Annotated in this window: 36 protein-coding genes and 1 pseudogene; 17 read left to right on the top strand and 20 right to left on the bottom strand. The window is 48.6% G+C overall.

Annotation, left to right across the window (positions count from 1 at the left end; all coding sequences use genetic code 11):
• Positions 1-330: 330 nt before the first annotated feature.
• Entirely contained in the window at positions 331-843 is a 513-nt protein-coding gene (locus ACW6QF_RS16450) for a ferritin-like domain-containing protein (RefSeq protein ID WP_456088601.1), read from the top strand.
• Between the two features lie 161 nt (positions 844-1,004).
• Positions 1,005-1,427: a large-conductance mechanosensitive channel protein MscL gene (gene mscL / locus ACW6QF_RS16445; protein ID WP_005636988.1), complete on the top strand. Its 423-nt coding sequence runs from the start codon at positions 1,005-1,007 to the stop codon at positions 1,425-1,427.
• Positions 1,428-1,532: 105 nt separating this feature from the next.
• Here mscL and map read toward each other — a convergent pair whose 3' ends face one another.
• The 3 genes from map to ACW6QF_RS16430 form a co-directional block, all read right to left on the bottom strand.
• Positions 1,533-2,393: a type I methionyl aminopeptidase gene (gene map, locus ACW6QF_RS16440; RefSeq protein WP_456088600.1), complete on the bottom strand. Its 861-nt coding sequence runs from the start codon at positions 2,391-2,393 to the stop codon at positions 1,533-1,535.
• Positions 2,394-2,426: 33 nt separating this feature from the next.
• Positions 2,427-3,437, bottom strand: a complete 1,011-nt coding sequence (locus ACW6QF_RS16435) for an AI-2E family transporter (protein WP_456088602.1) — start codon at positions 3,435-3,437, stop codon at positions 2,427-2,429.
• 73 nt (positions 3,438-3,510) lie between these two features.
• On the bottom strand, positions 3,511-4,371 hold the full coding sequence (locus tag ACW6QF_RS16430; RefSeq protein ID WP_456088599.1) for a phospholipase A: 861 nt from the start codon (positions 4,369-4,371) through the stop codon (positions 3,511-3,513).
• Positions 4,372-4,525: 154 nt separating this feature from the next.
• Between ACW6QF_RS16430 and ACW6QF_RS16425 the strand changes: the two genes are divergently transcribed.
• Positions 4,526-6,322 carry a MutS-related protein gene (locus tag ACW6QF_RS16425; protein WP_456088598.1) on the top strand — a complete coding sequence of 599 codons (1,797 nt, stop codon included), beginning with the start codon at positions 4,526-4,528 and terminating at the stop codon, positions 6,320-6,322.
• Positions 6,323-6,454: 132 nt separating this feature from the next.
• On the opposite strand, the gene ACW6QF_RS16420 is transcribed toward ACW6QF_RS16425, so the two are convergent.
• Both ACW6QF_RS16420 and pruA read right to left on the bottom strand, forming a co-directional pair.
• Positions 6,455-7,633, bottom strand: a complete 1,179-nt coding sequence (locus ACW6QF_RS16420) for a proline dehydrogenase family protein (protein WP_298547441.1) — start codon at positions 7,631-7,633, stop codon at positions 6,455-6,457.
• Between the two features lie 144 nt (positions 7,634-7,777).
• Positions 7,778-9,409 carry an L-glutamate gamma-semialdehyde dehydrogenase gene (gene pruA, locus ACW6QF_RS16415; RefSeq protein WP_298547443.1) on the bottom strand — a complete coding sequence of 544 codons (1,632 nt, stop codon included), beginning with the start codon at positions 9,407-9,409 and terminating at the stop codon, positions 7,778-7,780.
• A 186-nt stretch (positions 9,410-9,595) separates the two neighbouring features.
• Between pruA and ACW6QF_RS16410 the strand changes: the two genes are divergently transcribed.
• From ACW6QF_RS16410 to ACW6QF_RS16375, 8 genes are all read left to right on the top strand, one after another.
• Positions 9,596-9,784 carry a ferredoxin gene (locus tag ACW6QF_RS16410; RefSeq protein WP_298547446.1) on the top strand — a complete coding sequence of 63 codons (189 nt, stop codon included), beginning with the start codon at positions 9,596-9,598 and terminating at the stop codon, positions 9,782-9,784.
• A 293-nt stretch (positions 9,785-10,077) separates the two neighbouring features.
• A complete protein-coding gene (locus ACW6QF_RS16405) occupies positions 10,078-10,632 on the top strand; it encodes a helix-turn-helix domain-containing protein (RefSeq protein ID WP_298547449.1) in 555 nt (184 codons plus the stop codon).
• 20 nt (positions 10,633-10,652) lie between these two features.
• On the top strand, positions 10,653-12,308 hold the full coding sequence (locus ACW6QF_RS16400) for an AMP-binding protein (RefSeq protein WP_456088597.1): 1,656 nt from the start codon (positions 10,653-10,655) through the stop codon (positions 12,306-12,308).
• A complete protein-coding gene (gene proB / locus ACW6QF_RS16395; RefSeq protein WP_456088596.1) occupies positions 12,305-13,378 on the top strand; it encodes a glutamate 5-kinase in 1,074 nt (357 codons plus the stop codon). The genes ACW6QF_RS16400 and proB overlap by 4 nt, the downstream gene beginning before the upstream one ends.
• Positions 13,379-13,394: 16 nt before the next feature.
• The gene (locus tag ACW6QF_RS16390; RefSeq protein WP_456088595.1) at positions 13,395-13,811 is read left to right on the top strand and encodes a hypothetical protein; all 417 of its coding nucleotides are present in this window, start codon (positions 13,395-13,397) and stop codon (positions 13,809-13,811) included.
• Between the two features lie 16 nt (positions 13,812-13,827).
• Entirely contained in the window at positions 13,828-15,072 is a 1,245-nt protein-coding gene (locus ACW6QF_RS16385; protein WP_456088594.1) for a glutamate-5-semialdehyde dehydrogenase, read from the top strand.
• Between the two features lie 118 nt (positions 15,073-15,190).
• Positions 15,191-16,147: an acetylornithine carbamoyltransferase gene (locus tag ACW6QF_RS16380; protein ID WP_456088593.1), complete on the top strand. Its 957-nt coding sequence runs from the start codon at positions 15,191-15,193 to the stop codon at positions 16,145-16,147.
• A gap of 130 nt (positions 16,148-16,277) precedes the next feature.
• Positions 16,278-17,573, top strand: a complete 1,296-nt coding sequence (locus tag ACW6QF_RS16375) for an NAD(P)/FAD-dependent oxidoreductase (protein ID WP_456088592.1) — start codon at positions 16,278-16,280, stop codon at positions 17,571-17,573.
• An 11-nt stretch (positions 17,574-17,584) separates the two neighbouring features.
• On the opposite strand, the gene ACW6QF_RS16370 is transcribed toward ACW6QF_RS16375, so the two are convergent.
• The 3 genes from ACW6QF_RS16370 to ACW6QF_RS16360 form a co-directional block, all read right to left on the bottom strand.
• Positions 17,585-19,684 (bottom strand): outer membrane beta-barrel family protein, encoded by a 2,100-nt coding sequence (locus tag ACW6QF_RS16370; protein ID WP_456088591.1) that lies wholly within the window; start codon positions 19,682-19,684, stop codon positions 17,585-17,587.
• An 85-nt stretch (positions 19,685-19,769) separates the two neighbouring features.
• Positions 19,770-20,000 (bottom strand): hypothetical protein, encoded by a 231-nt coding sequence (locus ACW6QF_RS16365; protein WP_456088590.1) that lies wholly within the window; start codon positions 19,998-20,000, stop codon positions 19,770-19,772.
• A 156-nt stretch (positions 20,001-20,156) separates the two neighbouring features.
• Positions 20,157-21,821 carry an AMP-binding protein gene (locus ACW6QF_RS16360; RefSeq protein WP_456088589.1) on the bottom strand — a complete coding sequence of 555 codons (1,665 nt, stop codon included), beginning with the start codon at positions 21,819-21,821 and terminating at the stop codon, positions 20,157-20,159.
• A 152-nt stretch (positions 21,822-21,973) separates the two neighbouring features.
• Between ACW6QF_RS16360 and ACW6QF_RS16355 the strand changes: the two genes are divergently transcribed.
• The 4 genes from ACW6QF_RS16355 to ACW6QF_RS16340 are packed head-to-tail and all read left to right on the top strand — an operon-like array spanning position 21,974 to position 26,524.
• Positions 21,974-23,173, top strand: a complete 1,200-nt coding sequence (locus ACW6QF_RS16355) for an acyloxyacyl hydrolase (protein ID WP_456088588.1) — start codon at positions 21,974-21,976, stop codon at positions 23,171-23,173.
• 53 nt (positions 23,174-23,226) lie between these two features.
• A complete protein-coding gene (gene mtaB, locus ACW6QF_RS16350; protein WP_456088587.1) occupies positions 23,227-24,558 on the top strand; it encodes a tRNA (N(6)-L-threonylcarbamoyladenosine(37)-C(2))-methylthiotransferase MtaB in 1,332 nt (443 codons plus the stop codon).
• The gene (locus ACW6QF_RS16345; RefSeq protein WP_298547481.1) at positions 24,548-25,438 is read left to right on the top strand and encodes a lysophospholipid acyltransferase family protein; all 891 of its coding nucleotides are present in this window, start codon (positions 24,548-24,550) and stop codon (positions 25,436-25,438) included. Before mtaB ends, ACW6QF_RS16345 begins: the two co-directional genes overlap by 11 nt.
• 45 nt (positions 25,439-25,483) lie before the next feature.
• The gene (locus ACW6QF_RS16340; protein WP_456088586.1) at positions 25,484-26,524 is read left to right on the top strand and encodes a glycosyltransferase family 2 protein; all 1,041 of its coding nucleotides are present in this window, start codon (positions 25,484-25,486) and stop codon (positions 26,522-26,524) included.
• A 56-nt stretch (positions 26,525-26,580) separates the two neighbouring features.
• Here ACW6QF_RS16340 and ACW6QF_RS16335 read toward each other — a convergent pair whose 3' ends face one another.
• The 3 genes from ACW6QF_RS16335 to folB form a co-directional block, all read right to left on the bottom strand.
• Positions 26,581-27,225: a MarC family protein gene (locus ACW6QF_RS16335; RefSeq protein ID WP_298547485.1), complete on the bottom strand. Its 645-nt coding sequence runs from the start codon at positions 27,223-27,225 to the stop codon at positions 26,581-26,583.
• A 122-nt stretch (positions 27,226-27,347) separates the two neighbouring features.
• Positions 27,348-28,793: a monomeric [FeFe] hydrogenase gene (locus ACW6QF_RS16330; protein ID WP_298547486.1), complete on the bottom strand. Its 1,446-nt coding sequence runs from the start codon at positions 28,791-28,793 to the stop codon at positions 27,348-27,350.
• A gap of 303 nt (positions 28,794-29,096) precedes the next feature.
• Positions 29,097-29,477 carry a dihydroneopterin aldolase gene (folB, locus tag ACW6QF_RS16325; protein ID WP_456088585.1) on the bottom strand — a complete coding sequence of 127 codons (381 nt, stop codon included), beginning with the start codon at positions 29,475-29,477 and terminating at the stop codon, positions 29,097-29,099.
• A gap of 116 nt (positions 29,478-29,593) precedes the next feature.
• Between folB and ACW6QF_RS16320 the strand changes: the two genes are divergently transcribed.
• Complete coding sequence (locus ACW6QF_RS16320; RefSeq protein ID WP_374044522.1) at positions 29,594-29,965, top strand: bactofilin family protein; 372 nt, start codon at positions 29,594-29,596, stop codon at positions 29,963-29,965.
• Between the two features lie 93 nt (positions 29,966-30,058).
• On the opposite strand, the gene ACW6QF_RS16315 is transcribed toward ACW6QF_RS16320, so the two are convergent.
• From ACW6QF_RS16315 to ACW6QF_RS16275, 9 genes are all read right to left on the bottom strand, one after another.
• Positions 30,059-32,743, bottom strand: a complete 2,685-nt coding sequence (locus tag ACW6QF_RS16315; RefSeq protein ID WP_456088584.1) for a 4-alpha-glucanotransferase — start codon at positions 32,741-32,743, stop codon at positions 30,059-30,061.
• 102 nt (positions 32,744-32,845) lie between these two features.
• On the bottom strand, positions 32,846-35,389 hold the full coding sequence (locus ACW6QF_RS16310; RefSeq protein ID WP_298547492.1) for an adenosylcobalamin-dependent ribonucleoside-diphosphate reductase: 2,544 nt from the start codon (positions 35,387-35,389) through the stop codon (positions 32,846-32,848).
• A 254-nt stretch (positions 35,390-35,643) separates the two neighbouring features.
• Positions 35,644-37,032 (bottom strand): chromosomal replication initiator protein DnaA, encoded by a 1,389-nt coding sequence (dnaA, locus tag ACW6QF_RS16305; protein WP_298547494.1) that lies wholly within the window; start codon positions 37,030-37,032, stop codon positions 35,644-35,646.
• 379 nt (positions 37,033-37,411) lie between these two features.
• Entirely contained in the window at positions 37,412-38,296 is an 885-nt protein-coding gene (locus tag ACW6QF_RS16300; protein WP_456088583.1) for an MlaD family protein, read from the bottom strand.
• A gap of 34 nt (positions 38,297-38,330) precedes the next feature.
• The gene (locus ACW6QF_RS16295; protein ID WP_456088582.1) at positions 38,331-39,536 is read right to left on the bottom strand and encodes an N-acetylmuramoyl-L-alanine amidase family protein; all 1,206 of its coding nucleotides are present in this window, start codon (positions 39,534-39,536) and stop codon (positions 38,331-38,333) included.
• Between the two features lie 128 nt (positions 39,537-39,664).
• Entirely contained in the window at positions 39,665-40,108 is a 444-nt protein-coding gene (gene rplI / locus ACW6QF_RS16290; RefSeq protein WP_298547503.1) for a 50S ribosomal protein L9, read from the bottom strand.
• Between the two features lie 20 nt (positions 40,109-40,128).
• Positions 40,129-40,398: a 30S ribosomal protein S18 gene (rpsR, locus tag ACW6QF_RS16285; RefSeq protein WP_007654155.1), complete on the bottom strand. Its 270-nt coding sequence runs from the start codon at positions 40,396-40,398 to the stop codon at positions 40,129-40,131.
• A 2-nt stretch (positions 40,399-40,400) separates the two neighbouring features.
• Positions 40,401-40,754, bottom strand: coding sequence for a 30S ribosomal protein S6 (gene rpsF / locus ACW6QF_RS16280; protein ID WP_008152411.1), 354 nt, complete (start codon positions 40,752-40,754; stop codon positions 40,401-40,403).
• A gap of 177 nt (positions 40,755-40,931) precedes the next feature.
• Entirely contained in the window at positions 40,932-43,283 is a 2,352-nt protein-coding gene (locus tag ACW6QF_RS16275; protein ID WP_456088581.1) for a DEAD/DEAH box helicase, read from the bottom strand.
• A 444-nt stretch (positions 43,284-43,727) separates the two neighbouring features.
• On the opposite strand from ACW6QF_RS16275, the pseudogene ACW6QF_RS16270 reads away from it, so the two are divergent.
• Positions 43,728-43,910: pseudogene (locus ACW6QF_RS16270) on the top strand (transposase); the annotation flags it as partial.
• Positions 43,911-44,659: the final 749 nt, after the last annotated feature.

Here is a 44,659-nt window from a genome sequence, read left to right as displayed (position 1 = left end):
TTCGAAAGCCGCCGGATGGTCAGACATGTCGCTTAGCCTTGCTAACCTCATCCACCCACTCCGGGTAATACCTTCTCCATCATGTCGACTTAAACCACTCTCGCTCGAATGCGGGTGCAAAAGTAGAGATTTACAATATACGATCCAAATATTTCAGACTCTTTTTTCCGCCTTTTTTTGACGGACAAGATGGAATATTATATGGTACGCATGTGAGGGATATTCGAAAAGAGAAAAATATGCGAAGTCCAGTATCTGGCATGAACAAATACAACAGCCAGTTGTTCCTAAAATGTATTTATGCGCTATACAAAACTAAATTTTACAATCATGGCAAAAGAAAGTGTTAAGATCCTTAAGGGCAAATTAGATGTAGACAACTTGTTAGTACAAATGAATGCTGCATTATCCGAAGAATGGTTAGCTTATTACCAATATTGGATTGGTGCCCTCGTTGCAGAAGGAGCTATGCGAGCAAACGTGCAGGCTGAATTCGAAGAACACGCTAAAGAAGAACTGGGGCATGCCAAGTTGTTGGCAGACCGCATTATCGAATTGGAAGGCGTTCCTGTATTAGATCCGGAAAAATGGTTTGATCTTGCCAGATGCAAATACAGTATTCCTACCGACTTTGATGTCGTTAATCTGTTAAACCAGAATGTTGCATCCGAACGTTGTGCGATCGTACGTTACCAGGAAATCGCCGAATTCACAGACGGCAAAGACTTCACCACCTGCGATATCGCCAAGCACATCCTGTCTATGGAAGAAGAACACGAACAGGACTTGCAGGACTACTTGCGGGACATTGCAAGAATGAAGCAATCCCTCTTAGGCAAGTAAGCTTAAGAACTTTGCTGTAAAATAACCCTGTCATTTTATTTATGAATTGGCAGGGTTATTTTGTTATTTGCCTCAACTATTACACACGGTTGATTGTAATTGTTTTGGATATTCACAACTAAACGTATACTTTTGTAGTTATAACATAAAAAGGCTAAATTATGAAGAAGATTCTACAAGAGTTCAAACAATTCGCCATGCGTGGTAATGTGATCGACATGGCAGTGGGTATCATTATCGGCGGTGCTTTCGGTAAAATCGTGTCATCTGTCGTCGGCGACATCATTATGCCTGCCATCGGTTTACTGATCGGAGGCGTAAACTTCACCGATTTAAAGATCGTATTGAAACAGGCTGTAATGGACGGTGACAAAGTTGTCTCACCGGCTGTTTCCATCAACTATGGAAACTTTTTGCAGGTGACTTTCGATTTCATCATTATCGCTTTCTCTATATTCATGCTGGTAAAAGGGATCAACGCCCTGAACAAAAAGAAAGAAGAAGCACCGGCAGCTCCGGCTCCCCCTCCCGCCGATATACAGTTGCTTACTGAGATACGGGATTTATTGAAAGACAAAAAATAGTCATTTCAAGATTTCTCGAAATGGCTTTTCACTATTCAAAACCCATTTCGAGAAATCTTGAAATCGTTTTTCACCGTTGAAAAGCCATTTCTATCAATATCAAGACTAATAAGAAAGTATTTCAAGTCCCGTTTCCGTCATCAGGAACGTATGCTCCCATTGTGCGGAAGGCTGTTCGTCTTCGGTAACGACTGTCCATCCGTCTTCTTCGTCAATAAAGACCTGCCAAGTTCCCATGTTGATCATCGGCTCGATCGTAAATACCATGCCGGGAACCAGAAGCATCCCTGTCCCTTTCCGTCCGAAATGACAGACCTCCGGTTCTTCATGAAATTCCAGTCCGACACCATGCCCACATAAATCGCGGACGACAGAGTAACCGTTCTTCTCCGCATGGCGCTGGATGGCATTGCCGATATCGCCGACAAAACCGAACGGTCTCGCAGCCTGCATGCCGATTTCGAGACACTCTTTCGTCACCCGCACCAGCTTTTCCTTTTCAGGAGTCGTCTTACCTATGATAAACATACGGGAAGCATCCGAGTAATATCCGTCCAATATAGTCGAAACATCTACATTGATGATATCCCCTTCTTCCAATATCTCATCTTCGTTGGGAATACCGTGGCAGACCACTTCGTTGACAGAAGTACAGACGCTTTTCGGGAACCCTTCATAATTAAGAGGTGCCGGAATAGCTCCGTGCGAAACGGTATAATTATACACCAACTTATCGATTTCGGCGGTAGACATACCGGCCTTGATCTCTTTTGCAACGCAATCGAGCACCCCGGTATTCACTACACTGCTCCGGCGGATACCTTCGATCTGTTCTGCTGTCTTAATCAGTTTGCGGGAGGGCACCAGGTGGCCTTTATTCTGAAAGTAAAGTACTTTTTTGTCTAATTCGGTAAGAGGCTGTCCTTTGATGATGTGCCAATTGTTCTTAATTCTTCTGCTATGCATGGCTTTGTTTATTTATCCATACAAAGGTAACGGTTATCGGGCATTATCCAGATACTTTTCCTTGAATATATTGAAACAAAGTATAAAGATCGAGATCAAAAGCGGCCCGAAGATAATCCCCATAAAACCGAACAAAGACAAGCCGATGATCACACCGAATATGGTGATGAGCGGATGAATGTCCGCCATCTTCTTCTGCAAAATAAAACGGATCAGATTATCCACATTCGTAATAATAATCAAGGCATAAGCAGCCAATCCGGCAGCGTTCACCCAATCTCCGGTCAACGCCATATAGAGAACCAGTGGCAACCAGACCAACGCAGTACCCACGACCGGAATGATCGTGGCAAAACAGGTCAGAAAACCAAAAAGAAAAGGACTCGGCACATCGAATATCCAATAACCGAGCAAGGCGATCAATCCCTGGATAATCGCCAGCAACGGAATCCCGATCGCATTGGAAGTGACGATCATATTGATCTCGCTCAAGACATTTTTCTTATTCTTGTCGCTAAAAGGCAGAATGCTGTAAACATACTTTTCCATCTTGGCACCGCCGATCAGCATGAAATAGAGTACCAGCACCAGTACGGCCACATTGATGGCGAAACCACTGATTCCTCCCATCAACACCTGCCCTATCTTCGGGAGGACGGAGACGGCAGACATGATATTGGAGGTGTCGAGCACGTCATATCCGGTCCGTTGCTCGATCAGGTTCGCGACATGCTCCACCGACTGGACCAGCCGGGTCGGATCCAGATTAAAATTCTGCAACTTATTGATGAATAACCAGACAGCCAGAGAAAGCGGTATCAAAAAACAGAGAACCGTCTCCAATAGCAAGATTACAGCGACGATACTGCGCCGCCAATGTTTCTTTTCCGTCAGATACAACAGTTGTTTCCTTACCAATATATAAATAGTGCACGCTCCCAAGATCCCTCCCAGAAAAGGGATAAACTCTACAAAAAGAATTACCCCCAGCACGATTATAATCGTTATCAGAGAGTATTTCCAATATCGTTCCTTTACGTTTATTTTGTTATTTAGCATCATTATACATTATATATATACATAACAATACGAAAAGGCTGTTGTTTATTTCCACCTGTCAATACAAACTGAAATCGGAAGGCTTGATAACGAAGCCTATCCTTATCATACTTTTGAACTTATTATATTCCAGGAGATTTTCTCCAAAACCATTGTAATATTGCAGAAAGAAATATTGATTCTCATTATTGTTGAATTTGTAGCTCAGTTCGACCTGCGTGTTAAAGCTGGTCCAGGTCTTGCGCTTGGTCAGGATCACGCCGCAATTAAAACGGCGGTTGTCGGTCCGGTAATTGGCGGCCACTTGGAAAATCCCGTTATATTTCAGCAGGTCTTTGTTATATTTGCCGTCCACAATCGGTATCCAAGTCTTGAACTGCGCCTCCCAATTCGGCGAAAGGGTGATCGCAACCGCAAAAGTGACTTTATTCCAACTGCGGGAAGCGGTACTGTCCTTCCCGTTCGATTCATGTTCGAGCATAAGATATCCCTTGCCTATATATTTATTATGGTAGACAATCAGATGCCCCAGACCGATACCAGGATTAAAATTAAGGTCTTTCATAGGCAACGATTCCTGAAAGACATTCCAAAAAGCCTTCTGAGTGTACTGGATAAACAGATAAGTATCAAAGGGCAATTTACTTTTTGTCAGTCGTTGCGCAATACTCAACTGGAATTTCACATCCGAATTGGCAGCAGTCGGTTTATGTCCGAGAGTCGTCCCTCCTACGAAGTAATTGTCTTTGAACAGGGTGAAATACGGCATCTTGTCCAAAATGGCGCGGATACTGTCGGCGTTATAAGCATTCGCCACGATTCTTTCCCCGATTGTTTCTCCCCTTTTTTCCTGTGCCGACAGGGCACAGACCATCACTGACAGAAGCAGGAGCATCACGATTCTTTTCATAAAATGCATCAAGTTTATTGAGTCGATAAAAATCTCAGCAAAGATATACGAATCAAAGAATGATAATTCGCCTGTTTAGCGCCTATATTGGTCATTTCGTTATCATTCTTTTTAATAAAACCAATTACAGAATGGTTAGTTCATTTTTTCTATCTTTGCACGCATGGAAAAGATATACAACTATTACCAGGATATTGTCACAGCTTACACCCGCAGGGCTGATAGTCTGAAGAAAAAAATTCATTTGCTCGGAAGCATCCGTTTGTTATTGGTTGCCGGTTTGATCGCCATGATCTGGTTTTTCAAATCCGAAGACTGGACAGTGTTGGCCGGGATTGCCGTCTTGTTCATTATCCCGTTTATGGCTCTGATGATCTGGCACACCAAACTGTTTGCCCGGAAATGTTATGCCGAAGCACTGGCAGACCTTTGCCGAAACGAACTGAACGGGTTGGATTACGATTTCAGCGCGTTCGACGGAGCACCGGAAAAAAGCTCCGCAGAACATTCGTTCAGCCTTGATCTGGATTTGTTCGGAGACCATTCGCTTTTCCAGTCCATCAACCGCACGGTTACTTTTATGGGAAAAGAGAAGCTGGCCGGCTGGTTTATGCAACCGCTCACCGACAAGGCAATGATAGTAAGGCGTCAGGAAGCGATCCGCGAACTGGAATCATTCACGCAGCTCCGACAACATTTCTATGTGACAGGGATCTTGCATCCGGGAAACAAGGGCGATCAACAACTTGTCACGCTATTAAGCAAAACCGCTCCTTATTTCATCAACAGCAAAACATGGAAACTGCTCATCTATCTGTTCCCCGCCCTTTGGGTATTGATCGCGATAGGATGTGCACTGAACCTGCTCCCGATATCGACAGCCGGCCTGTTTTTCGGATTATCATTCATCGTCTCTTACATCAATGCAAAACAGATCGCTACGGTACACAATTCCTTGGACAAGATGGAGCAGATCCTCCGTACTTATTCCGATCTGGTCAAATGTATCGAGAGAGAGAACTTTCAATCTGCCGAATTAGCCGATATCCACGACCGGTTCGCAAGCGACGGACAAACGGCTTCTTCGATCATCAAAAAACTATCCGGCCATATCGGTGCGCTGAACCAACGTTTCAGTGCAATCGGCGTCATACTGAATATCTTCACCTTGCGCGACACCCGCATGGCGATGAAATTAGAAAAATGGAAAGAGGAGTACGGACAGGAAACGGAACGCTGGTTCGAGGCATTGGCTTTGTTCGATGCTTACTGTTCGCTGGGCGGATTCGCCTTCAATCACCCGGAATATATTTATCCTGAAATAGCAGACGCGTATTTCAAAATGGAAGGCAAAGCGCTCGGACATCCGTTACTGCACCGGAACATATGCGTAAAGAACGACATCGACATCCGGAAAAGTCCCTGGTTCCTGATCATTACAGGAGCGAATATGGCAGGGAAAAGCACTTACCTGCGCACCATCGGCGTCAACTATCTGCTCGGCTGTGTCGGCGCTCCGGTTTGTGCAGCGTCTTTGACCTTGTATCCGGCGCGGATGGTGACCAGCCTGCGTACTTCCGATTCGCTTGTGAGCAACGAGTCCTATTTCTTTGCCGAACTGAAACGGTTGAAGATGATTATCGACCGTTTGCAACAGGGTGAAAAGTTGTTCATCATCTTAGATGAGATCCTGAAAGGGACCAATTCGATCGACAAACAGAAAGGTTCCCTCGCTTTGATGAAACAGTTAGTGGCGAATCAGGCTTGCGGTATCATAGCCACACACGATCTGGCGTTAGGCGAACTTGAACAGGAATTTCCGAACCAGATCAAGAATTACCGTTTCGAGGCCGACATCCAAGACAACGAACTGACTTTCTCCTACCAATTGCGGGAAGGAATAGCCCAGAATATGAATGCTTGCTTCCTGATGAAGAAGATGGGGATCATACTCATATGACGGTTCTCTCATGCCTGCGCCAAAGGAATCCTGTGCCCACCCTTATCGGGACGTTTTTCCATTCGGAACGAAATTCCCCTTCACAGATCAGGATGAGAAGGGGAACTCGTTTTTACCAATATTTGAACCGGCTTATAAAGCACGGGCGGCTTTGCGGCGATCCAATTCCGCTTTCAACATACGAAGTTCACGGCTGGTTTGTCCGGCAACCGAAGTGTTTTCCTCGGCACGGCGGATCAGGTATGGCAAAACATCCCGCACCTTTGCATACGGCACATATTTGGTTACGTTATACCCTTCATGAGCCAGGTTAAAAGATATATTGTCACTCATCCCCAACAGTTGGGCGAAAAAGATACGGGGATCATCTCGTTTCAAGCCTTTTTCATCAATCAGCTTGGCCAATTTATAGTTGCTCTCTTCATTATGCGTCCCCATAAACATTTCGAAATGGTCGAGGTGGTCCATTGTGAAACGGACAGCTTCGTCATAGTTCTCGTCCGTCGCCTTTTTATCCTTGCAGATCGGATCGGGATATCCCAAAGCGGCAGCTCTGGCACGTTCGGCTTCCATATAAGCGCCACGCACGAATTTCACGCCGGCAATATATCCTTTCTCTTTCGCATCATCCAAAATACGGCGCAAATAGGGCATACGGTCATGACGATACATCTGCAAGGTAGCAAATACAATCGCACGTTTCTTATTATATCTGCGCATAGCCTCATCGGTCAAAGCATCGAGGGCATCCTGGAAACAATAGTCTTCGGCATCCACAATCAGTCGCACGTCATTGTCGTAGGCACGCTGGCAAAAAGCCATAAAGCGTTCCTTGAATTCGCGGTAGGCCTTTACTTCTTCGATAGTCAGTTCCTCATGTTTTTCGGATGCTTTAGCGAGAAGTTCGTCCGTTATGATAGTGGAAGGCTTGAATACGGCATACGCCAGATTATCATTTCCCTTTGCAAAATCGATCGAACGTATGGTTTCCTCAAAAGTAGCCTGTATGCCTTCGGGGGTTTGCTCGCCTTCGGCAGAAAAGTCCAGGGTGGAGCGCACATTGAACTTCCGCAGGTGGTCGATCGCCTTTGAACAGTCCTGCAGAGTTTCACCTCCGACAAATTGCTTGTACAAGGTCGGTTTGACCGCCCATCCCAACGGGAAATGAATTTTCAAAGCGATATTACTTGCTACACTGGCGCATTTGACCAGCCACGGATACTTGATTGTATTGAACAGCAAATAAGCATTTTTCAGCTCAGACTGCGATTTGGCAGAGAAAGCAATTTCGGTGTTATTAAAATCTAACATGGTATTTGATGATTAGTTGACAGTTAACGTATAAATAATGAGTTGGAATACCGTTTGACAAAATGTGCCAATCACCAATTCATAAGAAGTATTCTATCATTGGCATATTGGCACATTCTAATTACCGGTTCATCATTAAATTAATTACTTTTCTCCAAGAAACGGATAACCATAGCTTGTCGGCGGGACCAAAGCCTCTTTGATGCAACGGGCATTTGTCCATCGAATCAGGTTCAACGGTCCGCCGGCCTTATCGTTCGTACCCGAAGCACGCGAGCCGCCGAACGGCTGCTGGGCGATGACAGCACCTGTCGGTTTGTCGTTGATATAGAAGTTACCCGCTGCATAACGCAATTTATTAAATGCCATATCGATCGCATAGCGGTCGCGGGCAAAAATAGAACCGGTCAAACCGTACGGAGAGGTACGGTCGCAGAGTTCGAGTGTCTCTTCATATTTATTATCATCATATACATAGATCGTGATAACCGGGCCGAAGATTTCTTCCACCATGCTCTTGAACATCGGGTCCGTAGTCCGGATGACAGTCGGTTCCACGAAGTAACCTACCGACTTGTCACCGTTGCCACCGAAAACGATTTCCGCATCCGGAGACTGTTTTGCATAATCGATATAGCTCATGATGTTGTCGAACGAAGCTTCATCGATGACCGCATTGATAAAGTTCGTGAAGTCCTGGACATCTCCCATCTTGATTTCTTTCAGCATATCGCCGACATAATCTTTCACTTCCTTCCAGAGTGAAGCAGGGATATAGGCCCGTGAGCCTGCCGAGCATTTCTGTCCCTGGTATTCAAACGCACCGCGTACGATAGCCGTTGCGACATCCAAAGCCGGAGCGGAAGGATGGACGAAGATAAAGTTCTTGCCGCCTGTTTCACCGACAATCTTCGGATAAGATTTATAATGTCCTAAGTTCTCACCGATCTGACGCCAAAGGGTATTAAAGGTGGAAGTGGAACCGGTGAAATGGAAACCGCCCAAATCACGGCTGGCGGTCACGACTTTGCCGATCACGCTTCCCTGTCCCGGAATAAAGTTGACAACACCGTCGGGCAAACCGGCTTCCTGGAATACTTTCATCAGAAAATAGTTAGAGTGGATAGCTGTCGTCGACGGTTTCCAGACGGCCACATTCCCCATCATGGCAGGCGCCATGTTCAAGTTAGAGGCAATAGAGGTAAAGTTGAACGGCGTGAGCGAGAACACGAACCCTTCCAAAGCACGATACTCCATCCGGTTCAGGATACCGGTTTCCGAATAAGGCTGGTCGGCATACACCTGACTGGCATAGAAAGTACTGAAACGAAGGAAGTCGATCAATTCGCAAGGAGCGTCGATTTCCGCCTGGAACGGATTCTTGCTTTGCCCCAGCATGACGGATGCGTTCAATATATACCGATATTTCGTAGAAAGCAATTCTGCCACACGCAACATGACGGAAGCACGTTCGACCCAGGGAAGTTCGGACCATTCCTTATGCGCCTTCATGGCAGCATCAATAGCCATCTGCACTTCTTTCTCTCCGGCCTTATGATAAGTTGCCAATACGTGATGGTGGTCATGCGGCATCACGACCTTACCGGTATTGCCTGTGCGGATTTCCTTACCTCCGATAACCAACGGGATGTCCCATTCTTCTGAAGAGAGCTGTGCAAGAGCCTTTTTCAAGGATGATTTTTCACTTGAACCGGGAGCGTATGCCTTTACCGGCTCATTAATGGGTTTGGGAAAACTAAAAATTGCGTTGTCCATAGTATACCTTAATTTTATTAAGTGTTCAAAGACTGATTATTTCAGCGCCGTAAACATAATCAATAATTTTTTAAAATAAGAGACTGAAGCGTTAAATTAAATTTAAATCCTAATCTCGTCCAGCATCAACAATTCAAGCCGTAGAGCTGTTATCATAACATATTAATCATCTTAAACGTAAAGAATATGGCTATAAAGAGTGTTTGGGTAGAAGAAGATTGTATCGCCTGCGGTACATGCGAAGGCATCTGCCCCGAAGTATTTCAGGTCACAGACCGCTCACGCGTCAATGAAGGAGTAAACTTCAACGATTATGAAGAAGGAATAAAGGAAGCGGCCGAAAGTTGCCCGGTCAGTGTCATCAAATACGATTAAGTTTTTTCCGGCACGCCACCACCACTTTTAACAAGTTAGTGCTTAACATCTTGCAGTTTCCTACTGGAAGAAACTTTCGTTTCCTCGGCAGGAAACTGCAGTTCCCCTTGCAGGAAACTATCGTTTCCCGCTAAGGAAACTATGGTTTCCTGCAAGGGAAACAGCCGTTACCTGAAAAGCATCTTCCACACTGCCTTATAAAAATAACTAAATAACATTACATTCCTCTTTCCTTAGACATTTTGCTTTTTATTCCTATCTTTGGAGCATCATAAATATAATAATCAACGGAGATGAACGAACAGATAAAACAAATTGCGGAGCGTTTGGCCGGACTCAGGGATGCATTGGAGATCACACCTGAAGAAATGGCCGGGGTTTGCAACCTGACTCCCGAACAGTACATGAAACTGGAAAGCGGTACTGTCGATATTTCAGTAAGTGTATTACATCAGATCTCGCAGGCTTACGGCGTAGAGCTGACAACGCTGATGTTCGGCGACGAACCGAAAATGAGCAGTTACTTCATTACCCGTAAGGGCAAAGGCATTGCCGTCGAACGGACCAAAGCCTATAAATACCAGTCGCTTGCCGCCGGTTTCGTCGGCCGGAAAGCAGACCCGTTCATGGTCACCGTCCATCCGACGCCAGATGAGACGCCGATCTACCTGAACTCGCATCCGGGACAAGAGTATAATATGGTACTGAAAGGCCGCATGCTGTTGCAGATCAACAACAAAGAGCTGATACTGGAAGAAGGCGACAGTATCTATTTCAACTCCGAACTGCCGCATGGCATGAAGGCGCTCGACGGAGAAAAGGTCAGTTTCCTGGCTATTATCCTTTAAATTGACAATTCAAAATAGTTATGTTAGAAAGATTCATAGACAAAACGACCTTTGAGTCGCAGGAAGATTTTATAAAGAATTTCAAGATAAAAGTCCCGGAGAACTTCAACTTCGGATATGACGTAGTAGATGCATGGGCGGAAGAAGAACCCGATAAGATTGCGTTGTGCTGGACAAACGACCAAGGGGAACATATCGACTTCACCTTTGCCGACCTCAAGAGAGAGACCGACCGGACAGCCGCTTACTTCCAGTCGCTGGGAATCGGCCACGGCGATATGGTCATGTTGATATTGAAACGCCGCTATGAGTTCTGGTTCTCGATTATCGCATTGCATAAATTGGGAGCTGTGGTGATCCCGGCCACTCACCTGCTGACAAAGAAAGATATCGTCTACCGTGCGAATGCCGCCGATATCAAGATGATCGTCTGCGCAGGCGAGGAAGTGATCACCAAACATATCATCGACTCATTGCCCGATTCGCCTTCTATCAGGAGCGTCGTTTCGGTCGGTCCCGAAATCCCCGAAGGCTTCGAGGACTTCCACAAAGGCCTCGATAGCGCGGCTCCGTTCGTACGTCCGGAACATCCGAACAGCAACGACGACATCTCACTGATGTATTTCACTTCCGGGACAACCGGCAACCCGAAGATGGTGGCGCACGATTTCACCTATCCGCTCGGACATATCGTGACAGGTAGTTTCTGGCACAATTTGCATACCGACAGCCTCCACCTGACTATTGCCGATACCGGCTGGGGAAAAGCCGTCTGGGGGAAACTTTACGGACAATGGATTGCGGGAGCGACCGTATTCGTGTACGACCATGAGAAATTCACGCCGGCCGATATGTTGCAGATGATACAGGACTACCGCATCACATCTTTGTGCGCACCTCCCACGATCTTCCGTTTCCTGATACGCGAAGACCTGACGAAATACGACCTGTCGTCCCTCCAATACTGCACCATCGCCGGCGAAGCCTTGAACCCTGCCGTATTCGACACGTTCTACAAACTGACCGGCATCAAGCTGATGGAAGGTTTCGGGCAGACGGAAACCACCTTGACCGTCGCCACCTTCCCGTGGATGGAGCCGAAACCCGGTTCGATGGGCGTACCCAATCCGCAATACGACGTAGACTTGTTACGTCCGGACGGTTCACGTGCGGAAGACGGCGAACAGGGACAGATCGTCATCCATACGACAAACGGCAAGCCGATCGGACTTTTCAAGGAATATTACCGGGATGCCGAACGCACACGCGAAGCCTGGCACGACGGCCTCTATTACACGGGCGATGTCGCTTGGCGTGATGAAGACGGTTACCTCTGGTTCGTAGGCCGTGCCGACGATGTGATCAAGAGTTCCGGCTACCGGATCGGCCCGTTCGAGGTGGAAAGCGCCCTGATGACGCACCCGGCGGTTGTCGAATGTGCCATCACCGGCGTTCCCGATGAAATCCGCGGACAGGTGGTAAAAGCCACCATTGTCCTGGCGAAGGACTACAAGGATAAAGCCGGAGACGCTTTGATCAAGGAATTGCAGGATCATGTCAAAAAGGTGACGGCTCCGTACAAATACCCGCGTGTCGTCGAGTTCGTAGACGAATTGCCGAAGACGATCAGCGGCAAGATACGTCGGGTCGAGATCCGGGATAAAGATAAGAAATGAAACGTATCGCCGTTAAAATAGGTAGCAACGTGCTCACCCGCAAGGATGGCACGTTGGATATTACCAGGATGTCCGCCTTGGTAGACCAGGTGGCCGAACTGCACCGCAAAGGCGTGGAGGTCGTCCTCATCTCTTCCGGGGCGGTCGCTTCGGGACGCAGTGAGATAAAGGCCGGCAAAAAGCTGGACTCCGTCTCCGCCCGCCAACTTTATTCGGCAGTCGGGCAAGCCAAGCTGATCAACCGTTATTACGAGTTATTCCGCGAACATGGCATGACCTGCGGACAGGTGCTCACCACGAAGGAGAACTTCGGCAGCCGCACGCATTACCTCAACCAGAAACACTGCATGGAGGTGATGCTTGAAAATAAAGTGATTCCCATCGTGAACGAAAACGACACGATATCGGTTACTGAATTGATGTTCACGGACAATGACGAGCTATCCGGGCTGATCGCCACCATGATGGGAATGGATGCTTTGATTATCCTGAGCAACATCGACGGAATATATAACGGCAACCCGTCCGACCCGTCTTCCGCGGTTATCCGCGAGATCGACGGAGGCAAGGAAGACCTGTCGGAATATGTACAGACCAGCAAGTCTTCATTCGGCCGCGGCGGTATGCTGACCAAATGCAACATTGCGCAGAAGGTGGCCGACGAAGGCATCACGGTGATCATTGCCAACGGCAAGAAGGACAACATCCTGGTAGACCTGCTCGCCAAAGACAGCCGGACCGTTTGCACGCGTTTCATCCCGTCAGACAGACCTGTCAGCAGCGTCAAGAAGTGGATCGCCCATTCCGAAGGCTTTGCTAAAGGCGAGATACACATCAACCGGGGAGCCGAAGAGGCGTTGTTAGGGCCGAAGGCGACCAGTATCCTGCTGGTCGGCGTCACCCGGATCATCGGCGACTTCGAGAAAGACGATATTGTCAAGATCATCAACGAGGAAGGCCGCCAGTTAGGGGTCGGATGCGCAGGTTACGACAGTACGGAAGCACGGGAACTGGTCGGCAGCCGGGACAAGAAGCCGTTGATACATTACGATTATTTGTATCTGGATTAATAAAATAGAAGAGAGTATGAAGAAGTATTGGTTATCATTCGCATCAGTCCTGATGATTGTAGTAGGACTGCTCAGAGGCATGGGAGGCGTCACCCTTCTGACACACGGGGACAAATTGGACTTGGGGCTGCCCGTCACCGCTTCGCCTGCCGAGTTGAAAACAGCGGCTTACAGCCTGATTGCGGTATGCCTACTGCTTGTCATCTCTGCTGTCAGCCTGACGATACGCAGGCTTGTATCGAATTACGCATTCTGCTGGGCAAGCCTCGGGCTCTTCCTGGTAAGCGGCCTTGTCAACGGTTTCCTCCTGTTCGGCCACCCGTTAGGCAGCGGCCAGCTTATCAACTGGGGCGTGAGCTTCGTCATCGGGCTTTGCCTCGTGTTAGGGAAAGATGCCGTCCATCCCAAGTATATTCAGGAATACGAAAAGTAACAACGATCATACGACCATGATTAACGAATTATTGCAACAAACCCTCGCCGCTTCGCGCCAGCTCGTCACGCTGGACGATGCCGCCATCAACCGCATCCTCACAGACACGGCTTCGGCTTTGCTGTCGCGCCGTGCGGAAGTCCTGGCTGCCAACGCCGAAGACTTGCAACGCATGGACCCGGCGAATCCGAAATACGACCGTCTGAAACTGACGGAAGAACGCCTCGCTGGTATTGCCGGAGACATGAAGAACGTCGCCTCGCTACCGTCGCCTCTTGGGAAGCTGTTAAGCGAAACGGTACGCCCGAACGGCATGGTGATCCGGAAAGTGACCGTTCCCTTCGGCGTGATCGGCGTCATCTACGAAGCACGCCCGAACGTCACCTTCGACGTTTTCTCCCTCTGCTTCAAGAGCGGGAATGCCTGCGTGTTGAAAGGCGGTTCGGATGCCGACAGTTCCAACCGCGCCTTAGTGGCGATTATCCATGACGTACTGGCCGGACAAGGCATCGACCCGGCTGTCTGTACGCTCCTGCCGCCCGACCGCGAAGCGACGACCGAATTGTTGAACGCCGTCGGCTTGGTGGACCTTATCATTCCGCGGGGCAGCAGTTCGCTGATCAATTTCGTCCGCGACCATGCCCGCGTGCCGGTCATCGAGACGGGAGCCGGTATCTGCCACACCTATTTCGACAAGGACGGGGACAAAGAGAAAGGGCGCGAGATCGTCAACAATGCCAAGACACGCCGCGTCAGTGTCTGCAACGCCTTGGACTGCCTGATCGTCCATCGTGACCGGTTAGGCGACCTGCCGTATTTGTGCGGCAAACTGTCCGGCAACCACGTGGTTATCTATGCCGACGAACCCGCCTTTGCCGCCCTATCGGGCCACTATCCCGCCGCTTTGCTCCAACCGGCTGCGGCAGACAGCTTCGGCACCGAGTTCTTAGACTACAAAATGGCGGTCCGCACGGTCTCCTCTCTGGATGAAGCCCTGCAACATATCGCCCGCTACAGTTCGAAACACAGTGAAAGCATCGTCAGCGAATCGACGGAAGCCATCCGCCGTTTCCAGCAAATGGTCGATGCCGCCTGCGTCTACGCCAATGTGTCTACGGCTTTCACCGACGGGGCGCAGTTCGGTTTCGGAGCCGAAATCGGCATCAGCACGCAGAAGCTGCACGCCCGCGGTCCGATGGCGTTGCCGGAACTGACGACCTACAAGTACATCATCGAAGGAGACGGACAAATACGAAAGTAATTCCTGATACAGTGTTGGTATTATCATCTGACACTGATAATACAGCTATAACGGTATTGCATAAATCTGAAATCATTGTTTACCTTTGCAGGCAGAACAATTTAAAATGAGACATGATATGAGAAACTTCACTTGTGTACAGGATTTGGGCGACCTCAAGCAGGCGCTCGCCGAGGCTTTCGAGATAAAGAAAGACCGTTACCGGTTTACCGAACTGGGCAAGAACAAGACGTTATTGATGATATTCTTCAACTCCAGCCTCCGCACCCGCCTCTCCACCCAGAAGGCAGCCATGAATTTAGGCATGAACACGATGGTGCTCGACGTGAACCAGGGAGCCTGGAAGCTGGAAACCGAACGAGGCGTGATCATGGATGGCGACAAGCCCGAACATCTCTTAGAAGCGGTTCCGGTGATGGGTTGCTATTGCGACGTGATCGGCGTACGTTCCTTTGCCCGTTTCGAAAGCAAGGAAGACGATTACAACGAAAAGATCCTGAACCAGTTCATCCGGCATTCCGGCCGGCCGGTGTTCAGCATGGAGGCGGCTACCCGCCACCCGTTGCAAAGTTTTGCCGACCTGATCACGATCGAAGAGTATAAGAAGACAGACCGTCCGAAAGTCGTCATGACCTGGGCCCCGCATCCTAAATCACTTCCGCAGGCTGTTCCGAACAGTTTTGCCGAATGGATGAATGCGACGGACTATGAGTTCGTCATCACCCATCCGGAAGGATACGAACTGGACCCGCGCTTCGTTGGCAACGCCCGCGTGGAATACGACCAGAAGAAAGCGTTCGAAGGCGCCGACTTTATCTATGCCAAGAACTGGGCGGCCTATGCCGATCCCAACTACGGCAAGGTTCTCAACATGGACCGCAGTTGGACTGTCGACACGGAAAAGATGGCGCTCACCAACAATGCCTATTTCATGCACTGCCTGCCCGTCCGCCGCAACATGATCGTTACGGATGACGTAATCGAAAGCCCCCAAAGCATCGTGATCCCCGAAGCCGCCAACCGCGAAATATCGGCACAGACAGTATTGAAGAAAATATTGACGGGATTGCAATAGAACGCTTATCACCCGGCGCCCCCGCCAGGCTTTACCGAGTACGACCACCGTAACAGTACGCTTACGAAAGGCGTAACAACTTATTACCCGATAGATTGTTCTATAAGAAACAATAAACACATAAGACATCATGGGATTCAATATCGCTGATACAGGTAAGAAACGGGTCGTTATCATTGGCGGGGGCTTTGGGGGATTAAAGCTTGCCAACAGACTAAAGGGTAGTCATTTCCAAATCGTATTGATTGACAAGAACAACTACCACCAGTTCCCGCCATTACTCTACCAAGTGGCCTCTTCCGGACTCGAATCGAGCTCCATCTCCTTCCCTTTCCGCAAGATTTTCCAGAAGCGGAAAGACTTCTTTTTCCGGCTGGCCGAAGTGAAAGCGGTCGTACGGGAAAAGAACCTGATACTGACCTCTATCGGAGAATTGAAATACGATTACCTGGTAATCGCTTCCGGTACCGTCACGAACTTCTTCGGCAACGAGGTGATCCAAAGCCAGGCATTGCCGATGAAAACCATCGAAGAAGCCCTTATCCTGCGCAACACGCTCCTCTCCAATTTCGAGAAAGCGACGATCTGCACCGATCCGCAGGAGAAACAGGCATTGATGAATGTCGTCATCGTTGGCGGAGGTGCTACGGGTGTCGAAATATCGGGCGTGCTGGCGGAGATGAAACATTTCGTCCTGCCTAAAGATTATCCCGACCTGAAACAGTCGGAGATGAATATTTACCTGGTGGAAGGTTCGCCCCACCTGCTTGCCGCCATGTCGGAAGAGGCGTCGGACAATGCAAAGCGGTTCCTCGAAGGGATGGGCGTCAAAGTCATGCTGCAAAAAAAGGTGGTCGATTACAAAGACGGCAAAGCCATACTGGACGACGGCAACTCCATCGAAACGAAAACAGTCGTCTGGGTTAGCGGCGTAACCGCCACCCGTTTCGAGCAGATCGACCATAAGGAATTAGGTCGGGGCGGACGTATCCTGGTCAATGAATACAACCAACTGCACGGTTCGGGAAATGTATTCGCCATCGGCGATGTCTGCCTACAAACGGAAACCGACTATCCGAACGGCCATCCGCAAGTCGCCCAAGTCGCCATCCAGCAGGGCCTCCTGCTTGCCGACAACCTGAAACGTCTCGAAAGCGGTAAACCGCTGAAACCTTTCCATTACAAAAACCTCGGAACATTGGCAACCATAGGCCGCAACAAAGCGGTAGCCGACCTCCATAAAGTGAAACTGCACGGCTTCATCGCCTGGCTGGTCTGGATGGGCGTGCACCTCCGTTCCATCCTCGGCGTCAAGAACAAGATCATGGTGCTGATCGAATGGGTATGGAGCTATTTCACCTACGACCAGTCCATCCGATTGATCCTGTTCATTCCGAAGAAGGAACGGGATAAACAGGAAGGCTGACAAAACCGGCCTTATAGATTATACGTCAACGTCACCCAAGTCACCTGTGCGTCGCGGTTGCGGATCTGGGTCATTTGCAGATCTTTCGTGTCGACGATCGTTGTCTCTTCGAGACCATTGAAGATGTTGTTGATGCTCAGGTTGGCACGCAACTTACGGTGCATGAAATATTGGGAGATACCGGCATTGACGCTGGAACGATGCTTGATCTTTCCCTGCGGGGTAAGCTGGTCGGAGATGTAAAAGCCATCGAGCTGCAACTCCGTCGTCGGGGTGATGCTGATATTGACAGAGCCTTTGATATCGCCGCAGACAATCGACTTCTTTTCATCATAACCGATCGTACGCCCGTCGATCTCGTCCCGGTAGATATCGCCGGACCAACCGAGAGACAACATACGGACCGGTTGCCAGGTTCCGGACAGTTCAAAACCGAATGTCCGGCTATGGCCGATGTTCTCCTTTGTCCAGATCGTCCCGCTTTCTCCTGCATCTTCTACCCTGTCCATGATCCGGTTCTTCTTATTTCGGTAATATAAGCTCGGCGACAGCCGGAAAACGGAGGTAGCATACGAATAGGCCAACTCGACCGAATGGATCAGTTCGTCTTTCAAATCCGGATTTCCCTTCCAGATATGGGTCGCGTCACTGCGATCGGTAAACACATTCAGGTAACTGCCGTAAGGCCGAATTACGCGTTGCACGTAGCTCAAGGTCAACTCCCCGGATTTATCCGTCTGGTAGCCCAACTTCAAACGGGGAAAGAGATGAAAGCGGGAAGTGCTCTTTACCATCGGGATCTTTTCCTGCACATCATCGGTCTGATAACGCGTATCTATCTTTTGCCAGTTCAGTTCGCCTTGTACGCCCGCTTCGGCATAGAAACCACCCCACTTCTTTTCCAATGCCGCCAGCAACAAGTTCGTACGGCGATTAAAATAATATTCATTTTCCTTCTGCAGGTCGGACTGCCACCCTCCGGTAGCCAGTTTGTTCCCGTAAGCATGATAGCTCTCATCCTTGAAGCGCCCGATATAACCAACATGCAAGCGCCAGTCGTCGGCAAAGAGTTTGCCGTAGAGGACAGACACGTAATAATTATTCTTGTCCTGATTGACATAATAGTTATCCTCGGCAATGATCTTACCCGTTTCCGGCTTCTCGTTCTTGTATTCGTTGCCTTCGTCATACCCGAAATTATTGTAGTTGAACACGACGTCCAGGCGATCCCGGGGATTGTCGAAAGTATGGTTCCAGCGTGCTTCGGCAGCATACGCTTTCTGGCGCTGGTCATTATAACGATGGCGGAACATCACCGGTTGCAGGTTCCCGTCCACCAGCTTATTGTTATGGATCTTCCCGTAACGGCTATAGTCCATCAGGCTGTACAGGCCGTAGACCGTGATCAGGTCGTTTGCCGTCAGGTCATATCCGACACTCAGATCGGCGAGATGCACATCAGGGCGGGCAGACGCATTATTGTTCATGACGGTTGTCCCTCCCTTGTTCGTCGTCGACTTGCTGAACGTACGCTTACGGAACTCCCGGCGATAATTATATTTTCCGACAATATGAAACTTACCCGGATGCAGATTCAGGATCGCACCGGCATTATAACGTTCCTGAAATCCGGCACCCAACGTCAGGATCAGAGGCGAATCAGCAGCCGTATAAACCGCCGACGACAGGTTCAGAATCCCAGCATCCCCATCCGGCACAAGCCCGATGGAAGGAGTCGACGCCATCGACACCCGGTCAAAGAACAACGCCGGAAGCTGGATCAGCATATCCCCGCTATACTCTTCCAGCAAACCATAGGGCACTCCGTTTATCAGCAGGCCGGGATTGCCGGAACCACGGAAAGTGATTCCTCCCTCGATATCCGTAACAACGGAAGGCAGCAAGCGAAAGACATCGGAGGTCGTCCCGGTCAGGCCACTCAGGTTGCCGTCCACCTGCAAGCGTTTCACTTCCCCGCCGGTCAGACCGCCAAAACGTTTTCCCTGGATTTCAACACTCTGCAACGAGACAGTTTTATCTACAGGAACCTGTGCGAAAGCAGACAGACCCAGACATGCAATAACCGGAAGGAGTAATAGCGTTCGTTTCATATACATAAATTACATAGGTTTAAAAACAAAAAAAGTCTGTATGTTACACGCATACAGACTGTCCTCATTACTGATCACTGAATGATTATTCAGCGGGAGCAGCTTCTGTTTCAGCAACCGGAACTTCAACAGCAGTCGAATCACCTTCAGCAACTGTTGCTTCTTCTGTTGTTGCTTCTTCAGCAGGAGCAACAACTTCTTCTACTGTAGCTTCTGTTTCAGTTTCTGCAACTTCAGTGTTTTCTGCTGATTTGTTGCCACAAGATGCGAATGATACAGCTGCGATAACGGCAGCAAATGCAACTAACTTTTTCATTTTGTTTTTTAATTTAAACGGTCTATAATATCTTCTTGTCTTAAAACGATGCAAATGTATGTATTAATCAAACATGTTGTACAACATAATGCACTTTTTTTCAAAATATTTTTCAGACAGACCACAACAAGCTGATTCACAGACCGTATAAATCCACTAATAGTTGCTATACAAGTAACGCTTGATGCTCTTCTTTGGCGTCTTTTCAAATTCCGTCGGATACAATTGCAGGGCGGAAACAGCCTCGTAAGGTGCTAAAAGTTTGTTAAGTTCGATCCGGTTCTGCTCCATGATGATCGGAAGGTCTTCGTGCGAAACCCCTGTACCGTCCACCGTATCGTAATCCGGATAGACAAGTCCTACCAGCTTACCGTTCTTCTCAATTATGATGCTTTCCATTACGAACGGCAAGTTGTTCAGCTTCGATTCGATCTCTTCCGGATAAATATTCTGTCCGCTTGCTCCTAAGATCATAGTCTTGCTACGGCCACGGATATAGATGCGGTTATCGGCGTCGATCGTTCCGAGGTCACCCGTACGCAACCAGCCGTCTTCGGTAAAGACATTGGCAGTCGCCTCTTCGTTCTTATAGTAACCTTTCATCACATTTTCACCGCTCACCTGGATTTCCCCTACCTTATTATACGGATCTTCCGAGTCGATACGCACCTTCATGATCCCTTTCAAGACCTGTCCGCATGATCCAGGCACATATTCGTCATTATGGTCATAGCTGATCAACGGCCCGCATTCCGTCATACCGTAACCGATCGTGAACGGGAATTTGATCTTATAAAGGAAGTTCGTCACCTCTTCATTCATGGCAGCCCCACCCACGATCACTTCACGGAAACGTCCGCCGAACGAGTCGACCAGCTTCTTCCGTATCTGTGCATAGATACGGGAATCCAGCAACGGAATATTCAGCGCCACTTTCATGGTTGTCTTGCTGAGTTGCGGCAAGATCATCTTCTTGTAAATCTTCTCCAGGATCAACGGGACCGTCAGGATCAGGTTCGGCTTCACCTCTTCGAAGGCTTTCAGCAGGATCTTGGGAGAAGGGACTTTCCCTAACAGGTAGACATGCGCCCCGACCGCCATCGGAACCAGGAAATTGAACGCACAACTGTAGGCGTGCGCCAAAGGCAGGAAGCAAAGTTCGCGCTCCCCTCTGTACAATACGCCAAGCTCGATGCCGTACACCACATTCCCGGCCAAATTATTTCCGGTCAGCATGACGCCCTTGCTGAAGCCGGTCGTACCGGAAGTATAGTTGATCTCCACCACCTTGTCGTTATCCAGTTCCGCATATTTGATATCGTCTTTTCCGAAACCGTCCGGGTATTTCTCTTCCATCTTCCCGTCCATCCCTTTCAGCAGCTTCTGGATGTTTTCACCATCCCGCTGGTGCAGACAACGGAAATCGGACAGCGAAAAGACGCCTCGCACATCCTCGATCATTTCCTCTTCCAGCGTATCCCAGATACGGTCGCTGACAAAAAGAAAAACAGATTCGGAATGATTGATAATATGATGCACATCGTTCGGACTGAAGTCTTGCAGGATAGGCACGATAATCGCCCCATAGGTCACAGCGGCCATATAGACAATACACCAGCGGGCACTGTCTTTCCCGATCAGAGCAATCTTATCTCCCCTCCGTATCTGGCATTCTTCAAACAGGATGTGGATACGGGCAATCTCTTTAGCCACGTCCGCAAAAGAAAAAGTCGTCCCTTTGCTGTAATCCGTCAAGGCAGGCAGTTCCCAGTTCTTCTTGAAACTGTCCTCGTATATCTTGATAAAATTCTCTTGTATCATATTGCACACTGTATTATAATTTGCGCAAAAATACAGACTATCCGACAAATACACAACAGATAGCCAGAGTTTAACCTACAGCACGACAATTACCAAAGGTTTGACAAACTAATTTTTTCCCTATCTTTGGCAACCGAATAAACGGATGTGACATGAAGAACTGGAAAGTATTTATAATAATATGTATGTTGGGATACACCCGTATATGTGCACAGGGGATAGGAACGACCGACTCCCTGTCCTGCCATCCGCTCACTCACGAGGTCGGCATCGACTTCCGCCCCGTCTACCTCATCCCCACCAATGAGTTCTTTGCAGGCGACAACGCATCGCAGCACCCCTTGCGCAAGTCCGTATCGGCACACCTGAAATACTCCTTCCGGTTTCATCCGGAATCGCGTAATGGGAAATTATACCCCCACACGTACCAAGGGATCGGTGTCTCCTACCATTCTTTCTTTGACAAGGCCGAGATCGGGACTCCGGTTTCGATATACGCCTTCCAGGGGTCGCGCATAGCCCGACTCTCCCCCCGCCTGTCGCTGGACTACGAATGGAACTTCGGGGCTTCCTTCGGATGGGAGAAATATCATCCGGAAACCAACGCCTACAATTATGTCGTGGGGTCGAAGATCAATGCTTATATCAATTTGGGATTCCTGCTGGACTGGCAACTGGCGACGGGATGGCGGCTGACGGCAGGCATCGACCTGAGCCATTTCTCCAACGGGAACACCCAGTACCCCAATGCAGGCGTCAATACCGTCGGAGGCAGGATAGGCTTGGTGCACACCTTCGGAGAAAATGCCGGGGCGGTGATGTCCGGCAGGCCGACCACCCAGCACATCCAACCGCACATCAGCTATGATATCGTCTTATACGGCGCCTCGAAACGGAAAGGGGTCATCAAGCCCGATGAATCTTACCTCGCTCCCGGATCGTTCGGCGTATTGGGATTCAATTTCAATCCCATGTACAACTTCCACAAATATTTCCGTGCCGGGGCATCGCTCGACGTGCAATTTGACGAAAGTGCGAACCTCAAGGAACACGAAGCCGATTATACCTACGAAGCCGAACACCGGTTTTACCGTCCGCCGTTCAAGGAACAACTGGCTATCGGGCTATCCGCACGGGGCGAACTGGTCATGCCGATCTTCACGATCAACGTAGGCATAGGCTACAACGTTTACCACAAATGCACCGACACGCAAGGAATGTACCAAATCCTGGCGTTGAAGACATCCGTCACCCGCAACCTATTCCTGCACGTAGGCTACCAATTGAGCAAATTCAAAGATCCCAACAACTTGATGTTAGGGATAGGCTACCGGTTCCACAATAAACGATAAGAATATGCTATGTCCAAACATTTTCGCTAAATTTGCGCGATAATTAAATGACAATGATTGATAAGACTGTTTTTGAGAATAAGATAGCCGCATACTACACCTTAGGATGCAAGTTGAACTTCGCCGAAACTTCGACCATAGGGAAAGTCCTTGCCGAACAGGGCGTACGCAAAGCGCGTCCGGGTGAAAAGGCCGATATTTGCGTTGTCAACACCTGCTCTGTGACAGAACTTGCCGACAAGAAATGCCGCCAGGCGATCCGCCGGATCAGCAAGCAGCATGCGGGAGCGTTCATCGTCGTGACCGGCTGCTACGCCCAGTTGAAGCCGGAAGAGGTTTCGCACATCGAAGGGGTCGACCTCGTGTTGGGCGCCGAGCAGAAGCTGGACATACTCATGTATTTAGACGATCTGAAAAAGAAAGAAGAGGGAGGCGCCGTCATCGCTTCCCAAACGAAAGATATCCGCACCTTCTCCCCTTCCTGTTCGGCGGACGACCGTACGCGCCATTTCCTGAAAGTGCAGGACGGATGCGATTATTTCTGTTCCTATTGCACCATCCCGTTCGCCCGCGGACGTAGCCGCAACGGGACGATCGCCAGCATGGTGAAGCAGGCCGAAGAGGTTGCCGCCGGTGGAGGAAAAGAGATCGTGCTGACAGGCGTCAACATCGGCGACTTCGGGAAGAGCACCGGGGAGACGTTTATCGACCTGATCCGCGCCCTCGACGAGGTGGAAGGGATCGTACGTTACCGCATCTCCTCCATCGAACCCAACCTGATCACGGACGAAGCGATCGATTTCGTGGCACGGAGCAAACGTTTCGCCCCTCATTTCCATATCCCGTTGCAAAGCGGGAGCGACGAGGTGCTGAAACTGATGCGCCGCCGTTACGACACGGCCCTGTTCCGGCATAAGATCGAAAAGATCAAGGAGGTCATGCCACACGCCTTTATCGGCGTCGATGTGATCGTCGGTACGCGAGGCGAGACGGATACCTGTTTCGAGGAGGCCCGCACCTTTATCGAAAGCCTGGACATCAGCCAGCTGCATGTGTTCAGCTATTCGGAACGGCCGGGTACGCAGGCGCTCAAGATCGACCACGTCGTCGACCCGAAGACCAAGCATACCCGTAGCCAGCAATTGCTGGACATATCCGACCGCAAGCTCCAAGCTTTCTATGAAGCGCATATCGGGCAAAAAGCCGATGTTTTGTTTGAACAAACCCGCAAAGGAGGCATGATGCACGGCTTCACGGAGAATTATATCAAGGTAGAGATCCCGTACGACCACTCGTTGGTCAACGAAACCCGGCAGGTCATACTGGAAGGTTGGAACGAGGACAAAACGGCGTTAGTAGTAAAGATTATAGAATATGTGGAATAAAATACAATATGCGCTTATCTATAGCTGGGTAAAGGTTCATGCCTTATTGCCGATGTGGGCGCTTTATATATTATCGGATATCCTCTATGGGCTGGTCTATAAGGTCGCCAGATACAGGGTGAAGGTCGTCAGGCAAAACATGAAAGCCTCTTTCCCCGATAAATCGGAGACGGAGTTGCGCCGGCTGGAACGCGAGTTCTACCACCATTTCACCGACTACGTGGTCGAGACGATCAAGCTCGCCCACATCTCCCTCGAAGAGTTGCAACGCCGGGCTTTCCTGAAAAACCCCGAACTGGTAGACAAGCTGATGGAGAAAGGGCACACCTGTTTCATCCTCCTGATGGGACATTACGGCAACTGGGAATGGTTTTCCGGCTCGACCTCCCGTTTCAAGGACTCCCGCATCTACCAGATATACCGCCCCCTCAACAACCAGGCTTTCGACCGCCTGTTCATCAACCTGCGCACGAAATTCGGCTCCTTCGGGATCAAAAAACAAGACACCGTGCGCGATGTCATCACCCTGAAGAAAAACAAAACCCGTTGTGTCGTGATCTTTATCGCCGACCAGACGCCGAGCCGTAACAACCTGCACTACTGGACGAACTTCCTGAACCAGGATTCCTCCATCCTGACCGGCCCCGAACGCCTGGCCCGCAAACTGGATTTGCCTGTCATCTTCCTCGACACGAAGCAAGTGAAACGCGGCTACTATACCGTAGACATGAAACTGGTGACCGAGACTCCCAAAGAGACTCCCGAAAACTGGATCACCGAACAATATGCCCGCCTGATGGAAAAATGCATCCTTCGCAATCCGGCCGGCTGGCTTTGGACGCATAAGAGATGGAAACATAAGAGAGTTGACAATGCATAATTGACAATCGACAATTAGCAACAACATCAAAAAAGAAGGTACGATATGGAAACAAACACGAATCGTCAATTCAAACGTCTTGCCGTCGTTATCCTGAACTGGAACGGCCGGGCGCTGATGGAGGAGTTCCTGCCCTCCGTCGTCGCTTACACGCCCGGCGAACGGGCGGATGTAATCGTTGCCGACAACGGCTCAACGGACGATTCCATCGAGATGCTGAAGACAAAGTTCCCGACGGTCGGCATCATCCGGCTGGATAAGAACTACGGCTTTGCCGAGGGATATAACCAGGCATTGAAGCATATCGGACACGAATACACGGTCCTGCTCAACAGCGATGTCGAAGTCACTCCGGGATGGCTGGATGCCCCCGTCGCCGCGATGGATGCCGACAGGAGCATAGCCGGGGTCCAGCCCAAGATACGCGCCCAACGGAACAAGGAATATTTCGAGTATGCCGGAGCGGCAGGGGGATATATGGACCGGTACGGCTATCCGTATTGCCGCGGACGCGTCCTGCATGTCGTCGAGAAAGACGCCGGACAATATGACACGCCTGCCGACCTTCTCTGGGCCACGGGCGCCTGCCTGTTCGTCCGTACGGCCACTTACAAAGAGGTGGGCGGCCTCGATGCCGGGTTCTTTGCCCACCAGGAAGAGATCGATATGTGCTGGCGGCTACGTTCGCGCGGCTACCGGCTGGTCTGTACGCCGTCGTCGGTCGTGTACCACGTGGGAGGCGCGACGCTGAATGTCGAGAGTCCGCGCAAGACGTTCCTCAACTTCCGTAACAACCTGCTGATGCTATATAAGAATTTGCCGGAAAAGGATTTGAAGCACGTGATGCGTGCACGTTTCTGGCTGGACTATATTGCCGCAGCCAAGTTTCTGCTGACCGGCCATTCCCCGAACGCCCGCGCCGTGTATGAGGCCCGGAAGGCGTTCCACGAGCTAAAACCGTCTTACGAACCGGTCCGCCGTGAGAATCTCGCCAAAACAAAACTTTCCGACATTCCGGAGTTGCGAAAAGGAAGCCTGATCTTAGCGTTCTATTTACAGGGGAAAAAGAGATTTACGGAACTATGAACAGAGAGAATTTTGCAGGCAAACGGACAAGTACGGACAGATACAAAAACAACATTTTACAGGTTCGAGTGTTGCAAAATGTCGATCATGATCGGCTTGAAACCGCTCACGAAACACTCCACGGCGATCACCATCAGGATCAATCCCATCAGGCGCATCATGACGTTATTGCCCGTCTCGCCCATGTAGCGGTTCAGACGGGTGGAGGCGCGGAGGATCAGGTAGGTGATGAAATAGATCAAGCCGATCGTCCCGATCAGGATGCACTTCTTTGCCAATGTCACGGCATCGTCCATCAGCATCAGGGCATTGGCGATCGCACCGGGACCGCAAAGCATCGGGATGGCAAGGGGCGTAATGGAAATATCGTTCACATACGTCTTCACCTCCTCTTCTTTCAGCTTGGCTTTCGCATAGCGTGCCTGCAACATGTCGAAGCCGATCGTGAAGATGATGATGCCGCCCGCAATGCGGAACCCGTTGGTCGAAATACCGAAGAACTTGAACAGGAACTGGCCGGAGAACGTGAAAACCATCAACGTCATAAACGACACGATCGTGGCGCGGCGGACAATGACACGGCGCTGCTCCTCACTCATGCCATTCGTCATGGTCAGGAAGACAGGCATCGTGCCCAACGGATTCGTCAACGTAAAGAACGAGGTAAAGCATAATAGAAAGAAAGGCAACAATGATTCCATGATAATACTATATTTAAATTATTTTATTCTTCTCCCACCAAATAAGCAGACACGAGCCAATGGTTCAGCTTGTCCCCGTCTGTCCCGGCGGCTTCGGGAATGCCGGCCGTGAAGGTATGCGCTTAGTATCTGGTAAGCTCTTTAAGCAACTGCTTCTGCCCGGAAGCCCTGTCGCCATGCACGCACGGGCCTGTCACACAACCGCCTTCGCAGGCCATCACCTCGATGAATTGTCCCGGAGCCTTGCCCGTCTTGGCGTAGGCACGTAGCAGGGCGACGTTCTTCTTCGTCAGGTTGGCCACCTGGATCGTATTCAAGCTGGCATCCTGGTCTTCTTTCAAGTAGACCTTCACCGCATTGATCACACCGCCTGCTTGCGCAAATCCATGCGCCTCACGTACGGAGTTACGCAAGACGGAGAACGGCTGCGCCTCCTCGATCTTGATCTCCATACCGGCCAGCACGGAACCGACCTCTTCGAACGTGAGCGTGAAGTCCACACACGGGTCCATCTTCACCTCTTTCCGCTTCGCCACGCACGGGCCGACGAACACGATCTTGGCATCCGGATATTTCTCCTTCACGATCCGGGCGGTGTAGTACATCGGCGAACCGGTAGTCGAAATATATTTCTTCAAGTCCGGGATATGCTTCTCGGCAAGCTGGATATAGGAAGGACAACAACTGGTCGTCATGAAGGGCTGGCCTTCCGCCAACTTTTCCTTCAGCTCTTCGGCTTCACGGCGGGTCGTCTCCATCGCACCTTGCGCCACCTCGACGACTTCGAGGAAGCCCAGCGACTTGATGGCGCCGTAGACCTTCTCGACCGGAGCCGAAAACTGGGCCAGGATGGACGGGGCGACAATGGCCACCATCGGTTCCTTGTTGCGCAGGCGTTGCAGGATATCGAACACCTGCGATATCTCGAAGATCGCTCCGAAAGGACAGGCGTTCACGCATTTGCCGCAATAGATACATTTGGACTCGTCGATATGTTCCACCCCGTACTCGTCCTTGCTGATCGCCTTCACCGGACAGACCTCCTCGCAAGGGATCGGGATATACACGATGGCATGATAGGGGCAGTTCTGGTGGCATTTGCCGCAACTGATGCAGGTGTCGTGGTCGATCTCCGCCTGCCCGTTCTTCTTGAAGCGGATCGCGTCTTTCGGGCAGTTCATGTAGCAACTGCGTGCTACGCAGCCACGGCAAAGGTTCGTAATCTCATAGTTCACCTGCACGCAGGACGAACAGGCTTCATCCACCACGCACATCAGGTTCTCCTTCTTGTTTTCCGAACGGAGCAGGGCTTGTTTGGCATATTCGGACAGAGGGGTCAGCTCGTCCACCTCGTCCTGCATATCGAATCCGAGCAACGGCAATGTCTTGTATTTCCACACGGCCCGCTCCTTGTGCACACAGCAACGGCCGATGACCTTAGACTTACGGGGACTCAACTCGATAGGCAACCGGTCTATCTCTTCGAGCAGACGGTTTTCCTTCCAAAGTTTCACTAACTTCGCCAGCAATCCGTGGCGGACAATCATTACGTTGTTGGTAAATGCCATGGTGAATTATATTATTTGTGCTTTATATGGCACAAAGATACATCGCATAGCCCCTCTCGCAAAAAAACGAGGCCTACTAAGCAGTGAATATTTGTTAAACTATGCTTTGCCTCATACAAAACATAGTTTTCGTGCACAGAAAGCTATGTTTTCCTTGTTATCGTGACAAATGACAATATTACAATATTACAATAACGGAAAAGACATAATCCCCTCCCTATAGAAATAGTATTATATATATAATATATATATAATACTATTTTACTATAAGATAAATTCTCTTTCAAACTAATTGTAATATTGTCATTTGTCACGATAAGGTGGTAGAAACGTCTCGCCAAGAAGGATCGACGCGCTATGGACATCGCCTCCGAAAGGAGGATTTAACTTGCTAAATTTCAATTCGATACCGGTCAACTCGGGGAAGCGTTCTTTCAGGGCATACACAATCCGTCCCGCCGCATGTTCGATCAGCTTGGAAGGGATATCCATCTGCTCTTTTACAACCGCATAGACGGCGGCATAGTCGATCGTATCGTCCAGTTCGTCACTCTTCACGGCCTGTTCCAACGGAGCCGTAAGGGTCAGATTCACAACGAAATTGTTCCCCACCTTCGTCTCCTGCGGCATTACACCGTGGTAGGCATAGAATCTCATTTCCTCCAGTACTATCTTTGTTGTCATAATTCGTTATTTTATCTGTAAATGTAAATAAAGTAAACCTTTCTGCCAAAAAATAGTCTTATATTTGCGATATGCAGAGACGTACGGCCGTGCGTCTCTAACAAACAATACGAAATATGATGGGAATAAAGCAAAAAGAAGAAAACACGAATGGCGGCCTGCATAACACCCTCGCCGCCGGCACGACCGTTAAAGGCGACATTGTGACGGAAACAGACTTCCGCCTGGATGGAAAAATCGAAGGAAACGTAAATTGTAGCGGCAAGATCGTAATCGGCCCGAAAGGGAACGTGACGGGAAACATCGTTTCCGCCAATGCCGAAATATTGGGGGAAGTGGAAGGCTCCGTGCAGGTCAGCGCCAAACTTGTCCTGAAAGCGACCGCCGTCATCCAAGGCGACATATTCGCCCAAACCCTGGAGATCGAACCGAACGCCCGCTTCAACGGGGTCTGCAAGATGTCAGGAGAAAAAAGCATAGCCAAATAAAACCGGGCTTATCAATCGACATGAATCAGGCACGGATGACACACCACATGGCATCCGTGCCTGAAAGATTTTTAAGGAGAGGGGTTCCTCCTTCTATTTTCTTCCTGAATCCTTAATCATTTCCGTGATCTTGTTGTTCAGGCTATCTGCCTCGATCAGTTTCTCCAACGGGATGTGCATCCTGTAGCGCCAGTAGTTGTCCGAATCGGACGGGATGTTGATGCGTTCCGCCTCGCAATCTCTCCGCTTGACGGAATCGTCCATTGCGAACCAGTCCTGCAGGGGGATAACGGCCAGCATCGAAGCGGTTGCCAGATGGTTGGAAACGATCCGTGCCGCCAAGTCGGCCGTACATTCCTCCGGCGCCTCTCCGGCCTGTCCAAGCACATCGTTGTAATAACGTTGCGTCTTGGCGCGGTCCTCTTTCCACCAGCTGCGGAGCGGCGTCATATCGTGGGTCGATGTCGTACAGACCGAATGATAAGGCAGGTTATGCAGGTCCGTGAACTCGCGTTGCGGAGTCTTGGGCATACGTTCTATTTCCAGGCTGAATATCTGCAACTTGTTCATCACGTCGGGCACGGACTCCGGAATCATCCCCAAGTCTTCGCCGCATACCAGCATGTTCGTGCTGCCTATCAGCGGAGTCAGGCGGCTAAAGGCTTGCGCCTTCCAGAACTCGTTATGGCGGTGATAGAAGAAGTTCCAATACAGCTGGTCGAAAGCATATCGGTCGGAAGCGCTCAACTCGCGATACAGATAGGACTGGCTGGCCGAGATGCGCGGGTGGAACTTATCCGGCTCACGCGGATCGCGCAGGAACAGCACTTCATTCGCGATGGCAAACAGCCCTTTCTTGATCCGAAGAGACGCCTCGTCCGTCTTTCCGGCAAACAGCGCTTCCACCTTGCGTTGCGTATCGCAGAAGGGCTTCAACACGAAATGGCGGGAGGACGACTGGGCCAGGAACGCGCCGATCACCTCCTCGGTCTGGTCGCCAAACAGTTCGGGCAGAAACTCGCGGTTGATATGCGGGGTGGTAAGGCGGGCTTCATTGAAACTCAGGCCATACTGTTCGATCTCGTTCGGGGTAAGCGGCAAAGCCGGATTGAAATGTCCGCAAAGTCCCTGGACATAATCCAACGGCACTTCCCAGATACGGAAAAAGCCTAAGATATGATCGATACGGAAGCAATCGAAATAGTCTTCCAGCTTGCGGAAACGTTTCTTCCACCAGGAGAAATCATCTTTCTCCATCCTCTCCCAATTATAGGTCGGGAATCCCCAGTTCTGGCCGTTCACGGAGAAATCATCGGGCGGAGCGCCTGCCTGTCCGTTCATATTGAAGTATTTCGGTTCCATCCACGCCTCGACACTCGTACGGTTCACTCCTATAGGCAAATCGCCTTTCAGCACGATCCCGTTCTTGCGGGCATAATCGGAAACGCCCTTAAACTGGATATGCAGGACGTATTGCAGGAAATAGATGAAAGAGATTTCCGGGTATGCCTTGCCCGTCGGGGAACAAAGTTCACGGATGCTGTTCTTGTCGAATACGGAGTTTTCCTTCCATTGGGTAAAGTCGGAAGTCCGGTACGTGTCACGCAGGTAGCAATAGGCGGCGTAAGGCATCAGCCAAGGCTCGTTCTGCTCGCAGAACTCCTGATATCCGGGGGTGGAGAGGATCGCTTCCCCTTCCTGCCTGAAGTATTCCCGGCAATATTCCAGTTTATACCGGACCGCCTGCTCGTAATCGACGGCATCGAGTTTGTTCAACTCGGCCTGTTTGCGGGCAAAAAAGGCGGCCTTTTCCGAATCAGCCAGTTCTCCCAGATCGGGCAGGCTGATATACATCGGATGAAGGGCATAAATCGAAATCGCGCTATAAGGATACGAATCGGAACGGGTATGCGTCGTCGTCGTGTCGTTCACCGGGAGCACCTGGATGACACGTTGGTGCGTTTTCTTGGCCCAATCCACCATCATGCGCAAATCCCCCAGGTCGCCGACTCCGAAGCTCTTTTCCGAACGTAAGGAAAAGACCGGGATCACCGAACCGGCACACCGCCACAAGGGCAGGTTATCGCGGAAATAAAGGCCCGAGACGATCGCCGTCTCGCCCGCCTGTTGCGGAGGCAGGTTCAGGACACGGTTCTCATCTTCTTCCCAATATAGAGGTTGTTGCTGGTCGTCGCAGATCAGGAACTTATATTCCAACGGATAGGTGATCTCGTTGGCATCCAGGTCTATATGCCAGACCGGGAAGGTGTCGCAACTCAACACCAACGCTTTATCGGGATGCCAGTCGCCCAGGCATTCCTGATTGCCGGTGATAGCCACGCGCTGGTTCTTTTCGACACGCGGGACGGAGATCTTGATCGTAAGCCTCTTGCCGCTCTTCACCACCCGTTCGTGCGTATTGCACGGATGGGCGAACAGGCTTTTGGTAAATGCAGAGGAATAAAAAGCTATATTGGCAGGACGAACCTGCCAATAATCATATAGCGTATATCGATCTGCCTGCCCGATAAAGAATACCTGGTGGTTCTTTTCCCACTCCTCGAATATCTGCTTATCGTTTACACTCAGGAAATATCTGTATTCTATATCCTTGACAGGAGAGGTCACTTCCAGCTCGAGTTGCCAGTTCCCATCTCCCTTATAACTCATTTCCTTTGCCAAAGCCGGCTCCCAGGAACCCAGCTCAGGAATCGACCCTACAACACATAACTTCTGCCCCCAAACGGTATGGAAGTTGATATTAAAGGTGACTTTCATTTCTATGAATTTATGATTTATGATTCATGGGGTGTTATTCACGATTTATGATTTATCATTTAGCGTCAATGATAAATCATAAATCATAAATCAAAAATCTTTTCATCCGCATCTTGAAGCGCCGCAATTGGTACAGATCAGACATCCTTCTTGGTAGACAAGCGTTTCATGTCCGCAATTCGGGCATTTCTGTCCTTTTGCCTCCATACCGTTCGGCAGGTATTTCTTCAAAGCGCGTTCCACACCGTTCTTCCAGGTGTTGATAGATTCGTTATTCAGTTCCATGCCCTGGACGAGCTTGATCACCTGGTCGATCGGCATGCCGTAGCGCAAGACGCCGGAGATCAACTTGGCATAGTTCCAGAACTCCGGATTGAACTTGCCGTCCAAACCTTCGATCGTCATCTTATAGCCGCGCTTGTTCTTGAACTGGAAGTCGTAGTGCTTCTTGCCGTCCTCGTCGTAGCTCTTGATGATGCTGCCCTTCGAAACGTTCTTCGGCAACATGATGCCTTCGTCGTCGTCGGCAAGACCGGTAAAGATCTCGTACGGGCGGCCATTCAGCAAGCCGACAAATGCGATCCACTTCTCACGGTTGTTCTGGAATTTCACCACATCGGCTTCCAGTTCGCGCGGGCGGGTAGCCACGATAACCGGCGGCTCCATGCAATTGCAATCCTCCTTTTTCTTCTTCTTGTTATCCGTAGACAACAATACGCCCGAACGGGAACCGTCGCGATAGACCGTACATCCCTTGCAACCGCACTTCCAGGCTTCCACATACAAAGTGTTCACAAGGTCTTCCGTCACATCGGCCGGCAGGTTGATCGTCACGCTGATGGAGTGGTCCACCCATTTCTGGATACGTCCCTGCATACGGACTTTCTGCAACCAGTCTACATCGTTTGAAGTCGCTTTATAGTAAGGAGACTTGGCAACCAGTTCCTCCACTTCTTCCTGCGTATATTTCTTGGAAGCGGAGAAGCCGTTAGCCAACATCCAGGTTACGAACTTATGATGGAATACGATATACTCCTCGAATGCGTCACCTGTCTCGTCGACAAAGTCAACACGCGCTTCCGCATCGTTCGGGTTCACCTTGCGGCGGCGGCGGTACACGGGCAGGAACACCGGCTCGATGCCCGAAGTGGTCTGTGTCATCAAGCTGGTCGTTCCGGTCGGTGCGATGGTCAGACAGGCGATATTACGGCGGCCGTATTTCACCATGTCGTCATACAGTTCCGGATCGGCTTCACGCAGACGGTTGATAAACGGGTTCTTCTCTTCCCGCTTTGCATCGTAGATATCGAATGCCCCCCGCTCCTTGGCCATTTCCACTGAAGAACGGTAGGCAGCCAGAGCCAACATCTTTTGTACCTTTTCGGCAAAGTCTGTCGCTTCTTCCGTGCCGTAGCGCAATCCCAAGGCGGCAATCATATCGCCTTCGGCGGTGATGCCCACACCGGTACGACGTCCTTGCAAAGTCTTCTTCTGGATCTTCTCCCACAGGTGGCGTTCGCTCTGTTTTACTTCCAATGATTCGGGATCGGCATCGATCTTCTCCAGAATCTTTTCAATCTTTTCCGATTCCAGGTCGATGATATCGTCCATGATGCGTTGTGCCAGGATAACATGCTTCCGGAACAAGTCGAAATCGAAATAGGCCTCTTTCGTGAAAGGATTGACAACATACGAATATAAGTTGATCGCCAACAGGCGGCAGCTATCGTACGGGCACAAAGGAATCTCACCGCAGGGGTTGGTCGAAACCGTACGGAATCCGAGATCCGCATACGAATCGGGCACCGACTCTTTCAGGATCGTATCCCAGAAAAGCACGCCCGGTTCAGCCGACTTCCATGCATTATGAATGATTTTCTTCCAAAGTTCGGCCGCGTTGATTTCCTTCACATTAGTGGGTTCTGACGAGTCGGTCGGATATTGTTGTTTATAAGGGGTCCCGTCGACTACCGCCTGCATGAATTCGTCATCGATCTTCACCGACACGTTAGCCCCCGTCACCTTCCCTTCCGTCATCTTGGCATCGATAAACGATTCCGAATCCGGATGCTTGATGGAAACGCTCAGCATCAGGGCGCCACGACGGCCGTCCTGCGCCACTTCGCGGGTGGAATTCGAATAACGTTCCATGAAAGGGACCAATCCGGTCGATGTCAACGCCGAGTTCTTAACAGGAGATCCTTTCGGACGAATATGTGATAAATCGTGACCAACACCGCCACGACGTTTCATCAACTGCACTTGTTCCTCATCAATTCGAATAATCGCACCATATGAATCGGCATCTCCATCCAATCCGATTACAAAACAGTTAGAGAGTGAGGCAATTTGAAAATCATTGCCAATTCCCGTCATCGGGCTTCCCTGAGGCACGATGTAACGGAAATGATCAAACAGGTTAAAGAGTTCCTCTTCCGAAAGCGGGTTAGGATACTTCTTTTCTACACGGGCAATTTCACCGGCCAGACGATGATGCATATCCACGGGAGATTCTTCATAGATATTCCCGAACGCATCCTTCAAGGCATACTTATTTACCCATACTTTTGCGGCCAATTCGTCGCCGGTAAAGTAGTCCAGTGAAGCCTTAAACGCTTCATCGAAGGTGTAAGTTTTACGATTCACGATTGTTTTAAGTTTAATGATGTGCAAGTTTAAGCATAGTTTGCGGATTAGCCAAATTATTCAACAAAGAAAATATATATTGTTGACAAGTTTTCCCTTTCGTTTATAAACCGCGTTATTTATCAACAGCTTATCCCTTTCCATCGGTTCAAAAAGTTTCCCGAAAAGAAAACCTGCCCTACAACAAGGTTTCCCGAAAACAGAAAAAGGACGCAGCCCGCAAGCGCATCCTTTCATATAAATATCGCATTAAATCAAGCTTTGAGCAAAGCCTCGATCTCTTCTACCGAAGAGCGGAAAGATTTATTCGTTTCGATCTGGTCCTTTACCGTCTTGCAGGCATGAAGGACGGTTGCATGGTCGCGTTTCCCGACGATCTTCCCGATATGGGAGAAGGAACTGTCGGTGTACTTCTTCGCCAGGTACATCGTAACCTGACGTGCCTGCACGATTTCCCGCTTGCGCGAATTGGTCTGGATAGCGGCCAATTCCAGATTATAGTATTTACAGACTACATCCTGAATAGATTCCACGGATACCTGTTTCTTCTCCAGTTTTACGACACGGCTCACCACCTGTTTGGTCAAAGGCAGGTCGATCATCCGGTTGAACGCCGTAGAATAGGCCAGCAAGGACGCGACGATGCCTTCCACATCGCGTACGTTCTCCGTCACGTTGCTTGCAATAAAATTGAACACGTCGTCCGGAATCACCACACCGTCGTGGCTGATCTTATTCTTTAGAATCTTCTTGCGCAAATCCAGATCAGGACGATCCAACTCTGCCGTCAATCCCCACTTCAAACGGGTAATCAAACGTTCCTCCATGCCCTGCAAATCGACAGGCGCCTTATCGGAAGTCAGGATCAATTGCTTACCCAGAAGATGCAAGTGATTGAATATATGAAAAAATGTATTCTGTGTCTTATCTTTTCCGATCAGTTCCTGGATATCATCCAGAATCAGCACATCTACGCCCTGATAGAAATACATGAAGTCGTTTGTCGTATTTTTCCGGATAGCTTCCGTGTATTGTACGGTAAAGAGATGGGCCGATATATACAGCACCTTCTTTTCCGGGTGGATCTCCTGAATACGGTTACCGATCGCGTGGCACAAATGGGTCTTCCCCACACCGGATGCCCCGAACACGAACATCGGGTTAAAAGTCTTTCCCGGTTCCTGGGCGATAGCCTCGCTCGAAGAACGGACCAGCCGGTTGCTTGTTCCTTCAAAATAGTTGTCGAAGTTGTATTTAGGGTTCAAATGCGAATCCCAGTCCTGGCGGGCTTTAGATTCGAATAGAGAAGGGATATCCGCACTCTTCTTGCCGGTACGGGGAGCGTCATTACCGGTAGGTAAAGTAATCATGCCGTCTTCTTTCACCTTATCAACGACCTTGATACGATAGTTCAATATCGTACCCTGCCCTATCACACGATATAGCGTAACTTTCAATACGTTCACATACTTCTCTTCCAGATACTCGTAAAAGAACTGGCTGGGTACTTGAATCGTAAATTTATTATCCTCGTATGATAATGGTATGATAGGTTTGAACCATGTGTTAAAAGCGGCCTCAGGGACGATGTCCTTAATGACTCCGAGGCATTTATTCCACAAAGTTTGATGTTCAGTCTGCATGATTTTTTACTCTCCCAACTATACTTACAACTTCAATTTTTACTTTTACGACTACAAAGTTTAGAAATTAATTCCGAAAAAAAAAGTATCATTTTGTTTGGAACTTTTGATTGTTCAATATCCTGTTTATTGTCAGGCAGTTAATTCCAACAATCTGAATATCTTCATTTTAAAACATTAGAATAACAGAAAGCCTTTGTTTAAGAGCATTCTTCAGCCCCTTGCATTTCCAGGCAACCGACCTCAAAAAAGGCCTTTCGATCCAGTTATATTTCTCTGTCTAAAGGCCTTAGAGAAGCCAAGCTTCTGTATTTTATATTTTTTCGTTTAATTGGAATAATTCTAAATAAACGGTTTGTACAAGAAATCTTACGCTATCTTAAAATACAGAAAAATGCACATACCTTTTGGGGTTCTGCCTCAAATCGAGCAAAAGCTTGGATGCGTTGTCCGCCGTACTGTTCAGGTTATCATAAAGAGCACGGTCGTTCAGCAGAAGCCCCATACTATTATCCTTTGAGTTCAACTTGCGCGTCATCTGCTCCACATTATCCAACGTAGCATTCACCGCATTCACGGTCGTTGCCAGATCCAGCTTCTTCAAATCCGTGCTGACATCGGCGAAGTTTCCGGTGATGACCTTCAGATCACTCATAATGCCCGGCACATCCTTGCTCAGCATCCGGTTGAGCTGGCGGGAAGAAACAGCCAGGCTATTGGTCGTTGCCTCTATATTGTTCAAGGACTGGGCCAATGCCGGATGATTTACCAGCGTCTGCAAGCCGCCCAGGATCGAATCGATCTTCGGCAACAACAACTCCACCTGAGGAAGAATCTTTTCCTGGACGGATTGCATCATGTCCGTCTCCATCCGCCCCTCGATCGTGGCACCGGGTTTCAGATAGTCGTCTACATACTTGTTCAGATGGATATGCAATTCACCGCCACCGAGGAAACTGTTCACGATCGTAATATAGCTGCCTTTGTTGATCTTCATATGATCTTCCAGGCTGATATCGATCGAAATCTTATCGACGGCATCATAGTCATAAATGATCTCACGCACCAGACCGACCTTAAAGCCTTCTACGAATACAGGACTCGAAACCGTCACTCCCTTTACATTCGTACAAGCCACCACATAATGGTTTGTCGGCTTAAACAGATTGATCCCTTTCAAGTAATTAATTCCTAAATATAGCAACGCCAGACTGACTATAGACACAAGTCCGATCTTTGCCTCTTTGGTGAATACATTTTTCATTTCTTCTCTGTATATAATATAAATTCTGTTACTATCAATATTTCACTTTCTTTCCATCCTTAAAGGCGACTATAAAAGCGTCTTTAAAATCTTTCGCTACCTGCCGGCGCAACTTACGGATAGAATCGAAACTCGTTGTTTCGCCATACGTGTACTTGTAAATGCCTTTTTCGATAAAGCAATCGACATTCTTATATCCTTTAAACAATTTAGAACCGGGAGAAAGTTTTTTATCCGAAGTAAGTATTTGTATTTTATAAATCGTTTGTCCCTTTTTAACCGGGTTCGTCTGCTTCACGGAGACTTCCGTCTTGGACACACGGCTCTGACCGGATTCCTTTACCTTGTTCTTTTGACGAATATATTCTTCGCTTCCCGGAGGTGCTGAAATCGATTGATTATCATCGATATTATCTACGACTTCCAATAGAGGAGCGACATTTGCATTTCCCGCCAACGCACCGCGCTTACGGTCATATTCCCACTTATATTTTGTAAATGCATTATAGATAGCGGTTGCCAGCTTGTTTTGCCCTTCCTTCGTCTTCATGAAACGTTCTTCCGCCGGATTCGAAATATATCCTAATTCCACAAGAACACTCGGCATACTCGTCTTACGCAACACCAGGAAACCCGCCTGCCGCACCCCTCTGTTATTACGCTTGGCGGAAGCAAAGCATTTCTGCACCTCCGAAGCCAGGCTAATACTTTGTTCCATATGCTTATTCTGCATAAATTCGAAAATAATATACGATTCGGAAGAAGTCGGATCGAAACCTTCGTATTTCTGCAGATAATTATCTTCCAAAAGGATAGCCGAGTTCTCACGCATGGCTACTTCCAGATTCTCGTCCGTGCGTGCCAAACCTAACGTATAAGTCTCCGTTCCCGTGACCGAACTGCCCCTCTTCACCGCATTTGTATGAATGGAGATGAACAAGTCCGCCTTATTCCGGTTGGCGATGTTCGCCCGCTCGTCCAACTCGATAAAGACATCCGTTTTACGCGTATAAATGACTTTCACATCCTTGTGCTTTTCCGATATCAGGCTGCCGAGCTTGAGGGCTACCGCCAGATTAATAGCCTTTTCATGGATGGACGAGCCACGCGCACCGGGGTCTTTTCCCCCATGCCCGGCATCGATCACCACCGTAAACGTCTTTTCCTTTGCCTGCAAAACAGGTAAAACAAAAAACAGGGCTATTACCAAATTGATATATAGAAAAGTACTTTTTGCCACTTTAAAATTTTCTTGCAAATTCGGGACAAATGTAATGCTTTTTGACGAGTAAAACTGGGCTGATCTGAAATAAAAAAAGGGCAATTCGCAAGGAACCGCCCTTTTTATTTATATATCCGGTATGGGATTTACTCAGAAACTACTTCAAAAGGAATTTCTACCGATACTTCTTTGTGAAGTTTCAGGATGGCTTTGTAATTACCGACTTCCTTAACAGAATCCTTGATATAGATAATCTTACGATCTACTTCGAAACCGGCTTTTGCCAAAGCATCGGCAACCTGGATGTTCGTTACAGAACCGAAGATTGTACCTGTAGAACTTGTCTTTGCACCGATTGTCAAGGCAACGCCTTCCAACTTAGCAGCCAAAGCCTGAGCATCTTCTTTGATCTTAGCCAACTTGTGAGCACGTTGTCTCAAGTTTTCAGCCAATACTTTCTTTGCAGACTCAGATGCGATAACTGCTTTACCCGTGGGGATTAGAAAGTTACGTCCGTAACCGTCTTTAACTGTTACGATATCGTCCTTGTAACCTAAGTTGATTACGTCTTCTTTCAAAATAACTTGCATATTCTGTCTCCTCTCTTTTATTATTTCATTAAATCGGTTACGTAAGGAAGCAACGCCAAGTGACGAGCTCTTTTAACAGCCTGAGCGATACGACGCTGGAATTTCAAAGAAGTACCCGTGATACGACGCGGAAGAATCTTACCCTGTTCGTTTAGGAATTTCTTCAAGAATTCAGGATCTTTGTAATCGATATACTTGATACCGTTCTTTTTGAAACGGCAATATTTTTTCTTTTTAACGTCTACTGAAGGCGGAGTCAAATATCTGATTTCTGATTGAGTTGCTGCCATGATTAATTCTCCTTTACTGTTTCTTTAGATGATTTCAAACTTCTTCTCTTTGCTGCATATTCTGCCGCATATTTATCCTGGCGGAAAGTCAGGAAGCGAATCACACGTTCGTCACGACGGAAATTGACTTCCAATGTAGCGATTGTTTCCGGATTTGCTTTGAATTCAACCAACTGGTAGAAGCCTGTTGTTTTCTTGTCGATAGGATAAGCTAATTTGCGCAAACCCCAATTTTCTTCGTTCACGATTTCAGCCCCCTGTTCTTTCAGGATGTTCGTGAATTTTTCTACCGCTTCCTTCATCTGAGCGTCAGACAAAACGGGAGTCAAAATGAAAACGGTTTCGTAATTGTTCATAAAACGCTGTTTTGTATTGTTATTACTAATAATTTTTGCGGTGCAAAGATAAGAAGTTTTTTTGAACCGGCAAGCCAAACTTTATTATTCTTTCCGGCTTGCTCCCGTAAAGCTATGCTTCAGGTTCCGTAACCCATAGGGTTATCCTATGTAAAGCATAGCGTTACGGAATCTCTTTCAACCCATCCCTGATAGCAACTTCCCGAACAAATTCAAGATGCTTTCAACGCTTTTCTTGTCAGGAACGGGGATGCTAAGCCGTGCCTGTCCGGTTTCCGGATCTTCTTTGACAATCGTATCCACCAGCTTCCGGGTCGACTCAGGCGATTCGAGCGTCCGTGCCAAGCCACTGAAGAATGAGATGCCTTGTTGCAACAAGTGATCGGGTTCTTCCTCCCCTGCCACTTGCAGATCTTTTTCACTGGGAGAATTATCGTCAGGCAAAAAGGAGTCGGCCGTTTTACCGGTAACACCTTCTGCGGCTTTCTCTTCCAGATCGTCCGCCTTGACCTCCGAACCGGACAAATCGCTTCGGGTGACTTCCTGCACATCCGTCATCTGCTGGATATTTTCCATAATCTTGTCGAACTTGCTATCTTCCAAAAAGATTTCGTCATTCCCATTATCCAAGACACCTTCAAACAAAGACGATTTAAAATTCAAGGTGGAAAGCATTCTCTCCTCGATTGTTTGGCTGGCCACCATATTGATGACTTGTATGTTTTTGCGCTGCCCGATGCGATATATACGGGCAATCCGTTGCTCCAGCACGGAGGGATTCCACGGCAAATCCAAATTGATGAGTATGGAGGCAGCTTGCAAGTTCAAACCTGTGCTGCCGGCATCTGTCGAAAGAAAAACCCGGCACTCCGGCAATTCCATGAAGTTATCCATCAGTTTTTTACGGGCAACCGAAGGCACTCCCCCGTGGAGGTATTCATAACGTATGCCCAAAGCATCCAATTCCGAGGCAATCAAACGTGTCATCCGCTCCCACTGGCTAAACAACACGACTTTTTCATTTCCGTTTTCGAATACGTTTTTCAAGATATTTATTACCTCTTCCACTTTGGTGTCATGGCGGGTTTTCTGATCCAAAATGTAGGTACTGTCGCAGACCATCCGCATCTGGCTGAGCATCAACAAAAGCCGCTTACGGTCTTTTTCACTAAGGAAACGCATTTTCGACCATTTGTAAACCAACTGAGCCACGCCACTTTGAAACTCTTCATGTATAGACCGCTGCTGCTCGGTCATCGGCACAAACAACACCTTATCCATGCGTCCCGGCAATTGCAAAGAGACATCTTTCTTGCGACGGCGGATCAACACACTTTTCAGTTGTTTTCCCACCTCATTCAAATTCCTATAACCAACGATCTTGCCAGTTTCCGACTTGACAACGGTTTGATCCATAAACTGGTAATACGGCCCCAAACAATATTGATCTACAAACTGCACAATGGAATAGAGTTCCTCCAACTTGTTTTCAAGCGGAGTCCCGGAAAGAATCACCGCATAGTCGGACTCAATGCGACGGGCAGCCTTCGAAATCTGCGTGTTCCAATTTTTCAACCGCTGCACTTCATCCATGATAAGGAAGTCAGTCTGTAACTTTTTCAGGTATTTGATGTCGTTACAGACGGCATTGTAGGAGACAATCTTATAAAACTCTTTTGCGCCATACAACTCCCGTCGAACCAAAGGCCCTCCTTCCACCACAACCGCTTCGGCATCCGTGAAACGCTCGATTTCTTTCTTCCATTGATACTTCAAGGAGGTCGGGCAAACGATCAACGCCGAAGATATGTGAGAATATTTACGCATCAACTCTGCCGTCCCGATGGCCTGGATGGTCTTCCCTAACCCCATTTCGTCAGCGATGATTGCCTTTCCCGCACGAAAGGCAAACCGGACTCCCTCTTTTTGATAAGGGAACAACCCTACTTTCAGCAACCTATCCAAGACATCGTCTGAAATGGTTGAGGACAACAGCTTCTCCCGGTTACGGGCATCCCGTCTCTCAATGATAAAGTTCAATGCATCCGGATAACAACGGAATGTATCATCAATCTGTGTCGCACGACTCAAAAAGTCCATAATTGTATCAACAGCCTGTGGCAACATCACTCCGTCTGTCCCGAAATAAGGAAGGGCTAATTCTTCGAATTCCTCCTGATGGTCGGTTCCGATACGCAGACAAACTTTCCTCTCATTCCGATAAGACAGATAGACTGAAGTATAAGCAGGCACAATCCGATAAGCTCTACGGTTATTTTTCTCCAACCAGCATTTGACAGCTTCGATATGTTTACAAGTCCCTAACCTGCTGGTCTTAAAATCCATGCAAGAGCAATAATTCCAGTCGCTTTTTACCCCTCGATATACGATTTTATATTCATTATGAGAAACAAGATTCAAGACACTGTAGCTTCCCGGTTCTTTCTTTTTGTCGATTTCCGAAACTTCAAACGGTTCTTTCTCTGCAACTTGCCGGCGCAGAGCCACTTGCCATTCTTCCAATGTCATACCAGAAGGTTTATAATGATATGAAACCTTCTTCTCTTTTGATTTTTTCTTACTACTCTTCTTTCCCATATTTCTTTGCTTAACAATCACAAAAGTAATCATCCCCGCTCAGATACGAAAGAATTTAATGAGGGATATTAAAAATTGACACAACGTTTTCCATATTCGGTAGGATTTATGTAATAATTGATTTTTTGATTCAGCACAACAGCAAAATTGTCCCGATAGAGGCAAAAGCGGAAGAAAACCTTCGTTCCAAATCGCTCTCTACCTTTATGGATGCCCACCCGGAAATGCACGGATTGCATTTCTCCATGTCTGATTATCGAGAACAAGCTTGGATGACAAATGTACCGCTTTATGCTATCTCTTGTTCTTTTTCCGAGGCATAAGGTTTCATTGGAAGATGTATCATCTTCTGTCACATACTGATAGCATTAACGCCTAATGCCTCTTTACGATAAGATAATGCTGCGCAAGAGGAGCATTATCGAGTCAGTCAACGACATGCTCAAAAACGTTGCACAACTGGTGCATACCCGCCATCGCAGTGCCCACAATTTCTTGATAAATCTGCTCGCCGCAATGGGCGCGTACTGTTTCTTCGCCACCAAGCCGAAGGTAAACTTCGACCTCGAGATCTCCGATACTAACGGGCAGCTTGCCCTCCTTTACGCTCTCGTACACGAACGAGAGATAGGAATCGTCGAACGAGTATCGCCCGGCAGGAACACCGATTAGTCGGCAAGTATGGATACGACCAGTTGTCCGATGGTATTACAATAGTCGTTTCGGTTGTAAGCTTGGAATGACAGTTCCGTTTTCTACATTTTTCTACATTGGGTTAAGTGTCAGAACCAACGTATAGCCAAGCAGTTTACTGAGATTGTCCGCAAGATAGATTTTTCATACAGTAATGAAGTGGCACGGCAAGCCAAAGCAGCCCAACGCAATGTTCTTGCGATTTACGGTGAATTTTACCAACTTTAAAGAGACAACAAATCCCTTTCGGACATCAACTAAGAACTGGAATCCAAACAGAATACGTTGTTCAAACAGTTAGCTGTGCCATCGGTTCGCAACCTGATTTTTGCCGTAACCGTTGCACTCATTGGAGGGCAACCTATACCAATTACCTTTGGTGGCGGTGAATCTACCTCTGATTTACCTTGGGATGGTCGCAGACCTGACGAGGCGGAAAATGCTTATCGGTGCAGAAGTATGAAGGCTGCCGCAACAGTAATAATGAGAAGCAAGCAAGGATATCAAAGAAGATAATTATTCTTGGTGTGCTGTAGCAAAAAGTTACAGCACACCTTGGCTCATTGTCTACTATACATACGTCCCATTATGAGAACGTGCCGTTTGAAATACCG

The organism is Parabacteroides sp. (assembly GCF_977054455.1).
This window is presented reverse-complemented; position numbering and strand designations above follow the sequence as displayed.

Coding starts and splice junctions, on each gene's coding strand:
- ACW6QF_RS16450 (WP_456088601.1), top strand. CDS start 331: ATGGCAAAAGAAAGTGTTAAGATCCTTAAGGGCAAATTAGATGTAGAC.
- mscL (WP_005636988.1), top strand. CDS start 1,005: ATGAAGAAGATTCTACAAGAGTTCAAACAATTCGCCATGCGTGGTAAT.
- map (WP_456088600.1), bottom strand. CDS start 2,393: ATGCATAGCAGAAGAATTAAGAACAATTGGCACATCATCAAAGGACAG.
- ACW6QF_RS16430 (WP_456088599.1), bottom strand. CDS start 4,371: ATGCATTTTATGAAAAGAATCGTGATGCTCCTGCTTCTGTCAGTGATG.
- ACW6QF_RS16425 (WP_456088598.1), top strand. CDS start 4,526: ATGGAAAAGATATACAACTATTACCAGGATATTGTCACAGCTTACACC.
- ACW6QF_RS16420 (WP_298547441.1), bottom strand. CDS start 7,633: ATGTTAGATTTTAATAACACCGAAATTGCTTTCTCTGCCAAATCGCAG.
- pruA (WP_298547443.1), bottom strand. CDS start 9,409: ATGGACAACGCAATTTTTAGTTTTCCCAAACCCATTAATGAGCCGGTA.
- ACW6QF_RS16410 (WP_298547446.1), top strand. CDS start 9,596: ATGGCTATAAAGAGTGTTTGGGTAGAAGAAGATTGTATCGCCTGCGGT.
- ACW6QF_RS16405 (WP_298547449.1), top strand. CDS start 10,078: ATGAACGAACAGATAAAACAAATTGCGGAGCGTTTGGCCGGACTCAGG.
- ACW6QF_RS16400 (WP_456088597.1), top strand. CDS start 10,653: ATGTTAGAAAGATTCATAGACAAAACGACCTTTGAGTCGCAGGAAGAT.
- proB (WP_456088596.1), top strand. CDS start 12,305: ATGAAACGTATCGCCGTTAAAATAGGTAGCAACGTGCTCACCCGCAAG.
- ACW6QF_RS16390 (WP_456088595.1), top strand. CDS start 13,395: ATGAAGAAGTATTGGTTATCATTCGCATCAGTCCTGATGATTGTAGTA.
- ACW6QF_RS16385 (WP_456088594.1), top strand. CDS start 13,828: ATGATTAACGAATTATTGCAACAAACCCTCGCCGCTTCGCGCCAGCTC.
- ACW6QF_RS16380 (WP_456088593.1), top strand. CDS start 15,191: ATGAGAAACTTCACTTGTGTACAGGATTTGGGCGACCTCAAGCAGGCG.
- ACW6QF_RS16375 (WP_456088592.1), top strand. CDS start 16,278: ATGGGATTCAATATCGCTGATACAGGTAAGAAACGGGTCGTTATCATT.
- ACW6QF_RS16370 (WP_456088591.1), bottom strand. CDS start 19,684: ATGAAACGAACGCTATTACTCCTTCCGGTTATTGCATGTCTGGGTCTG.
- ACW6QF_RS16365 (WP_456088590.1), bottom strand. CDS start 20,000: ATGAAAAAGTTAGTTGCATTTGCTGCCGTTATCGCAGCTGTATCATTC.
- ACW6QF_RS16360 (WP_456088589.1), bottom strand. CDS start 21,821: ATGATACAAGAGAATTTTATCAAGATATACGAGGACAGTTTCAAGAAG.
- ACW6QF_RS16355 (WP_456088588.1), top strand. CDS start 21,974: ATGAAGAACTGGAAAGTATTTATAATAATATGTATGTTGGGATACACC.
- mtaB (WP_456088587.1), top strand. CDS start 23,227: ATGATTGATAAGACTGTTTTTGAGAATAAGATAGCCGCATACTACACC.
- ACW6QF_RS16345 (WP_298547481.1), top strand. CDS start 24,548: ATGTGGAATAAAATACAATATGCGCTTATCTATAGCTGGGTAAAGGTT.
- ACW6QF_RS16340 (WP_456088586.1), top strand. CDS start 25,484: ATGGAAACAAACACGAATCGTCAATTCAAACGTCTTGCCGTCGTTATC.
- ACW6QF_RS16335 (WP_298547485.1), bottom strand. CDS start 27,225: ATGGAATCATTGTTGCCTTTCTTTCTATTATGCTTTACCTCGTTCTTT.
- ACW6QF_RS16330 (WP_298547486.1), bottom strand. CDS start 28,793: ATGGCATTTACCAACAACGTAATGATTGTCCGCCACGGATTGCTGGCG.
- folB (WP_456088585.1), bottom strand. CDS start 29,477: ATGACAACAAAGATAGTACTGGAGGAAATGAGATTCTATGCCTACCAC.
- ACW6QF_RS16320 (WP_374044522.1), top strand. CDS start 29,594: ATGATGGGAATAAAGCAAAAAGAAGAAAACACGAATGGCGGCCTGCAT.
- ACW6QF_RS16315 (WP_456088584.1), bottom strand. CDS start 32,743: ATGAAAGTCACCTTTAATATCAACTTCCATACCGTTTGGGGGCAGAAG.
- dnaA (WP_298547494.1), bottom strand. CDS start 37,032: ATGCAGACTGAACATCAAACTTTGTGGAATAAATGCCTCGGAGTCATT.
- ACW6QF_RS16300 (WP_456088583.1), bottom strand. CDS start 38,296: ATGAAAAATGTATTCACCAAAGAGGCAAAGATCGGACTTGTGTCTATA.
- rplI (WP_298547503.1), bottom strand. CDS start 40,108: ATGCAAGTTATTTTGAAAGAAGACGTAATCAACTTAGGTTACAAGGAC.
- rpsR (WP_007654155.1), bottom strand. CDS start 40,398: ATGGCAGCAACTCAATCAGAAATCAGATATTTGACTCCGCCTTCAGTA.
- rpsF (WP_008152411.1), bottom strand. CDS start 40,754: ATGAACAATTACGAAACCGTTTTCATTTTGACTCCCGTTTTGTCTGAC.
- ACW6QF_RS16275 (WP_456088581.1), bottom strand. CDS start 43,283: ATGACATTGGAAGAATGGCAAGTGGCTCTGCGCCGGCAAGTTGCAGAG.